The organism is Rhizobium sp. Root1334 (assembly GCF_001426665.1).
GTDB lineage: Bacteria > Pseudomonadota > Alphaproteobacteria > Rhizobiales > Rhizobiaceae > Pararhizobium.
Genome location: NZ_LMEY01000030.1, coordinates 1 through 57671 on the forward strand (window position 1 = coordinate 1; position 57671 = coordinate 57671).

51 protein-coding genes and 2 pseudogenes (1 of these 53 running past the window's edge) are annotated in these 57671 nt (G+C 59.6%); 17 read left to right on the forward strand and 36 right to left on the reverse strand.

The window, feature by feature from the left end; all coding sequences use genetic code 11:
• From ASD36_RS31590 to ASD36_RS27285, 5 genes and pseudogenes are all read right to left on the reverse strand, one after another.
• The coding region (locus tag ASD36_RS31590) for an ABC transporter permease subunit (RefSeq protein ID WP_244489874.1) at positions 1–319 on the reverse strand (319 nt) is incomplete at both ends.
• Between the two features lies 1 nt (position 320).
• Positions 321–723 (reverse strand): annotated as a pseudogene (locus ASD36_RS31595) (sugar ABC transporter permease); the annotation flags it as partial.
• A 1-nt stretch (position 724) separates the two neighbouring features.
• Positions 725–889: pseudogene (locus tag ASD36_RS31600) on the reverse strand (sugar ABC transporter permease); the annotation flags it as partial.
• A gap of 190 nt (positions 890–1079) precedes the next feature.
• Positions 1080–2390: a sugar ABC transporter substrate-binding protein gene (locus tag ASD36_RS27280; RefSeq protein WP_037099029.1), complete on the reverse strand. Its 1311-nt coding sequence runs from the start codon at positions 2388–2390 to the stop codon at positions 1080–1082.
• Positions 2391–2543: 153 nt separating this feature from the next.
• Positions 2544–3500 carry a sugar-binding transcriptional regulator gene (locus ASD36_RS27285; RefSeq protein WP_060505892.1) on the reverse strand — a complete coding sequence of 319 codons (957 nt, stop codon included), beginning with the start codon at positions 3498–3500 and terminating at the stop codon, positions 2544–2546.
• A 203-nt stretch (positions 3501–3703) separates the two neighbouring features.
• On the opposite strand from ASD36_RS27285, the gene ASD36_RS27290 reads away from it, so the two are divergent.
• The 4 genes from ASD36_RS27290 to ASD36_RS27305 all read left to right on the forward strand — a co-directional run bounded on the left by ASD36_RS27290 (position 3704) and on the right by ASD36_RS27305 (position 9901).
• The gene (locus ASD36_RS27290; protein ID WP_037099033.1) at positions 3704–5065 is read left to right on the forward strand and encodes an NAD(P)-dependent oxidoreductase; all 1362 of its coding nucleotides are present in this window, start codon (positions 3704–3706) and stop codon (positions 5063–5065) included.
• Between the two features lie 15 nt (positions 5066–5080).
• The gene (gene preA / locus ASD36_RS27295; protein WP_037099036.1) at positions 5081–6394 is read left to right on the forward strand and encodes an NAD-dependent dihydropyrimidine dehydrogenase subunit PreA; all 1314 of its coding nucleotides are present in this window, start codon (positions 5081–5083) and stop codon (positions 6392–6394) included.
• A 226-nt stretch (positions 6395–6620) separates the two neighbouring features.
• Positions 6621–8291 (forward strand): adenylate/guanylate cyclase domain-containing protein, encoded by a 1671-nt coding sequence (locus ASD36_RS27300; protein ID WP_060505893.1) that lies wholly within the window; start codon positions 6621–6623, stop codon positions 8289–8291.
• A gap of 173 nt (positions 8292–8464) precedes the next feature.
• Complete coding sequence (locus tag ASD36_RS27305) at positions 8465–9901, forward strand: GGDEF domain-containing protein (RefSeq protein WP_060505894.1); 1437 nt, start codon at positions 8465–8467, stop codon at positions 9899–9901.
• Positions 9902–9908: 7 nt separating this feature from the next.
• On the opposite strand, the gene ASD36_RS27310 is transcribed toward ASD36_RS27305, so the two are convergent.
• Positions 9909–10559 carry a TetR family transcriptional regulator C-terminal domain-containing protein gene (locus tag ASD36_RS27310; protein ID WP_060505895.1) on the reverse strand — a complete coding sequence of 217 codons (651 nt, stop codon included), beginning with the start codon at positions 10557–10559 and terminating at the stop codon, positions 9909–9911.
• A gap of 290 nt (positions 10560–10849) precedes the next feature.
• On the opposite strand from ASD36_RS27310, the gene ASD36_RS27315 reads away from it, so the two are divergent.
• The 3 genes from ASD36_RS27315 (at position 10850) to hydA (ending at position 14203) form a co-directional block, all read left to right on the forward strand.
• A complete protein-coding gene (locus ASD36_RS27315; protein WP_060505896.1) occupies positions 10850–12103 on the forward strand; it encodes a Zn-dependent hydrolase in 1254 nt (417 codons plus the stop codon).
• A gap of 202 nt (positions 12104–12305) precedes the next feature.
• On the forward strand, positions 12306–12752 hold the full coding sequence (locus ASD36_RS30855; protein ID WP_060505897.1) for an endonuclease domain-containing protein: 447 nt from the start codon (positions 12306–12308) through the stop codon (positions 12750–12752).
• Complete coding sequence (gene hydA / locus ASD36_RS27325) at positions 12749–14203, forward strand: dihydropyrimidinase (protein WP_060505898.1); 1455 nt, start codon at positions 12749–12751, stop codon at positions 14201–14203. The genes ASD36_RS30855 and hydA overlap by 4 nt, the downstream gene beginning before the upstream one ends.
• A 126-nt stretch (positions 14204–14329) precedes the next feature.
• On the opposite strand, the gene ASD36_RS27330 is transcribed toward hydA, so the two are convergent.
• Positions 14330–14743 carry a cupin domain-containing protein gene (locus ASD36_RS27330; protein WP_060506080.1) on the reverse strand — a complete coding sequence of 138 codons (414 nt, stop codon included), beginning with the start codon at positions 14741–14743 and terminating at the stop codon, positions 14330–14332.
• A 142-nt stretch (positions 14744–14885) separates the two neighbouring features.
• Between ASD36_RS27330 and ASD36_RS27335 the strand changes: the two genes are divergently transcribed.
• The 8 genes from ASD36_RS27335 (at position 14886) to ASD36_RS27370 (ending at position 24324) form a co-directional block, all read left to right on the forward strand.
• Entirely contained in the window at positions 14886–15677 is a 792-nt protein-coding gene (locus ASD36_RS27335) for an ABC transporter ATP-binding protein (protein ID WP_060505899.1), read from the forward strand.
• A gap of 163 nt (positions 15678–15840) precedes the next feature.
• Positions 15841–16317 carry a DUF559 domain-containing protein gene (locus ASD36_RS27340; protein ID WP_244482318.1) on the forward strand — a complete coding sequence of 159 codons (477 nt, stop codon included), beginning with the start codon at positions 15841–15843 and terminating at the stop codon, positions 16315–16317.
• Positions 16314–16649 (forward strand): hypothetical protein, encoded by a 336-nt coding sequence (locus tag ASD36_RS27345; protein ID WP_060505900.1) that lies wholly within the window; start codon positions 16314–16316, stop codon positions 16647–16649. Before ASD36_RS27340 ends, ASD36_RS27345 begins: the two co-directional genes overlap by 4 nt.
• Before the next feature lie 2 nt (positions 16650–16651).
• Positions 16652–17536, forward strand: a complete 885-nt coding sequence (locus tag ASD36_RS27350) for an ABC transporter permease (protein ID WP_060505901.1) — start codon at positions 16652–16654, stop codon at positions 17534–17536.
• Positions 17533–18405, forward strand: coding sequence for an ABC transporter permease (locus ASD36_RS27355; RefSeq protein WP_060505902.1), 873 nt, complete (start codon positions 17533–17535; stop codon positions 18403–18405). Before ASD36_RS27350 ends, ASD36_RS27355 begins: the two co-directional genes overlap by 4 nt.
• A 49-nt stretch (positions 18406–18454) precedes the next feature.
• On the forward strand, positions 18455–19447 hold the full coding sequence (locus ASD36_RS27360; protein ID WP_037099053.1) for an ABC transporter substrate-binding protein: 993 nt from the start codon (positions 18455–18457) through the stop codon (positions 19445–19447).
• Between the two features lie 366 nt (positions 19448–19813).
• Positions 19814–21007 carry an efflux RND transporter periplasmic adaptor subunit gene (locus ASD36_RS27365; protein WP_060505903.1) on the forward strand — a complete coding sequence of 398 codons (1194 nt, stop codon included), beginning with the start codon at positions 19814–19816 and terminating at the stop codon, positions 21005–21007.
• A 14-nt stretch (positions 21008–21021) separates the two neighbouring features.
• A complete protein-coding gene (locus ASD36_RS27370; RefSeq protein WP_060512035.1) occupies positions 21022–24324 on the forward strand; it encodes an efflux RND transporter permease subunit in 3303 nt (1100 codons plus the stop codon).
• Between the two features lie 78 nt (positions 24325–24402).
• On the opposite strand, the gene ureG is transcribed toward ASD36_RS27370, so the two are convergent.
• The 17 genes from ureG to urtA all read right to left on the reverse strand — a co-directional run bounded on the left by ureG (position 24403) and on the right by urtA (position 38368).
• Positions 24403–25014, reverse strand: coding sequence for an urease accessory protein UreG (gene ureG / locus ASD36_RS27375; protein WP_060505905.1), 612 nt, complete (start codon positions 25012–25014; stop codon positions 24403–24405).
• Between the two features lie 36 nt (positions 25015–25050).
• Positions 25051–25722, reverse strand: a complete 672-nt coding sequence (locus ASD36_RS27380; protein ID WP_060506082.1) for an urease accessory protein UreF — start codon at positions 25720–25722, stop codon at positions 25051–25053.
• Positions 25715–26197, reverse strand: coding sequence for an urease accessory protein UreE (gene ureE / locus ASD36_RS27385; RefSeq protein ID WP_060505906.1), 483 nt, complete (start codon positions 26195–26197; stop codon positions 25715–25717). Before ureE ends, ASD36_RS27380 begins: the two co-directional genes overlap by 8 nt.
• 106 nt (positions 26198–26303) lie before the next feature.
• Positions 26304–26843 carry a peroxiredoxin gene (locus ASD36_RS27390; protein WP_060506083.1) on the reverse strand — a complete coding sequence of 180 codons (540 nt, stop codon included), beginning with the start codon at positions 26841–26843 and terminating at the stop codon, positions 26304–26306.
• Positions 26844–27031: 188 nt separating this feature from the next.
• Positions 27032–27712, reverse strand: coding sequence for a TIGR02117 family protein (locus ASD36_RS27395; RefSeq protein WP_060506084.1), 681 nt, complete (start codon positions 27710–27712; stop codon positions 27032–27034).
• A 28-nt stretch (positions 27713–27740) separates the two neighbouring features.
• Positions 27741–29450, reverse strand: a complete 1710-nt coding sequence (ureC, locus tag ASD36_RS27400) for an urease subunit alpha (RefSeq protein ID WP_060505907.1) — start codon at positions 29448–29450, stop codon at positions 27741–27743.
• 5 nt (positions 29451–29455) lie between these two features.
• Positions 29456–30106, reverse strand: coding sequence for a hypothetical protein (locus ASD36_RS27405; RefSeq protein ID WP_060506085.1), 651 nt, complete (start codon positions 30104–30106; stop codon positions 29456–29458).
• Between the two features lie 7 nt (positions 30107–30113).
• Positions 30114–30548, reverse strand: coding sequence for a lysozyme inhibitor LprI family protein (locus ASD36_RS27410; protein ID WP_082512269.1), 435 nt, complete (start codon positions 30546–30548; stop codon positions 30114–30116).
• A complete protein-coding gene (locus ASD36_RS27415) occupies positions 30545–30850 on the reverse strand; it encodes an urease subunit beta (protein WP_060505908.1) in 306 nt (101 codons plus the stop codon). The genes ASD36_RS27410 and ASD36_RS27415 overlap by 4 nt, the downstream gene beginning before the upstream one ends.
• 17 nt (positions 30851–30867) lie before the next feature.
• Positions 30868–31122, reverse strand: a complete 255-nt coding sequence (locus ASD36_RS27420) for a DUF1272 domain-containing protein (RefSeq protein WP_060505909.1) — start codon at positions 31120–31122, stop codon at positions 30868–30870.
• 9 nt (positions 31123–31131) lie between these two features.
• Positions 31132–31434 (reverse strand): urease subunit gamma, encoded by a 303-nt coding sequence (locus tag ASD36_RS27425; protein ID WP_037099076.1) that lies wholly within the window; start codon positions 31432–31434, stop codon positions 31132–31134.
• Positions 31435–31460: 26 nt separating this feature from the next.
• Positions 31461–32294 carry an urease accessory protein UreD gene (locus ASD36_RS27430; RefSeq protein WP_060505910.1) on the reverse strand — a complete coding sequence of 278 codons (834 nt, stop codon included), beginning with the start codon at positions 32292–32294 and terminating at the stop codon, positions 31461–31463.
• A gap of 6 nt (positions 32295–32300) precedes the next feature.
• The gene (gene urtE, locus ASD36_RS27435) at positions 32301–32996 is read right to left on the reverse strand and encodes an urea ABC transporter ATP-binding subunit UrtE (RefSeq protein ID WP_060505911.1); all 696 of its coding nucleotides are present in this window, start codon (positions 32994–32996) and stop codon (positions 32301–32303) included.
• Between the two features lie 207 nt (positions 32997–33203).
• Positions 33204–33956 carry an urea ABC transporter ATP-binding protein UrtD gene (urtD, locus tag ASD36_RS27440; protein WP_060505912.1) on the reverse strand — a complete coding sequence of 251 codons (753 nt, stop codon included), beginning with the start codon at positions 33954–33956 and terminating at the stop codon, positions 33204–33206.
• A gap of 5 nt (positions 33957–33961) precedes the next feature.
• Complete coding sequence (gene urtC / locus ASD36_RS27445) at positions 33962–35155, reverse strand: urea ABC transporter permease subunit UrtC (RefSeq protein WP_060505913.1); 1194 nt, start codon at positions 35153–35155, stop codon at positions 33962–33964.
• Positions 35152–36759 carry an urea ABC transporter permease subunit UrtB gene (gene urtB, locus ASD36_RS27450; RefSeq protein WP_060505914.1) on the reverse strand — a complete coding sequence of 536 codons (1608 nt, stop codon included), beginning with the start codon at positions 36757–36759 and terminating at the stop codon, positions 35152–35154. Before urtB ends, urtC begins: the two co-directional genes overlap by 4 nt.
• 319 nt (positions 36760–37078) lie before the next feature.
• Positions 37079–38368: an urea ABC transporter substrate-binding protein gene (gene urtA / locus ASD36_RS27460; protein ID WP_060505916.1), complete on the reverse strand. Its 1290-nt coding sequence runs from the start codon at positions 38366–38368 to the stop codon at positions 37079–37081.
• A 313-nt stretch (positions 38369–38681) separates the two neighbouring features.
• On the opposite strand from urtA, the gene ASD36_RS27465 reads away from it, so the two are divergent.
• Complete coding sequence (locus ASD36_RS27465) at positions 38682–42071, forward strand: ATP-binding protein (protein WP_060505917.1); 3390 nt, start codon at positions 38682–38684, stop codon at positions 42069–42071.
• Positions 42064–42987, forward strand: coding sequence for a response regulator (locus ASD36_RS27470; protein WP_060505918.1), 924 nt, complete (start codon positions 42064–42066; stop codon positions 42985–42987). Before ASD36_RS27465 ends, ASD36_RS27470 begins: the two co-directional genes overlap by 8 nt.
• A gap of 4 nt (positions 42988–42991) precedes the next feature.
• On the opposite strand, the gene ASD36_RS27475 is transcribed toward ASD36_RS27470, so the two are convergent.
• The 12 genes from ASD36_RS27475 to ASD36_RS27530 form a co-directional block, all read right to left on the reverse strand.
• Positions 42992–43966, reverse strand: a complete 975-nt coding sequence (locus ASD36_RS27475; protein WP_060505919.1) for a D-glycerate dehydrogenase — start codon at positions 43964–43966, stop codon at positions 42992–42994.
• Between the two features lie 188 nt (positions 43967–44154).
• On the reverse strand, positions 44155–45276 hold the full coding sequence (locus ASD36_RS27480) for a branched-chain amino acid ABC transporter substrate-binding protein (protein ID WP_060505920.1): 1122 nt from the start codon (positions 45274–45276) through the stop codon (positions 44155–44157).
• Between the two features lie 122 nt (positions 45277–45398).
• Positions 45399–45743, reverse strand: a complete 345-nt coding sequence (locus ASD36_RS27485) for a DUF6867 family protein (protein WP_060505921.1) — start codon at positions 45741–45743, stop codon at positions 45399–45401.
• 118 nt (positions 45744–45861) lie between these two features.
• Complete coding sequence (locus tag ASD36_RS27490) at positions 45862–46587, reverse strand: ABC transporter ATP-binding protein (RefSeq protein ID WP_060505922.1); 726 nt, start codon at positions 46585–46587, stop codon at positions 45862–45864.
• The gene (locus ASD36_RS27495; protein ID WP_162246396.1) at positions 46584–47474 is read right to left on the reverse strand and encodes an ABC transporter ATP-binding protein; all 891 of its coding nucleotides are present in this window, start codon (positions 47472–47474) and stop codon (positions 46584–46586) included. Before ASD36_RS27495 ends, ASD36_RS27490 begins: the two co-directional genes overlap by 4 nt.
• Positions 47474–48859: a high-affinity branched-chain amino acid ABC transporter permease LivM gene (gene livM / locus ASD36_RS27500; RefSeq protein WP_060505924.1), complete on the reverse strand. Its 1386-nt coding sequence runs from the start codon at positions 48857–48859 to the stop codon at positions 47474–47476. The genes ASD36_RS27495 and livM overlap by 1 nt, the downstream gene beginning before the upstream one ends.
• A gap of 4 nt (positions 48860–48863) precedes the next feature.
• On the reverse strand, positions 48864–49766 hold the full coding sequence (locus tag ASD36_RS27505; RefSeq protein ID WP_060505925.1) for a branched-chain amino acid ABC transporter permease: 903 nt from the start codon (positions 49764–49766) through the stop codon (positions 48864–48866).
• A 306-nt stretch (positions 49767–50072) separates the two neighbouring features.
• Positions 50073–52499 carry an FAD-dependent oxidoreductase gene (locus ASD36_RS27510; RefSeq protein ID WP_060505926.1) on the reverse strand — a complete coding sequence of 809 codons (2427 nt, stop codon included), beginning with the start codon at positions 52497–52499 and terminating at the stop codon, positions 50073–50075.
• Positions 52500–52680: 181 nt separating this feature from the next.
• Complete coding sequence (locus tag ASD36_RS27515; RefSeq protein ID WP_060505927.1) at positions 52681–53241, reverse strand: sarcosine oxidase subunit gamma family protein; 561 nt, start codon at positions 53239–53241, stop codon at positions 52681–52683.
• Between the two features lie 13 nt (positions 53242–53254).
• Positions 53255–56212 (reverse strand): sarcosine oxidase subunit alpha family protein, encoded by a 2958-nt coding sequence (locus ASD36_RS27520; RefSeq protein ID WP_060505928.1) that lies wholly within the window; start codon positions 56210–56212, stop codon positions 53255–53257.
• Positions 56209–56493 (reverse strand): sarcosine oxidase subunit delta, encoded by a 285-nt coding sequence (locus ASD36_RS27525; RefSeq protein ID WP_060505929.1) that lies wholly within the window; start codon positions 56491–56493, stop codon positions 56209–56211. The genes ASD36_RS27520 and ASD36_RS27525 overlap by 4 nt, the downstream gene beginning before the upstream one ends.
• Before the next feature lie 12 nt (positions 56494–56505).
• Positions 56506–57671, reverse strand: partial view of a sarcosine oxidase subunit beta family protein gene (locus ASD36_RS27530; protein WP_060505930.1) — the 3' portion only. Its footprint extends 85 nt past the window's final position; only the last 1166 of its 1251 coding nucleotides appear in the window; its start codon lies off the right edge, out of view; its stop codon occupies positions 56506–56508.

The window sequence follows — 57671 nt, forward strand, 5'->3', positions numbered from 1 at the left end:
CGGCATAGACGCCCAGAAGGAAGATCGTCTGGATCAGGATGACAACCGTGATCGAGCGGGCGAGATGCGGCACCGTCAGGTAGATGAAGCGGTTGACGAAACCGGCACCATCCATTTCCGCGGCTTCCTTCTGTTCGCCATCCAGCGATTGCAGTGCCGTCAGAAGGATCAGCGTGGCAAACGGCAGCCATTGCCAGGCAACGATGATGATGATYGAAAACAGCGGATACTGCCCGAACCAATCGACCGGCTGCAGCCCGAAGAACCGGCTGATATCGGCAAACACCCCATATTGCGGGTGCATGATCATGTTCTTCCANGAAAACAGCGGATACTGCCCGAACCAATCGACCGGCTGCAGCCCGAAGAACCGGCTGATATCGGCAAACACCCCATATTGCGGGTGCATGATCATGTTCTTCCAGACCAGTGCCGCAACCGGCGGCATGACGAAGAACGGCGAGATCACCAGGATGCGGACAAGCCCCTGCCCCCACATCGGCTGATCGAGCATCAGGGCGATGGCGATGCCGCCGATGACCGTGATAAAAAGCACGCCGCACACGATAAGCAGCGTGTTCCAGATGGACTGGAAAAAAGCCGGATCCGTATAAAAATACTGGTAGTTGAACAGGCCAGCGAAACTGACATTGCCGGGGTTGAGCAGGTTGTAATTCTGGAACGAGAACCACAGCGTCATCGCCAAAGGCACGATCATCCAGANGTTGAACAGGCCAGCGAAACTGACATTGCCGGGGTTGAGCAGGTTGTAATTCTGGAACGAGAACCACAGCGTCATCGCCAAAGGCACGATCATCCAGATCAGCAGAAGCCCAACGGACGGGGCCATCATCCAGCGCGCAAGCGCACGCGTGTTCTGCGTTGCCATTTCAACACCCTCCCTCTGATGCCGGTACGGACACCCGCCCCGCCGGGAGGGCAGCAATCCGGCCGCCTTGGTCGTCTTTTAAGAAAAGCCTGGCGTCATGCGCGGCGACAACAGGCCTCGCAGCGAATAACGCCAGGTTTAAGTTGGCAACCCGGATGGTAGTCCGGGCCGCCTGTCCTTGGGAAGGAACCTACTTGATGTAGCCGCCGCGTGTCATTTCGCGGGTGGTTACCTGCTGAGCCTGCGCCAGCGCATCATCAACCGTCATCTGGCCGGCCAGAGCCGCCGAGAAGAGCTGCCCAACCGTCGTGCCAAGCCCCTGGAATTCCGGGATGGCGACAAACTGAACACCAACGTAAGGCACGGGCTTCACGGATGGGTTCTTCGGGTCGGCAGCGTTGATGCTGTCGAGCGTCATCTTGGCGAATGGAGCCGCCTTCTGGTACTCGGGGTTGTTGTAAAGCGAGGTGCGCGTGCCCGGAGGAACGTTGGCCCAGCCTTCCTTGGCGGCAACGATGTCGAGATAGTGCTTGCTGGTTGCCCAGGACACGAACTTCTCGGCCGCTTCCGCCTTCTGAGTGCCTGCCGGGATGGCCAGGTTCCAGGCCCACAGCCAGTTGCCGCGCTTGCCAAGACCCGTATCGGGAGCAAGAGCGAAACCGACCTTGTCGGCAACGGTCGAGTCCTTCGGGTTGGTCACGAACGAAGCAGCCACCGTGGCATCGATCCACATGCCGCACTTGCCCTGCTGGAACAACGCCAGGTTTTCGTTGAAGCCGTTGGACGAAGCGCCTTGCGGGCCGGCATCGTTCATCAGCTTGACATACATGTCGAGCGTGTTCTTCCACTCCGGCTGATCGAACTGCGGCTTCCAGTTTTCATCGAACCAGCGTGCGCCAAAAGCGTTGGACGTCGCCGTCAGGAACGCCATGTTCTCACCCCAGCCAGCCTTGCCGCGAAGGCAGATGCCATTGATGCCGGCAGCACGGTCGGTCATCTTGCGGGCAGCATCGCCGATGAACTCCCAGGTCGGAGCATCAGGCATGGTGAGCCCCGCCTTTTCCATCAGGTCCTTGCGGTACATGACCATCGAGCTTTCGCCATAGAACGGTGCCGCATAGAGCTTGCCGTCCGCGGTCAGGCCCGAACGGATGGCCGGAAGCAAGTCATCGACATCGTAATCGGCGCCGAGATTGTCGAGCGGCAGAAGCCAGCCCTGCTTGGCCCAGATCGGGACTTCATAGGTGCCGATCGTCAGCACGTCGTACTGGCCGCCCTTGGTGGCGATATCGGTGGTGACGCGCTCGCGCAGCACGTTTTCTTCGAGCGTGACCCATTCCAGCTGAATGTCCGGATTGGCCTTGGTGAAATCGTCCGTCAGCGTCTGCATGCGGACCATGTCGCCATTGTTCACCGTGGCAATGGTGAGGGTTTCAGCCTGGGCGAAACCCGCGATGACGATTGCCGAGCATGTGCCCAGCAGGAAAGTTTTCAAGTTCATATATCTTCCTCCCAGAAGAGTTGTGAGCATTTGCCTTGCTCGTGGGCAATTACTCACACAACTACGAAAAATGTCAATCGGCATTCGTTGCTGCAGTGCAGAAACGTCCGATGGCTCACTTGATTTTGTTCAGGAAAATTTCTGTTTATTCGCTCAGTTGGCGAGCAAAAACTCAGCAGTCGACTCGTCCGTAATCAAACCGTTGATCACGCGCCCCCGGAGTGCCGCCCTGAGCGCCACGTACTTCCGTTGCCCCTTGGCAATACCGATGACGGTCGCCGAATCGCGCGACGGCAACGGCACGCTGGCGACGCGCTTGTTGATGCTGCCAGGCAAGAGCTGTCCGTCGCGGTCAAACATCCAGCCACAGATCTCGCCTGCGGCCCCTTCTTCTTCCATCAGCCGCGCCATTTCGTCCGGCGCAAGAAAACCGTCCTCGCACAGAGGCGCCTGCTGGCCGAGTTCGCCGACGCCGACAAAGGCGACATTGGCTTCCGAGCCCAGCTGCAATGCCGATTTGACCAGCGCCTGATTGTGCAACAGCGCACGCTCCTCCGGTGAAGAGACCAGAACCGGCAGCGGCATCGGAAAATGCCGCGCCTTCACCGCATCCGCCATCGAGAAGATGACGTTGTAATAGGCAGCCGATCCATCGAGGCCGATATTGCCGGTCAAGGACACGATGCGATGCTGCGGACATTCCATCGCCGGCAACTGATCAATCGCCGCCTTCAACGTTCGGCCCGTGCCGATTGCCAGAATGATCGGATCGGCCGATTTCAGCCAGCGCTCGATCTCGGCCGCCCCCGCCTCGGCAATGCCGACCGTCGTCGATGAAGAACCGGGATCACTCGGCACGATATCCACTTGCCGCAGATCGAATTTCTCCTTGAGGCGAAGCCCGAGCTCGAGGCAGGCAGCGATCGGATGATCAAGGCGGACCTTGATCAGGCGTTCGGCCATGGCCAGCGAAACGAGCCGCTGCGCCGACTGGCGCGAGATACCCATCGTGGCCGCGATTTCGTCCTGTGTGCGCCCGGCAACGTAATAGAGCCAGCCCGCACGCGCGGCGTCATCGAGCCTGTTATTGCCGTCCGGTCTACGCGCCATTGTCCGTACTCCCTGTGCGATGTGCTGACATTTTTTCCCGGCGTCTGTCAAACACAGACCTTGGCACCTTCCCTGACAGACCCTTTCAAACCCCTACGGCGCTGGGATTCCTGCTATTTTCATTTTAAAATTTTACCGTTTGATAAAAAAATAAAGCGTGTTACCGTTTCGACATCCTGAGGCACGACATTTGGGAGCAAACAATGGGAACGACTGAAACTGGAATACTGAGCGGGCGCCTGTCTCCCGTCGAATACGAGAGAAATTTTTCCGATCTGCACCCACCGCTGGATGAGCATGAAGCACTGGTCGCCTCCGACCGCTGTTATTTCTGCTACGATGCGCCGTGCATGACGGCCTGTCCCACCTCCATCGATATCCCGCTGTTCATCCGGCAGATATCGACTGGAAACCCGATCGGGTCGGCAAACACCATCTTCGACCAGAACATTCTCGGCGGCATGTGCGCCCGGGTCTGTCCCACCGAAACGCTCTGCGAGCAGGCCTGCGTGCGCAACGAGGCCGAGCACCGGCCGGTCGAGATCGGCCGACTGCAGCGTTATGCCACCGATATTGCCATGCGCGAAAACCGCCAATTCTACCAGCGCGCCGAACCGACGGGTAAATCCATTGCCGTGATCGGTGCCGGTCCGGCTGGCCTTGCCTGCGCCCACCGTCTGGCCGTCAAGGGTCATGACGTCGTCATCTACGATGCCCGCGAAAAAGCCGGCGGCCTCAACGAATACGGTATCGCCACCTACAAGGCGGTCGATGATTTCGCCCAGGCCGAGGTCGACTATGTGCTTGCCATTGGCGGCATCGAAATCCGCAACAACCAGATGCTCGGGCGCGATTTTTCGCTGAGCGACCTGCTCTCCAAGCATGATGCCGTCTTCCTCGGCCTCGGCCTTGCCGGCGTCAATGCGCTCAGGGCGGAAGGTGAAACCGCAGAAGGCGTCGAGGATGCCGTCGATTTCATCGCAGCGCTGCGGCAATCAGCAACCAAGGCCGACATCGCCATCGGCCGCCGTGTCGTCGTGCTCGGCGGCGGCATGACGGCCGTCGATGCGGCCGTACAGGCCAAGTTGCTCGGTGCTGAGGAAGTGACCATCTGTTATCGCCGCGGCAAGGAGCACATGAACGCTTCCGAATTCGAGCAGGATCTCGCCGCCGCCAAGGGTGTCACAATCCGCCACTGGCTGCAGCCCAAGCGGATCATTGCCCGCGACGGCAAGGTTGCCGGCATCGAACTCGATTATACGAGCATCACCGACGGCCGCCTGACGACCACCGGTGAAACCGGCGTCCTCACAGCCGATCATGTTCTCAAAGCCATCGGCCAGACCTTCGAGGCTGACGGCCTCGGCATCATCACCCTGCAGTCCGGCCGCATCGTCGTCGATGCTGAAGGCCGCACATCGCTCGACCGCGTCTGGGCGGGTGGCGACTGCGTTCTTGGCGGCGAAGACCTGACGGTTTCCGCCGTGGCACAAGGCCGCGACGCCGCCGAATCGATCAACCACGTGCTCGCCGCTGCTTCGCAGCCGGCCGTTGCCGTCGCGTGAAGGGGAGAATGAACAATGGCTGATCTGCGCAACAATTTCGTCGGCATCAAGTCTCCGAACCCCTTCTGGCTGGCGTCGGCACCGCCGACCGACAAGGCCTACAATGTCGAGCGCGCCTTCAAGGCGGGCTGGGGCGGCGTGGTCTGGAAGACGCTCGGTGAAGAAGGCCCACCGGTCGTCAACGTCAACGGCCCGCGCTACGGCGCGATCTGGGGCGCCGACCGCCGCCTGCTTGGATTGAACAATATCGAACTTATCACCGACCGCGACCTCTACACCAACCTGCGCGAAATGAAGCAGGTGAAGATGAACTGGCCGGATCGCGCCCTGATCGCATCGATCATGGTGCCCTGCGAGGAAAATGCCTGGAAATCGATCCTGCCGCTGGTGGAAGAGACAGGCGCTGACGGTATCGAACTCAATTTCGGCTGTCCGCACGGCATGTCGGAACGCGGCATGGGCGCTGCGGTCGGACAGGTGCCGGAATATATCGAGATGGTGGTGCGCTGGTGCAAGCAGTACACCCGCATGCCGGTCATCACAAAGCTGACGCCGAACATCACCGACGTCCGCAAGCCGGCGCGTGCGGCAAAATCCGGCGGCACCGATGCCGTGTCGCTGATCAATACGATCAACTCGATCACCTCGGTCAATCTCGACACGTTCTCACCGGAACCGTCGATTGACGGCAAGGGCAGCCATGGCGGCTATTGCGGCCCGGCGGTCAAGCCGATCGCACTCAACATGGTGGCCGAGATCGCCCGTGATCCGGAAACCTACGGCCTGCCGATTTCCGGCATCGGCGGCATCACCACATGGCGGGACGCGGCCGAATTCCTCGTTCTCGGCGCCGGTAACGTGCAGGTCTGCACTGCGGCGATGACCTACGGTTTCAAGATCGTTGAGGAAATGATCACCGGCCTCTCCGCCTGGATGGATACCAAGGGCCATCGCACCCTCGATGACATCTGCGGCCGGGCCGTGCCGAACGTCTCCGACTGGCAGTATCTCAACCTCAACTACATCGCCAAAGCCCGGATCGACCAGGATGCCTGCATCAAATGCGGCCGCTGCCACATCGCCTGCGAGGACACCTCGCACCAGGCGATCACCCAGTATGTCGATGGCAAGAGACATTTCGAGGTGATGGAAGACGAATGCGTCGGCTGCAATCTCTGCGTCAACGTCTGTCCCGTGCAGGACTGCATCACCATGGTCGGCCTTGAGCCGGGCGTGCTGGACGAACGGACTGGCAAGACCGTCGATCCGAACTACGCCAACTGGACCACCCATCCGAACAACCCGATGGCCCGTCAGGCCGCCGAATAAACCTTCTGGGCATGACGTATCAGCCGCCTCGCTGGAAATGCGAGGCGGCTGATCGCCGTTCAACCCTGACAAATACGGCGGGATTTTACGGCAGTGCCGCCAGGCACCGGATTGGACACGAAATTGCGACGCTGCGTCCACAAAAACGTGCGTTGCCCCTCACCGCGAACTCGTCAATAAGAGGATATGACGAGATGCGGCCTGGCCGCCAACACCGGATGCCTGCTTGAAGATCGCTTCCTCACGAACCCGCAAAAGGCTGCATCTGCTGACGGGCGCCTGCCTGGGCTTTTTCCTGCTGACGCATTTCTCCAACCACGCCCTCGGCCTTATTTCCATCGACACCATGGAAGACGCGCGCCGGATTTTCAACATGATTTGGCGCAGTTGGCCGGGCACGGTGCTGCTCTACGGATCCCTGCTCGTCCATTTCGTGCTTGCGCTTGAAAGCCTCTATCGCCGCCAGACTTTACGCATGCCAATGCGCGAGGCGCTGAAAATCATCTTCGGCCTTACCTTCCCTTTCCTCATCGTCAGCCATGTAGTGAGCACCCGGGTCGAGTGGATGCTTACGGGCTACGGCGACGGCTATTATCAAGTGTTACCCGCGCTCTGGTCGAGTTCTTACAACGCGACACGGCAATCGCTGGCTTTGATTCTCGCCTGGGCGCATGGGTGCCTGGGTGCCTGGTTCTGGATGCGAGGCCGCAGCTGGTATCCACGCTATTTCCTGTTTTTCTATTCCTTCGCCATCCTCGTTCCACTGCTGGCTCTCCTGGGCTTTGCCGTCAGCGCCCGGTCGCTGGAGGTGGGCCTACCATCGACAACCTGGTTTATGCCTCACCGCACCCCACCCGAAATGCTCGGACAAATCAGGACATCCATCGTTGCAGGCCTGCTCGCGATGATCGGTGGAACCTTGATCCTGCGCGCCATTCCGGTACGGGGAAAAATCCGTGTTACCTATCCCGACCGGGTCATTTCGGTGGCAAAAGGCTTCAGCGTACTGGAGGCAAGCCGCGCCGCCGGTATCCCGCATCTGTCGATCTGCGGCGGCCGCGGCCGCTGTTCGACCTGCCGGGTGCGCGTAACCGAAGGTCTGGAACGCCAGCCACCGGCCGGCGACGCCGAACGGGCAACGCTGACTCGTATCCGCGCGCCCGACAATGTGCGCCTCGCCTGCCAGCTGCGGCCGAGCCACAATCTGTCCATTTCGCCCATTCTTGGGGGCGACAATATCGGCCTCAAGGCTCAACCGACCGAGCAACAGGCAGCCGGCCGTGAACGCCATATCGCCGTCTTGTTTTGCGATCTGCGCGATTTCACGCTGCTTGCCCAAAAGCAGCTGCCCTTCGATACGGTCTTCCTGCTCAACCGCTATTTCGAGACTATCGGGGAAGCGGTAGAAGAGTCGGGCGGCGTGATCGACAAGTTCATCGGCGACGGCGCGCTGGCACTTTTCGGATTGAACAACAGCATCGAGGAGGCCTGCGCACAGGCGCTGACCGCGACCGCACGCATCGCCAAGGGAATCGATGTCCTCAACCGCAATTTCATGAGCGAACTGGACAAGCCGTTGCGCATCGCCATGGGGATGCATGCAGGCCCGGCGATTATCGGCCAGATCGGCTATGGCAAGGCCTCGTCGCTGACCGCTGTCGGCGACACGATCAATGCGGCAAGCCGCCTGGAAGGCTTTGCCAAGGAATATGATGCCCAGCTTGCCGTTTCCGCCGACCTGGTCCGATATGCCGGGCTGAACGTCAGTGACCGGGAAAGCTACAACATTTCCATCCGGGGCCGCAGGGGCACGCTTGAAACCTTGATCATCCAGAACGCAGCCGACATCGAGGCGATGATGGACGCGGAAAAGCACCAAGCCAGCCCGCCGGCCTGACGCAGGATAGCGCGGGGAGTTACTATTGCATGCACTGCGTGCATGCCTGCAATCCAATCGCGGGTGACGACAGGAGTGCAGAATACCCCTAGAATTTAATGGTACTGTTTGATTAAACTGACGTTGCGTACAACAAATACGCACAAGAGCGACGATACTATGCCAACGTATATATGGCTGCCATGCCTCCACTGATCGCCCAGAACTGGAAATCGTCACAGGGCACTCTGACTGGAACCGCCCGGGATGCAATTATTCTGGCCGGTATCGTCTTCGTCGCGGCTCTCCTCGGTATTCTGACGCGTCCGATGGGCCTGCTTGCCCTGTTGTGGCCCGCAAACGCCGTCCTGTTGGGCGTGATGGTCCGGCGCCCCGGTTTTGCTACCGCGTTTGGCTGGGCGGGAGCCATTGCCGGTTACATTGCCGCCGACATGATAACCGGCGGCACCCTGACCAAGACCCTTTGGCTTACCGGCGCCAACGTTACCGGTGTCTTTGCCGGCAGTCTGCTCTATCGTCTCGCCGGCCGTGGTCACCAGCGCCTTCGCGAGCCTCAGTCCGTCATCATCATGTTCGCGATCTGCAGCGTTGCGGCCCTCGCCAGCGGGCTTGTCGGCGGCTTTGCTGCAGGATTTTCGCTTGGGCAAACCTATTTTTCCGGATTCTGGTTCTGGCTGGTTACAGAGCTTGTGAATTTCATCGTCATTTTGCCCGTGATACTCATCGCGCCGTCGTTCCGCGAATGGCCTGCCAAGCTGGCAGCCTCCAGCCGAACGGCGCTGTCAGAGAGACGCCATGCTCTTCCCTTGGCGGCCCTTTTGCTGTCGATGCTCGCCAGCAGTTTCATCGGCGGCCCCGGAGCTTTCGCGTTTCCAGTTCCGGCCCTGCTTTGGTGCGCCACCAGTTTCTCGCTGTTTCCGATGACCCTGCTGACTATGGTCTTCAGCATCTGGGGTATGATGACCTTCAGCACGAGTGCACCAGAGGCCGTGGATCCTCTTTTGTGGATGCAATCCATCCGGCTGGGCCTTGGCATGATTGCGATGGCCCCGCTTTCGGTGGCAAGCATTACGACGACCCGAAACGGGCTGCTGCAGCGCCTTCAGGATTCTGTCGACCATGATTTCTTGACCCGCACGCTCGCCCGCGGCACCTTCATGGCACGCAGCGAAAACGCCATTTCGCAGGGCGGCAACGTCGATGGCTCGGCCGTTCTCGTTCTCGACATCGATCACTTCAAATCGGTCAATGATCAGCACGGGCATGCGGTCGGCGACAATGCGCTAATTGCCTTTTCATCCGCCGTCACTTCAACGCTGCGGAAAGACGACCTCTTCGGGCGGACCGGAGGCGAAGAGTTCTGCGTGGTGCTGCCAAGGGCCTCGGCAGCCGCCGCAAGAATGGTGGCGGAACGCATCCGGCAAGCCGTCGAGCGCCTGGAAATCGATGCCGGCGATGGAACAACGCTGTCGATCACGGTGAGTGGCGGCCTGGCCGTTTGCAGCAGCACTTCAAAATTGTCGTTCGAGGAAATGCTGACCCGAGCCGACATGGCGCTGTACCGCGCAAAAGCGGAAGGCCGCAACCGGATCGTCAGCGACGACTGCTAATTCCGGATCAGGCGCCACCGTTGCGGATTTCCAGCCCACTGACGAAGAGCTGCTCGAGGAACCGCGCAGCATCTTCGAAACGCCCTTCGCCGGAGTGCTCCTCGCCGAGCACTCCGCGCACCTGAACGTCGAAATCCGCATAATGCTGCGTGGTCGACCAGATGGCGAAGATCAGGTGATAAGGATCGCATTTGGCGATCTTGCCGGACTTGGCCCAACTGCGGATCACCTCGGCCTTCTCGTCGACAAGCGATTTCAAGGGGCCCTTCAACTCGTCCTCGATATGGGGGGCACCTTGCAGGATCTCGTTGGCGAACAACCGGCTTTCGCGCGGGAAATCCCGCGCCATCTCCAGCTTGCGGCGGATGTAACTCCGGATTTCCGTAACCGGACTCCCCTCCGCATCGAACTCGCGCAACGGGTCGAGCCAGTTGTCGAGCACCCGGTCGATCAGCGCCCGGTGCATTGCTTCCTTGGTGCGGAAATAATAGAGCAGGTTGGGTTTGGACATGCCCGCCACTTCAGCGATCTGGTCGATGGTGCTGCCGCGAAAACCGTGGGTGGCAAAGACGTCGAGCGCCGCCTCGAGAATCAGTTCTTCCTTCTCCTCCTGGATGCGGGTTCGCCGTTGCGTTCGGGCTGCCCTCGGAAGTACCATCTTTCCCCCAGTCTTCTCACCAATCGCCGCCGGCGTACGGCTTGAAAACCTCCGAAAACCGCGTGGTCCAAAAATTCGGACGGCACTGACGTTTTTTCTGTTTTTCGTCTTGAGTGCGGCAACGGAAGTTGTAATGTTTTACCAACCGGTCAAATTATCAGTCAGTTCAAACTCAAACGCAACGGCTGATCGCAGGGCAATCGAAAAAACCAGATGCCCCGATTTGACCACGGGAACGATGGGATGCGCAGCCAAATCTGCCTCCCTTAAAAAGAATGAGGAGAACCGTCATGGCTCATGCACCGGGCGAGAACATGCGCGTCAACGCCGACCGTCTGTGGGATTCCCTGATGGACATGTCCAAGATCGGCCCCGGCATTGCCGGTGGCAACAATCGCCAGACATTGACCGACGAAGATGGCGAAGGCCGTCACCTGTTTCAAAGATGGTGCGAAGACGCCGGCATGACCATGGGCGTCGACAAGATGGGCACGATGTTTGCCACCCGCCCCGGTACCGATGCCGACGCCCTTCCCGTTTATGTCGGCAGCCATCTCGATACCCAGCCAACCGGCGGCAAATATGACGGCGTGCTCGGCGTTTTGGGCGCATTGGAGGTCGTGCGTACCATGAACGATCTCGGCATCAAGACGAAGCATCCGATCGTCGTCACCAATTGGGCAAACGAGGAAGGCGCGCGCTTCGCGCCCGCCATGCTCGCTTCCGGCGTCTTTGCCGGTATCCATGAGCTGGATTACGCCTATGGCCGCAAGGATCCCGACGGCAAGTCCTACGGCGACGAATTGAAACGGATTGGATGGCAAGGCGAGGAAGAGGTTGGCGCGCGAAAAATGCACGCCTATTTCGAATATCACATCGAGCAAGGCCCGATCCTCGAGGCAGAAGAAAAGACTATCGGTGTGGTGACGCACTGTCAGGGCCTGTGGTGGCTGGAATTCACCTTGACGGGCCGCGAAGCGCATACCGGCTCGACGCCGATGAACCTGCGCGTCAATGCCGGGCTGGCGATGGCGCGGATCGTTGAAATGGTCCAGGGGGTCGCGATGGAAAACCAGCCGGGTGCCGTTGGCGGCGTTGGCCAGGTGTTCTTCTCGCCGAATTCGCGCAACGTGCTGCCGGGCAAGGTTGTGTTCACCGTCGACATCCGCTCGCCCGACAAGGCCAAGCTCGACCGCATGCGGGCGAAGATCGAGGCCGAAGCACCGAAGATCACGGAAGCGCTCGGCGTTGGTTGTTCCATCGAGGCCATCGGCCATTTCGAGCCGGTGACCTTCGATCCGGCGCTGGTGACCGCCGTACGCACCGCCGCCGAGAAACTTGGCTATAGCCACATGAACCTGATCTCCGGCGCCGGCCACGACGCCTGCTGGGCCGCCAAAGTCGCCCCCGCCACCATGGTCATGTGCCCCTGTGTCGGCGGGTTGAGCCACAACGAGGCCGAGGAGATCTCCAAGGAATGGGCTTCCGCCGGCTGCGACGTGCTGTTCCACGCGGTGGTGGAGACTGCGGGGATCGTGGGGTGAAGACCGTGGCCGTGGCCCCCTCATCCGGCCCTTCGAGCCACCTTCTCCCCGCTGAGGAGAAGAGGGTGTTTGCCGTGCTAACAATATCGCCCTTTACCTCTGCGCTTTCAGAACTATCCGTAATGCGCGGGGCCTCCACGCACTCCCTCTTCTCCCCAGCGGGGAGAAGGTGGCCCGAAGGGTCGGATGAGGGGGCCTTCCGATGAATGCCCAAAAGAACAACGACATTACCAAGCACCGCAGCGGAGCAACAGCCAAGGCTCGCCACCTGCGGCAGGAAGAGACAGAGGCCGAATACAAACTCTGGAGTGAACTGCGCAATCGCCTACTCAACGGGTACAAGTTCACACGGCAAGTGCCGCTTGGACCTTATGTTGCTGACTTCGTCTGTCGCGAAAAAAGCCTCGTGATCGAACTTGATGGCGCGCAACATTCAGGTTCGCTTTCCGATATTGTTCGAACACGCTGGCTGAACCAGAACGGCTATTCAGTTCTGCGGTTTTGGAACGACGAAATTCTTCGGGAACGGCGCGCGGTTCTCGACACCATACTCGCAGTCCTGTCCGGCGAGATTTCCGCACGCTGCGATGCGGCCCGCTTCTCGCCCGCAGGCGTCTTCGCGAACACCAAAGAGGTAACAAGATCATGACCACAGTCATCAAGAACGGCACCATCGTCACCGCCGACCTCACCTATAAGGCCGACGTCAAGATCGACGGTGGCAGGATCATCGAGATCGGGCCGAATCTCTCGGGCGACAAGACGCTGGATGCGACCGGCTGTTATGTCATGCCCGGCGGTATCGATCCGCATACCCATCTCGAAATGCCGTTCATGGGAACCTATTCCTCCGACGATTTCGAAAGCGGGACGCGCGCGGCCCTGTCCGGCGGCACGACCATGGTCGTCGATTTCGCCCTGCCCGCGCCCGGCCAGTCGCTGCTCGAAGCGCTCACCATGTGGGACAACAAGACCTCGCGGGCCAATTGCGACTTCTCCTTCCACATGGCGATCACCTGGTGGAGCGAGCAGGTCTTCAACGAGATGCAGACCATCGTTCAGGACAAGGGCATCAACTCGTTCAAGCACTTCATGGCCTACAAGGGCGCACTGATGGTGGATGACGACGAGATGTTCCACTCGTTCCAGCGTTGCGCTGAGCTCGGTGCGCTGCCGATGGTGCATGCCGAAAACGGCGATATCGTTGCGCAGATGCAGGCAAAGTTGCTGGCAGACGGTAACAATGGCCCGGAAGCCCACGCCTATTCCCGCCCCGCCGCCGTCGAAGGCGAGGCGACCAACCGCGCCATCATCATCGCCGACATGGCGGGGGCACCGCTTTATGTGGTGCACACCTCCTGCGAACAGGCGCACGAGGCCATCCGCCGCGCCCGCCAAAACGGCATGCGCGTCTACGGCGAGCCGCTGATCCAGCATCTGACATTGGACGAGAGCGAATATGCAAATCCCGACTGGGATCATGCCGCCCGCCGCGTCATGTCGCCGCCGTTCCGCAACAAGCAGCATCAGGACAGCCTCTGGGCAGGCCTCTCCGCCGGTTCCCTGCAGGTGGTCGCGACCGACCACTGCGCCTTTACGACCGAACAAAAACGTTTCGGCGTCGGTGACTTCACCAAGATCCCCAATGGCACCGGCGGGCTTGAAGACCGTATGCCGATGCTCTGGACAAACGGCGTCGCCACCGGCCGCATCACCATGAACGAGTTTGTGGCTGTGACCTCGACCAACATCGCCAAGATCCTCAACATGTACCCGAAAAAAGGTGCGATCCTCGTCGGTGCCGATGCCGATCTCGTTGTCTGGGATCCGAAACGCTCGAAGACCATCTCGGCCTCAAGCCAGCAATCGGCGATCGACTATAACGTCTTCGAGGGCAAGCAGGTGACCGGCCTGCCGCGCTACACGCTGACCGGCGGCGTGGTTGCCATCGAGGAATCGACGGTCAAGACACGCGAAGGCCAAGGCAAATTCGTCAAGCGCGAACCTTTCACCGCCGTCAACAAGGCGCTCTCTACCTGGAAGGAGATCACCGCACCGCGCAAAGTCCAGCGCACCGGCATTCCGGCCAGCGGGGTATGATGGTGAGGGCGGCGTACACGAGGGGGCTTTGAAAAAATGCACGTGAGCAGGCCCCCATCCTCCAGATCGCTCTGTCGCCGGCCGGCGGGCCAGCGGCGATACCAGCCCGTTCACGCAAGACAACAATTACAACGGCACGAGGGCCTCCAGTTCAGGCAACAGGACGACGCTTTCCTGCTCGTTCGGGTCTGTGCGCGCAATGACGGCCGAAGCGGCCTGATCCGACAGATTGGCCGGCAGATGCGGCACGCCAGCCGGGATATAAAACATCTCGCCCGCGCGCACGATCACATGGTTCTCCAGCCTTTCGCCAAACCACGTATGGGCTTCGCCAGACAGCATGTAGATCGCCGTTTCATGGGTTTCGTGTTTGTGGGCCTTGGCCCGGCCACCCGGCGGAATGGTCAGAAGGTGCATACAGATGCCCGCCGATCCGACAGCCTCTGCCGAAATCCCCTCGAAGTAACTGAACCCCTGCTTACCATCATAGGTCTGGCCGGGACGGACGATCCGGCAGGTGGGTTTCGATGATTGCAACATTTTCATATCTCCTCCGCAGGAACGCCGCAGGCAGCATACCCCATTCAAAAAATATGAAGTACGACTATCGGAGGCAGAAAACCGAATGACGTCACACCAATCTTCCAGCCAATGGCATTCAGGGCGGAGCGCACCGGATACAATGACAGGCACAGCAACATCCGTCGTTTCGGCGCGCGATCTCGGCCTCACCTTCGAGACCAACGACGGCCCGGTCAACGCGCTGACAGGCGTCAATCTCGACGTCAACAAGGGCGATTTCGTCTCCTTCATCGGCCCCTCCGGTTGCGGCAAGACCACCTTCCTGCGCGTCATCGCCGATCTGGAAAAGCCGACATCCGGCGCGATCACCGTCAATGGCACGACACCGGAAAACGCCCGCAAAAACCGCTCCTACGGCTATGTCTTCCAGGCCGCCGCCCTCTACCCGTGGCGCACCATCGAAAAGAACATCGCTCTGCCGCTCGAAATCATGGGCTACAGCGCCGCGGACCAGAAGGCGCGGATCGAGCGTACCCTCGAACTGGTCAACCTGACGGGCTTTGGCAAGAAATTTCCGTGGCAGCTTTCGGGCGGCATGCAGCAGCGCGCCTCGATCGCCCGCGCGCTCGCCTTCGATGCCGATCTTCTCCTGATGGATGAACCGTTCGGCGCACTCGATGAAATCGTCCGCGATCACCTGAACGAGCAGCTCTTGAAACTCTGGGACCGCACCAACAAGACGATCTGCTTCGTGACCCACTCGATCCCGGAAGCCGTCTATCTCTCCACCAAGATCGTCGTCATGAGCCCCCGTCCCGGCCGCGTCACCGACATCATCGAATCCACCCTGCCACGCGAACGCCCCTTGGGCATCCGCGAAACCCCGGAATTCCTCGCGATCGCCCATCGCGTGCGCGAGGGTCTGAGAGCGGGGCATAGTTATGATGAGTAGGGCGTCCGAGATTGCGGCGAAGGCCCCTCCCCAACCCCTCCCCACAAGGGGGAGGGGCTCGACCGGTCGGCCTTTCGCTTTTTCAGACTTCCAACAAGACAAAATTGCTGCACGTACGATGCGCAGAAATTCTAACTCGAGTTTTGAGGGATCGCCGCAGGCGATGCATTTTCAGTTTGGCGATGCAGGCGCCGCGGTTTTCTCCCTCCCCCTTGTGGGGAGGGTGGTGAGCGCAGCGAACCGGGAGGGGTCTTTCTTGCCGCACTCAAATATCGACCCAAAAACCAGAACGAGGGCCAAGAAACTACGCACCGAACTGACCAAAGCCGAAGCCAGAATGTGGAATATGCTGCGCGACTTCCGTTCACGCGGCGCACGGTTCCGCCGTGAAACTCCGATTGGTCCTTATGTCGCTGATTTTGCCTGGTTGTCGGCGCGCATTGTGATTGAAGTCGATGGCGATAGCCATGAAACGACAGATGGACGGAGACACGACAACCAACGCGATCGGTTTCTTCAAGCCCAGGGCTTTAGCGTCCTCCGTTTTGACAACGCTCAGGTAATCGACGGCCCGGACTATGTTTTCTTAACAATAGAACAAGCCATTTCGAATTTTCTGGAGGCCGAGCCAAACCAATGAACCTCTCCTTCATTCTCTGGCTCGCCGCTTCCATGGCGATCTTTCTTGGCGGCGCCACGGCATCGCGTTATTATGTTTCCACCAATAACATCCTTATCCTCCTGTTCTCGCTCGGGCTCTATTGCCTCGGCAATCTGATGATGGTGCGGCTGATGCGTGAGGGTGGGCTCGGGCTTGCCATTTCGGCATCGGCTATTGCCCAACTCCTCTTGGTCAATTTCATCGCCTTTGCCGTCTTCGGTGAGCGCATGACCTTGCCACAACTGGCCGGAGTGGCGCTGGGTGTCGTCTCCATGGGGTTGATGTTGCTGCCCACGGGAGGAAAGGCTTGAACATGGAAAAGCCGAACCTTTTCAAAGACAGCATCATGCCGGTGGGCGTCATCCTGCTTGCCGTCCTGATTATCTGGTATGTTTCCGCAGTCTTCCTCAACGCGCCATTCGAGCGCGACACGGCTGCGCGGGCGGGAACGGAGATTACCTTTTCCGAAATCCTGCCGAAAACCATGTTCCAGCAACGGCCGGTTCTGCCTGCCCCGCATCAGGTGATCGCCGAAATCTGGAACACGACGGTTTTAATGCCGGTCACCTCCAAGCGAAGCCTCGTTTACCATGCTTGGATCACACTCTCCGCCACACTGCTCGGGTTTGGCATCGGCACCGTGCTCGGTATCCTGCTGGCGGTTGGCATCGTCCATAACCGGGCGATGGATCGCTCACTGATGCCCTGGGTCATTGCCAGCCAGACCATTCCGATCCTCGCCATCGCGCCGATGATCATTGTCGTCCTCAATGCCGTCGGCATATCCGGGCTTTTGCCCAAGGCGCTGATCTCCACCTATCTGAGCTTCTTCCCGATCGTCGTCGGCATGGTGAAGGGGCTGCGCGCGCCTGAACAGATCCAGCTTGACCTGATGCACACCTATTATGCCAGCCCGTCGCAGACCTTCTGGAAGCTGCGCTGGCCGTCGTCCATGCCCTATCTCTTCGCCTCGTTGAAAGTCGCCATCGCCATTTCGCTGGTTGGTGCCATCGTCGGCGAATTGCCGACCGGTGCCGTGTCCGGTCTCGGCGCCCGCCTGCTCGCCGGTTCCTATTATGGCCAGACGGTGCAGATCTGGTCGGCTCTGTTCATGGCGGCAGCGCTCGCCGCAACCCTGGTGATCATTGTCGGGCTTGCCCACACCGCCGTCCTCAAGCGCATGGGGATGAAACCATGAACTATAGTCTTCTGTTCGGCGCCATCGTCTTCTGGCTTGCGGCCTGGGCAACCAATGAATGGCTGGTGCGCAGGAAATTCCGCATCCCGTCAGCAAACAGCGTTGTTCGTCTGGCAGTTCCCCTGCTGTTCGGCGTCAGCATTCTGGTTCTCTGGGAAGGACTGGTGCGCGGGCTCAATGTTCCCTCGGTGCTGCTACCGCCACCGTCGATGATCTGGACGCGGCTGATCAACTCGGTGCCGACACTTTGGGCCGATTTCCAGCAGACGTTCCTAAAAGCCGTCATCACCGGCTATGCGCTTGGCTGCGGGCTCGGCTTCCTCGTTGCGATTGCCATCGACCGTTCGCCTTTCCTGCAGAAGGGCCTTCTGCCGCTCGGCAATTTTGTCTCCGCCCTGCCCGTCATCGGCGTCGCACCGATCATGGTCATGTGGTTCGGCTTCGACTGGCAATCGAAGGTGGCGGTCGTCGTCATCATGACGTTCTTCCCGATGCTGGTAAACACGGTTTCAGGCCTTGCTGCGGCAAGTTCGATGGAGCGCGACCTGATGCACACCTATGCCGCCAGCTGGTTTCAAACCCTTGTTAAATTGCGTCTTCCAGCGGCATGGCCTTTCATTTTCAACGCACTCAAGATCAACTCCACTCTGGCGCTGATCGGCGCGATCGTCGCGGAATTCTTCGGCACGCCGATCGTCGGCATGGGGTTTAGGATTTCCACCGAGGTGGGACGCATGAATGTCGATATGGTTTGGGCCGAAATCGCCGTTGCGGCGGTGGCTGGCTCCGCCTTTTACGGGATAGTCGCGCTCATCGAGCGGGCTGTCACGTTCTGGCATCCGTCCGTGCGGAATGCGCGGACGGCTTAAAAAATACCTGCCCGTGGTGGGCGGGTACAACAAAAAAGAGGGAACTGACATGAAGACAAGACTTGCATCATTGCTGCTGGCAAGCGCTTTTTCGCTGTCCGCATTCCATGCCATGGCCGCCGACAAGGTGGTGCTGCAGCTGAAATGGGTCACGCAGGCCCAGTTCGCCGGCTATTACGTCGCCAAGGACAAGGGTTTTTATGAAGCCGAAGGTCTCGATGTCGAGATCAAGCCGGGCGGCCCGGACATCGCACCTCCGCAGGTCATCGCCGGTGGCGGCGCCGATGTCGTCGTCGACTGGATGCCATCTGCGCTTGCAACCCGCGAAAAGGGCGTGGCGCTCGTCAACATCGCCCAGCCGTTCAAGTCCTCGGGCATGATGCTGACCTGCCTGAAGGAATCCGGCGTCGCCTCTCCTGCCGATTTCAAGGGCAAGACACTCGGCGTCTGGTTCTTCGGCAACGAATATCCGTTCCTGTCCTGGATGAGCCAACTCGGTCTCAAGACCGATGGCGGCCCGGATGGCGTCACCGTCCTGAAGCAGGGCTTCAACGTCGATCCGCTGATCCAGAAGCAGGCTGCCTGCATCTCGACCATGACCTATAACGAATATTGGCAGGTCATCGACGCCGGCATCAAGCCGGATGACCTGGTGGTCTTCAAGTATCAGGATCAGGGCGTCGCAACCTTGGAAGACGGTCTCTACGTGCTTGAAGACAAGCTCAAGGATCCGGCCTTCAAGGAAAAGATGGTCAAGTTCGTGCGCGCTTCGATGAAGGGCTGGAAATACGCCGAGCAAAACACCGACGAAGCCGCCGGCATCGTTCTTGAGAACGACGCTACCGGCGCCCAGACGGAAGAACACCAGAAGCGCATGATGAGTGAAGTTGCCAAATTGACGGCAGGCTCGAACGGCGCGCTGGATGACGCCGACTACAAACGCACCGTTGCTTCGCTGCTGAAGGGTGGATCCGACCCCGTTATCAGCAAGGAACCATCAGGCGCCTTCACGCATGAGATTACTGACGCCGCTCTCAAATAGGCATTTTTATAATACTTTTGACAGAAGAAACGCGCGGGCTGGTTCCCGCGCGTTTCTCATTTGCAACACTTGCAAATACGTTTGCGCAACAAAAAGACATAAAACGGAAGTTGCATTGATGGCACCCAACAAATAAAATAATGAGGCACCATTCTTTATTTCTATGATCTTGCATAGCCGAATGGCTCTAACTAAATAGAGCCCGAAGGCATTCTGAGGAGGATGCGGGAGAAAATTTACGCGTAACGTAATTGCAACCGGCGCGCTATTTCCTTCCTTTCCTGCATATGACGGCGACCGGCCCATCCAGGCAATGTTTTCGGCGTCAGCGAACTGATTTATCCGGAATTCGAGGAAAGTGAGCCGATGGCCCGTAACACGACGTTTGCGTTTGGAATTTCCACTGCTCTTTTGCTGACTTTGCTATCCGGCACGGCATTCGCGCAGGAGGCCGCCAAGCCGGAAGCCACGCAGACATTGCCGTCCATTGTCGTAACCGAGGTGGCATCCAGGCCGATTGTCGATCGGGTCGTGGCAACCGGTGCGGTAAAAGCCGTCGATGAGACCTATGTCTCCCCGCTGGTCGACGGGCTTTCCATTCGCACGCTGAACGCCGATGTCGGTGACCGGGTTGAGGCAGAGAGCACGCTCGCGACCCTGAACCAGGATATGCTTGTGCTGCAAAAGAGCCAATATGCCGCAAGCCTTGCCAAGGCTGAGGCCGCTCTTGCCCAATATCAGGCACAACTTGCGGAAGCGCAGGCCAATGCGGACGAAGCCGTCCGGGTCAGCGAACGATCAAAAAAGCTCGCCGAGGCGGGTTCGATGTCGACAGCGCAGCGTGACCAGGAAAAAGCCGCCGCCACCGCAGCGCTTGCGCGCGTCCGCTCGGCTGACCAGTTGGTCTCTGTCGCCAAGGCGGATATCAAGGTCGTCGAGGCGCAGATTTCCGATGTCGATCTGCGGCTTGTCCGCACGGATGTGAAAACGCCAGTAACCGGCGTGGTCTCGGCACGCACCGCAAAGGTCGGGGCCATTGCGAACGGCGCCGGTGAGCCGCTGTTCACCATCATTCGCGATGGAGCCGTTGAGATGAAGGCGGAAATTATCGAAACCGACCTGCCTAAGCTTGAGATCGGCCAGAAGGCAAAGGTGACGCTTGCCGACGGCAAGACGCAGATCGACGGGAGAATCCGCCTGATTTCGCCGGTGATCGACACCCAGACCCGCCTCGGCAGTGTCTATATCAGCCTGCTGGAACCCGAAAAAGCCAGGGTTGGCATGTATGCTCGGGCGCAGATCATCGTCACGGAAAAACAGGCGCTCGTCCTGCCGCTTTCGGCGGTCACCAATACGAAGGTCGGCATGGTCGCCCGCAAGGTTGAGGGTGACGTGGCGCATGTTGCGCAAGTTGAAACCGGCATACAGGATAACGGATATATCGAAATCCGCAGCGGGCTGAAGCAGGGCGACCGGGTGATTACGAAAGCCGGCGCCTTCGTGCGCGACGGTGATCGCATCAAACCCGTGCTGGCGGCCGCCGAAACCGTATCGAACTGATCGAGGTCAAAGAGATGAACTTTTCTGCTTGGTCCATCCGCAACCCGATCGCGCCGATCCTGGGTTTCGCGCTCCTGCTCTACCTGGGAATTCAATCGTTCTACGCATTGCCGATCACCCGGTTCCCGAACATCGACGTCCCGGTGGTCGCGATCACCGTGACCCAGAACGGCGCCTCGCCGTCGGAACTGGAAATGCAGGTGACCAAGGAGGTCGAGGACGCCGTTGCCTCGATCGCCGGTGTTGACGAAATCCAATCCACGGTTACCGACGGACAGTCGGTCACTTCAGTCGTTTTCCGTATCGAAAAGCCCACGGAAGAAGCCGTCCAGGACACCAAGGACGCGATCGACCGCATCCGCAGCGATCTGCCTGCCGACGTTGAAGAACCTGTCGTCACCAAGATCGATGTCGAAGGCCAAGCCATCCAGACTTTCTCCGTCACATCGCCTGATATGACGCTGGAAGAACTCTCCTGGTTCGTCGATGATACCATCAAGCGCGCCCTGCAGGGTCAGGTCGGCGTTGGCCGGATTGACCGTTACGGCGGCTCCGACCGGGAAATCAAGGTCGAGCTTGATCCGAACAAGCTCGATTCCTTCGGCATCACAGCCCCGGATGTCAACAATCAGCTGCGCAGCACCAACGTTGACCTCGGCTCGGGCCGCGGCCAGATCGGCGGAAACGAGCAGACCATCCGTACACTCGGCGACGCTCGCAACGTGGCCCAACTCGCCAATACGACGATCGCACTGCTCAATGGCCGGTTCGTAAAGCTCTCCGATCTCGGCACCGTCACCGATACCTATGAAGAGCAGAAATCCTTCTCTCGCTTCAATGGTGACGCATCGGTCACCTTCGCAGTGTTCCGATCCAAGGGCGCCAGCGAAGTCACCGTCGCAGAAACCGTGGCGAAAAGCCTCGATACGGTTCGTGCCGCCCATCCCCAAGTCAACATCGCAATGGTCGATGACTCGGTCTATTTCACCTACGGCAACTATGAAGCTGCGCTGCACACGCTGCTGGAAGGCTCGATCCTTGCCGTTATCGTCGTGCTTCTCTTCCTGAGAAACTGGCGGGCGACGCTTATCGCCGCGGTTGCCCTGCCCCTGTCCGCGATCCCGACATTCTGGATCATGGATCTGATGGGCTTCTCGCTCAATCTCGTCAGCTTCCTGGCATTGACACTGGCGACGGGTATTCTCGTCGATGACGCGATCGTCGAAATCGAGAATATTGCCCGGCATATCAAGATGGGAAAGACGCCGTACCGGGCCTCGCTCGACGCCGCCGACGAAATCGGGCTAGCGGTTATCGCCACCAGCTTCACCATCATCGCCGTCTTCGTGCCGGTCTCGTTCATGCCCGGTATTGCCGGACAATATTTCATTCAGTTCGGCTTGACGGTCGCCTTCTCCGTCTTCTTCTCGCTGATGGTCGCGCGTCTGATCACGCCACTGATGGCAGCCTACCTGATGAAGCCCGAGGACGGCGTTGACGACCATCATGACAATGATGGGCGCATGATGAAGGGCTATACCTGGCTGGTCAGCGCCACGACCCGGCGCTGGTATATGCGCTACGCAACGATGCTCGCCGCTTTCGCCTTCCTGGCAGGTTCCCTGGCTCTGATGGCGCAGGTGCCAGGCAGCTTCATGCCGCCGGACGATTCATCGCGCGTCGTGCTGTCGGTCGAATTGCCGCCAAACGCAACTCTTGCTGAAACCGACGCCACAACTGAACAGATCTACAACGCTGTGCGCGGTATCGATGGCGTGGAGAGCGTCTTCGTGCTCGGCGGCGCCTCGCCGAAGGGCGATCTTGAACTGCGCCGTGCAACGGTCCGCATCATTCTCGGGACCATCGACCATTCGCTTGTCAAAACCCTGGTCAACAAGGGTCTCGGCAATCTTCCGCTGATCGGGCAGTATATGCCGAAGATGAAGATGGATGGCAGGACACGTCCGCAGTGGGACGTCGAAAAGGACATCTTCGCCAACCTGCGCGGCATTCCGGATGTACGCATCACCAAGCTGAACGATCGCGGCGAACGTGAACTGACCTTCAACTTCCTGTCGTCCAACGAGGACGACCTGAATGCGGCCGTCAGCCTGCTGGAAGGCAAACTGCGCGCGTCACCCATCCTGTCCAACGTCAGCTCGGAAGGCGCCCTGCCCCGGCCGGAACTGCAGATTCATCCGCGGAAGGATGAAATCGCACGTCTCGGCATCACGCCGCAGCAGATTTCCCAGACGATCCGCGTTGCTACGACCGGTGATGTCGATGCAGCACTGACCAAGATCTCGCTCGACAACCGGCTGATCCCGATCCGGGTACAGACGTCACTTGACGTTCGCCGTGACCTCGCAGCGATCGGCGCCCTGAAGGTGAAGACCGCGTCTGGCTCGACGGTTCCGATCGATAGCGTTGCCGATATCAGCTATTCCGAAGGACCAAGCTCAATCCTGCGCAATGCTCGCAACAAGGTGGCCTCGATCGGCTCCGATGTGCCGCAGGGGACCGCGCTCGATACCTCGACCGCAGAGTTCAAGCGGATCGTCGACGAGACGAAGCTGCCATCGACCGTTCGGCTTGCCGAGAGCGGCGATACCAAGATCCAGAGCGAGATGATGCAGAGCTTCGGCAACGCCATGCTGCTCGGATTGCTGATGGTGCTGGTGGTGCTCATCCTATTGTTCAAGGATGTGATCCAGCCCTTCACCATTCTCCTGTCGCTGCCGCTGGCAATCGGCGGCGTCGCTGTGGCGTTGATCCTGACCCGCAATGCATTCTCGATGCCGGTCATGATCGGTGTCCTGATGCTGATGGGTATCGTCACCAAGAACGCCATCCTGCTGGTCGACTTCGCCGTCGAGATGAAGCGTCAGGGCATGGAACGTGTCCAGGCCATGATCGAGGCCGGCCGCAAACGCGCTCAGCCGATCATCATGACATCCATCGCCATGTCGGCGGGTATGATTCCCTCAGCACTCGGTGTCGGCGAAGGCGGTTCGTTCCGCGCACCGATGGCGATCGCCGTTATCGGCGGCATCATCGTATCCACCGTGCTCTCGCTTCTCGTCGTGCCGTCGTTCTTCCTGATCATGGACGACGTATCCCGCCTGATGGGCTGGCTGTTCGGCCGCATGGTCGGCAAGAAGGATGAGGAACTGGAGGTGCTTGAAAACGAAGCATTGACGGGCATCGTCACGGATCAGGGCAAGACGATCGACGAGTTGCAAAAACGGCTCGACAAGCTGGAAGCCCCCAAACGCGGCGGCAACGTCATCAACCACCCCGCGCTCGCAGCGGAATAGTTCCAGCTCGCCCCCCTCAAAAAGCCCGGCCGCCTCATAAATGCGGCCGGGCTTTTTCGTCTTGAAACAGCGCTCTCTTCACAGCCCGCCTTCAACCCTCAGAAAATCGACGATCGTCTCGATACCGTCGCCGCGTTTCATGTCGGAAAACACGAAAGGCCGCGCAGCACGCATACGGTTGGCGTCCCGCTCCATGACGTCGAGATCGGCACCGACATAGGGCGCCAGGTCCTTCTTGTTGATCACCAGAAGGTCCGAGCGTGTGATCCCCGGTCCGCCCTTGCGCGGGATTTCCTCGCCCTGGCAGACGGAAATGACATAGATGGTGATGTCGGCAAGATCAGGCGAAAAGGTCGCTGCCAGATTGTCACCACCGGATTCGATGAAGATGACGTCGAGATCCGGAATGCGCCGGTTGAGATCGGCAATGGCCTGCAGGTTGATCGTCGCATCTTCCCGGATTGCCGTGTGCGGACAACCGCCGGTCTCGACGCCAACGATCCGGTCCGACGGCAGTGCCTGCATGCGTACCAGCGCCTCGGCATCTTCCTTGGTGTAGATATCATTGGTGACGACGGCGACCGAATATGTTTCGCGCATCGCCTTGCAGAGCTTGTCGGTCAACGCTGTCTTGCCGGAGCCGACTGGACCGCCGATTCCGACGCGAAGGGGGCCATTGGCAGATTTCATCGTAATATTCCTTTCAAGAAAGCGGGCTCGAAACTGTCAGGACCGAAAGAGCCGCGAATGCAAAGTCTCATGGCGCAGCGCTGAAATATCGGCCGTGATGGTCGCGGAACCAAGATCGTCCAGCGTGCTCGTCGCAGCCCGTGCCGCTGTTTCAGCGATCACCGGTTCCAGCCCGGCAAGCACAGCAACTCCGTGTGTCTGCCCGATCACCCCGCAACGGATTGCCACCGAAACCAGATTGGATGCCGTCGAATGCAGGTAGGCAGCCAGCGGCGGCTCAAGTCCCGTGCCATGCGCGCCCGCAATCGCCCCAACGGCAACAGGATAGGCAACCGCACCTGTCAGGGTATCGAGCACCGGATGCGGCCAATGGGCAGCTGCCATCAGGAACGCCTCTCCTTGCAGCATGGTTTCCATATGGCGCTCGCGCGATCCGGCAAGGGCTTCAGCGAGTTCTCTTAACTCCGCCAGTCGAGGTGTATCTCCACAAGCCCGATAACTCTCGGCCAGAAGTACGGCATCATTCCAGCTCGAACCATGTTCGATCAACGCCTTCAGCCATCGCGTAAGCCCCGGCGCGTCACGCACCAGACCATCGTGCACCGCCTGCTCAAGCCCACCGGAATAGGAGAACGCCCCGACCGGAAAGGCTGGCGACAACCATGTCACCAGCCGCAGCAGCGCTTTGGTGTCGGCATGATCAGTCATGGGCGTGATGGTGGCCGCCATGACCATGCGAATGTCCACCGGAGCCATGATAGGCACCGCGCATCGGCTGAAACGGTTCCGTCACCTCACTGATCGCAGCGCCCAGACCTTCCAGCATCGCCTTGATCACCGGATCACGCAGAATCAAAATCCGCTCCAGCCGGATTTCTGCGGCAAGGTGCCGATTGCCGAGATGCCAGGCGAGTTCGATCAGGTGGAGGGGATCTCGCGGGCGAATGTCATAGAGCGGCTCATCAATCGCAGCGATGCGGACATACTCCCCGGTGTCCAATACCAGAAGATCGCCATCAGCCAGCATGACGGGCTCCTTCAGGTCAAGCATCACCACATCGTCATTGTCGAGATGCAGCAATTTGCGGCGCAGGTGCCGCTTGTCATGGGCAAGAGCAATCGTATGCAGCGCTGTCTTGTCGGTTGGACCGGGCGACAGGATCTCAGTCGAGCGATAGGGCATTCAACGAGCCTTCAAATTCAATCATATGACTGTAACAACAAAAAAATCCGGCGCCAGACCAAACAGGCCCGGCGCCGGATTTGACGAAAATCACCCTTGCCTGAAATCAGGCAGCGATCTTTTCCGACTGCAGCGCGCCGAGGATGTTCTGCGGCGACGAGACGCCATACGGGTCGTTGTCGGCATTGTCGCAATAGCCTTCTTCCTCGAACCACTGTTCGACGACACCGTCATTGATGACGGCGGCATAACGCCAGGAACGCATACCGAAGCCGAGATTGTCCTTGGAAACGAGCATGCCCATCTTGCGGGTAAACTCGCCGGAGCCATCAGGAATGAGCTTGACGTTTTCGAGGTTCTGCGACTTGCCCCAGGCATTCATCACGAAGGCGTCGTTGACGGAGATGCAGTAGATTTCATCAATGCCCTCGGCACGGAAATCAGCCGTCAGCTTTTCGAAGTCGGGAAGCTGAAAGGTCGAGCAGGTCGGCGTAAACGCGCCCGGCAGCGAAAACAGGATGACGCGCTTGCCGGCGAAATAATCGGCCGACGAAACATCCTGCCAGCGGAATGGATTGGCACCGCCAACGGCTTCGTCGCGAATACGCGTGCGGAAGGTAACGGACGGAACTTTTCTGCCAATGATCATGATGGATACTCCTTGAAAGATAAACGTCCCGCGCGGCAGGTCTTGGGAGGAACCCGGCGCAGGAAGTGACCCTTTTTCTATAGCAATGGCTGCTGCGATGCAGCACAAAGGCGACGAAAAACACTCGCCGCATGGCTGACCTGCACTCAGCGCATGCCTGTGCCTGCGACAAAAAGTCAATTATTTCAATTATACAGCGCCAGCGATGCCGACAGGGAAATCGGTAATGGATTCCACCAGCCGGTTCGCAACCCTGCCTCGCGAAGCGCCTTGGCCGTCCAGGTATTGCAGCCAAGGACAGCAGTGAACCAGCCGTTGGCCTCGAAAAAACGGTCATTGGCGCCGTAGGCAACATCCGGAATCGCCTCGATTCGGCCGCCTGCTGACATAAAGCTCGCTTCGATGAAGGATAGCAGCCGTTCGTATTCATCCGGCCCGATCTCAAAACCCGCAACATGATCCGCGGGCTCGAGAATCTCGCCCGCGACATCGGCATGGATGACCGAGCGATCAAGCGTCAGCCCCTTGAACAATGGCACCGGTTTCAACTCCGACCATGTGGGCGTCTCGATATAAAACGCCCGGCCACCCCAGCCGAAAACCAGCCAGCGTGCGTCCGGATGCGCAACCGGCATGCCGCTTTCCGCGAGAAACGGAAAACGGCCCAGCGTTTCGGCAGTGACTGGAATGGCAATGTCCGTATGGATCGGGTTGGACAGCACAAGAATCCGATGCGTCTCCCTCGTTTCCGCATCGGCTTTCGCGGTATGCCACAAAGGCCGAGGCACGAATGTCCCGGCAACAATCGCCAAGACCGCGGTAAACACAGCGGCCGCCAGCCAGCGCACGGGCCGTCTCCAGGACATCAGCATTCTTTCTCGATCAACAACCGCGCTAGAACATGAAGTAGCGCTGCGCCATCGGTAGCACCGTTGCGGGTTCGCAGGTCAAGAGCTCGCCATCGGCCCGAACCTCGTAGGTTTCGGGGTCCACCTCAACATGCGGCGTCAGGCTATTGTGGATCATCGAGGCCTTGCCGATGCCACCACGGGTGTTCTTCACCGCAACGAGCTGCTTGGCAACACCGAGCCGCGCCTGCAGCCCACCATCGAGCGATGCCTGCGATACGAAGGTGACGGACGAATTGGTTCGTGCCTTGCCAAAGGCGCCAAACATCGGCCGGTAATGCACCGGCTGTGGCGTCGGGATCGAGGCGTTCGGATCCCCCATCGGGGCAGCCGCGATCATGCCGCCAAGAAGCACCATATCGGGCTTCACCCCGAAGAACGCCGGATTCCACATCACCAGATCGGCACGCTTGCCGACTTCGATCGAGCCGATCTCATGCGAAAGGCCCTGCGCGATCGCGGGGTTGATCGTGTATTTGGCGATATAGCGCCGGACGCGAAAGTTGTCGTTCTCGCCGGTCTCCTGCGGCAGCCGGCCCCGTTGCCGTTTCATCTTGTCGGCCGTCTGCCAGGTGCGGATCGCCACCTCGCCAACGCGGCCCATGGCCTGACTGTCGGACGAAATGATCGAGAACGCGCCGATATCATGCAGGATGTCTTCGGCTGCGATCGTCTCCTTGCGGATACGGCTTTCGGCAAAGGCAATGTCTTCCGGGATCGACGGCGACAGGTGATGGCAGACCATCAGCATGTCGAGATGCTCGGCAAGTGTATTGACCGTGTAGGGCCGGGTCGGGTTCGTTGAGGACGGGATGACGTTCGGCTGGCCGCAGATCTTGATGATATCAGGGGCATGGCCGCCGCCCGCGCCTTCGGTGTGAAAGGCATGGATCGTGCGCCCCTTGATGGCCCCGATCGTATCTTCGACGAAACCGCTTTCGTTCAGCGTATCGGTGTGGATCATCACCTGCACGTCAAAGGCATCGGCAACCGACAGGCAATTGTCGATGGCGGCTGGCGTCGTGCCCCAGTCCTCGTGCAGCTTCAAGCTGGAGGCCCCGGCAAGGATCATCTCCTCGATCGGCGCCGGAAGCGAGGCGTTGCCCTTGCCAGCCAGCGCGAGATTCATTGGAAAGGCATCAAAGCTCTCGATCATCCGCTCGATATGCCACGCGCCGGTGCACGTGGTTGCCAGCGTGCCATGCGCCGGGCCGGAGCCGCCGCCAAGCATCGTGGTGATCCCCGACATCAGGGCTTCCTCGATCTGCTGCGGGCAAATGTAATGGATATGGGCATCCATGCCACCTGCCGTAATGATTTTGCCTTCGCTGGCAATCACCTCCGTCGACGGACCGACAATGATGGTCACCCCCGGCTGGGTGTCCGGGTTACCAGCCTTGCCGATCGCAGCGATCCGGCCGTTCTTCAAGCCGATATCGGCCTTGACGATGCCGGTATGATCAACAATCAGCGCATTGGTGATGACGGTATCGACCGCCCCTTGCGCCCGCGTGGCCTGGCTCTGGCCCATGCCGTCGCGAATGACCTTGCCACCGCCAAACTTCACCTCGTCGCCATAGGTGGTGAAATCCTTTTCCACCTCGATGAACAGCTCGGTATCGGCCAGCCGAACCTTGTCGCCGGTGGTGGGGCCGAACATGCTGGCATAGGCCGCGCGCGACATTTTGTAGGACATGGCTTTCAGGCTCCCTGAGCAAAGGCGGGTAAACTGGTCGGATCGAGGCGCAACAGCTGCCCCTTGGAAATCAGGTCATCGACATAACGGCGCTCGGCAGAAAAAGGATGCCACTCCCAGCCCGCATGGCCAAAACCGGCAAGAACCACGCGATTCGTCGGGCGGCGCCAATGAGCCAGCACTTCGGCAATCGCAATCAAACCGCTGCTCGGCACGACATATTCGCCGGGGTCGAATGGCTTCAGCCCCGCATCGACACGCTCATGCGTAGACGCCGGGATCGTATGAAAGGCGCGGCCGGTCGCCTGGGCAAAGGTGCGAAAACCATCGGTATAATCGTCGCAGAGATCATCAAGATCCGGATGCGTCAAAGCCAGCTGCGGCCGCAACGCCTGAAACTTGTCTCCATCACGAACGCACCAGATCGCGCTTGCCCGCCGCACCGCCGCTTTCGTCTTCCACATCCCGCCCCCCAGCATGGCCAGCGCCGGACGTCCGGTGTTGCAGACGGCAACGATATCCGTCTTCTCCCCACCCGCTCCGCAGGAACGGCAATCGTTGAAGCGGATCACCAGATCAGCCGCATCGATGATGGCGGCCGCACCATCCGGCACCGGACCATTGCCAACGATCATGATGGTCCGGCTCGCGGTCACGGACACCTCAGTTTCCAGCACCTTCCGTCAGGCCCTTCAGTTCCTCGGTTCGCTTCTTGGTCAGGTCCGCCAGGCAACCGGAGACCAGCATCGGCTCCATCGAACCGCCCCGCGCCTCGAAACCGGCCAGTTCGCATTGGCCGTCGCGATAATCAATCCAGGCGCGCTGGGCCTTCTTCAGAGCTTCGACGGCACCGACATAGCTGGGGGCGATACCGGCCATTTCCTTGTCGGTATCCTTCATCGCCGCCATGGCCTTCTTGTAGACCGCGTTCAGCTCCGTATCGGCCGCCTCATAATCCTTGTTGGCGCAAATGTTCATATCCGCCTGGGTCATTGCATTGGCGCAATCGACCTGCGGATCCTCTTGCGCCTGTGCAAGGAGAACGCCTTGAAACAACGTGACCGCAAGCGAAACTGACGTGAGGAGGAAACGCCTCATAGCTTGCCCATGACCTTCTGGCGGAAGCCGTAAACCTCGCGCTTGCCGGTAAAAGGAATGAGCGTGACGCTACGCGTCTGTCCCGGCTCAAAGCGCACCGCGGTTCCGGCTGGAATATCCAGGCGCCTGCCATGTGCCACGGCCCGGTCAAACAGCAAGGCGGCATTGGTTTCGGCAAAATGATAGTGGCTGCCGACCTGGACGGGACGGTCACCGCTATTGGAAACCTCCAGCGATACCGTGTCCAGCCCGGCATTCAGCTCGATCTCGCCCTCTGCCGCAAGGATTTCACCGGGGATCATCGTATCGTCTCTCCTCTTCAGGCAGCCTTGATCGGCGCGCAGCCTTCGGCTTTCAGAACGCGCTCGGTGGAGGCCGGAAACTTGCCGAGCTTGGCTGCTGGACGAACCGGGCGGCGCACGAGTTCGCCACTACAGTTCGGGCATTGCCCATCGAGAACATCGGTGACGCACTGCGTGCAGAAGGTGCATTCGAAGCTGCAGATCATGGCTTCGCGGCTGCCAGGCGGCAGATCCTTGTTGCAGCATTCGCAATTGGGTCTCAGTTGCAGCATGGTCTTTCCTCAGCGAATGGGTTCATGGACGGTGACAAGCTTTGTCCCATCCGGAAACGTCGCCTCAATCTGGATATCGTGGATCATCTCGGGAATGCCTTCCATCACCTGAGCGCGGGTGATCACATGAGCGCCCGCCTCCATCAGGTCAGGCACCGAGCGGCCATCGCGCGCACCCTCGACGACAAAATCGGTGATCAGGGCGATTGCTTCGGGATGGTTGAGCTTGACGCCGCGCTCCAGCCGCCGGCGGGCGACCATGGCTGCCATCGAAATCAGCAATTTGTCTTTTTCACGAGGTGTCAGGTTCATGCGTGGTCACCGGGATTATGGGTCAATTACAGGTTCCAGACTTTCGGCACAGAGGCGCCCTTGCGCAAGTGCGAAATGACCGGGATGAGGATTTTTCTCAAGGCAAAACCATCGGCGGCAACGAGGCGGGCAATCAGCTTGTCTTCGCCTCCCACCCGATAGCAGCTCACGCCGCCCGCAATGCCGCCGATCAGACCGCGCAGCTTGTCGAGATGCAACTCGCAATCAGCGCCGGTGTAAAACACGGTCGCGAAAGCCACCTGCCCGCCGAGCACCGCGCGTTCCTGCGTCAAACCGGAGATATCGCCGGAAAGCCGCAGATTTTCGGCATGCAGCAGCGCGCCATTCTTGCGAATGCGCCAGCGATCCTGAAACAGGCCTTCCCGCATCGCCTCGCCCATCGCCTTGCGCCCCAGAAGCACGGCCTCGACCGCCAGAAATTCCGCCCCATCAGCAAGATCGACCTCCAGCTTTCGCGATATCGAGGCCCGGTCAAACAGGATGGTTTCCTGCGGCAGCCAATGCACTGTGGCTCCCTGCCCCAGCGAAATCCGCGCACTCACCGCGGCCGTCCCGGCGCTGGCTTTATAGATTTTCTCGCAGGCCTGGGTGGTCAATGTCAGGTGGGTGCCGTCACCGGCTGCAAACGACCATTCTATATGATCGCCCCCCGTCAGACCGCCGGAACTGTTGATCAGCACCGCTTCCATCGTGGTGTCGAATGTGTCCGGCAACCGGATCTTGGCGCAGCCTTCCTGATAGAATTCGGCAAGCCGGGTACGCCCCGCAAACGGCTTTGCCACCAGCCGCCCTTTGCCCCACGCCCTTTGCGGAGCGATCCCTGCTGCTACTTCAGCCATCTGCCGTCAAACCGTCAGGTGGCGGCGCGCTTCCGGCGTATCCAGCGTCTCGGCCGGGCCTTCATGCACGATCTCGCCACGGTCCATGATGTAAACATGGTCTGCAAGCTCCCGGCAGAAGTCAAGATATTGTTCCACAAGCAGAATCGCCATCCCGGTGGAATCGCGCAGATACTGGATCGCCCGGCCGATATCCTTGATGATCGATGGCTGGATACCCTCCGTCGGCTCATCGAGGACGAGGATTTTGGGCCGGGTGACCAGCGCCCGGCCAATCGCCAGCTGCTGCTGCTGCCCGCCCGACAGATCGCCGCCGCGGCGGCCGAGCATCGAGCGCAGGATGGGGAAGAGGTTGAAGATATCCTCCGGAATGAACCGGTCCTTGCGCGCCACCGGCGCATAGCCCGATTCCAGGTTTTCCTTGACCGTCAGCAGCGGAAAGACCTCGCGCCCCTGCGGCACGAAACCAATGCCGTGCTTGGCCCGATTGTAGGGCGCCATGCCGTTCAGCACCGTATCGTTGAAGGTAATCGTGCCGGCGCTTGGCCCATGCTGGCCGGTAATCGCCCGAAGCAGGCTGGTCTTGCCGACGCCGTTGCGGCCGAGAACGCAGGTGATCTTGCCCATGGGCGCTGTAATGGAAACGCCACGGAGGGCTTGAGCCGCACCGTAATGGAGATTGATGTTGTCGACGGTCAGCATAGTTGATCACCTTCAGAAGTTGTGGCTTCACCCCCCTCTGTCGGCGGCGTCGACATCTCCCCCACAAGGGGGGAGATTGCCATTGGCATCAGCGCAATCGAGGAAAGAGAATGATCTCCCCCCTTGTGGGGGAGATGTCGCAAAGCGACAGAGGGGGGTGAAACCGGCATCCACCGGCCGCAGAACATCGAAACGTTATAATGCATCTCACCGCCCCAGATAATTCTCGATCACTTTCGGATCGTTGCTGACGAAATCGATCGAGCCTTCGGCCAGCACCGAGCCTTCCGCCAGGCACGTCACCTTGACGCCGAGATCGCGGATGAAGCCCATGTCGTGTTCGACGACGACGACCGAGCGGGTCTTGGCGATTTCCTTGAGCAGGATGGCGGTTTCGGCGGTTTCCGCATCGGTCATGCCGGCGACGGGCTCATCGACCAGAAGCAGTTTCGGCTCCTGCGCGAGCAGCATGCCGATCTCCAGCCACTGTTTCTGCCCGTGCGAGAGATTGGCGGCCAGATCGTCCTTGCGCGCGGTCATGCGCACCGTTTCGAGGATTTCCTCGATACGCACCTTGTCCTCCGCCGTCAGCCGGTAAAACAGGGTCGAGAAAACGCCGCGTTTCCGGTTGAGCGCCAGCTCGATATTGTCCCAGACGGTATGGCTTTCGAACACCGTCGGCTTCTGAAACTTCCGGCCGATGCCGAGCTGGGCGATGTCGGCCTCGTCCTTCTTGGTCAGATCGATATCGCCGTTGAAAAACACCTGGCCGCTATCCGGCCGGGTCTTGCCGGTGATGATATCCATCATCGTCGTCTTGCCTGCCCCGTTCGGGCCGATGATAGCCCTGAGTTCACCGGGCTCAACCACGAAGGACAGCGAATTCAGCGCCTTGAACCCGTCGAACGATACCGAGACGCCATCGAGATAAAGCAGGCTGCGTGAGGTCTTTGCATCCATCGATCTTACTCCGCAGCCAGGGGTTCAAGCGTGGCCAGCCGGCTTTCGGCCCTGGCCGCAGCCTTGTCCTGATAGACTTTTTCAGCGGCATCTGCTTGTTTCTGTTCCTTGCGCCGGGCGAGGAACTGCTGGACCGTGCCGACCACGCCCTTTGGCAGGAACAAGGTCGTGGCGACGAACAGGGCGCCGAGTGCAAACAGCCAGAATTCCGGGAAGGCCGCGGTAAACACGCTTTTGCCGAAATTGACGAGGATGGCGCCGATGATCGGGCCGATCAGCGTGCCGCGCCCGCCAACCGCCGTCCAGATCACCACTTCGATCGAGTTTGCCGGGGCGAACTCTCCCGGGTTGATGATGCCGACCTGCGGCACATAGAGCGCACCGGCCACGCCCGCCATCATCGCCGAGACGGTGAAGATAAACAGCTTCATATTCTCGACCCGGTAGCCCAAAAACCGGGTCCGGCTTTCCGCATCGCGCACGCCGACCAGCACCTTGCCGTATTTTGAGCGGACAATGGCGGAACTCAGAACCAGAGCCAACGCCAGCGCGATGGCGGTTGCCGCAAAAAGTGCGGCGCGCGTACCACCGGCCTGAACGTTGAAGCCGAGAATTTCCTTGAAATCGGTCAGGCCATTGTTACCACCAAAACCCATCTCGTTGCGGAAGAAGGCTAGTAACAGAGCATAGGTCATCGCCTGGGTGATGATCGACAGATAGACGCCGGTAACGCGCGAGCGGAAGGCAAACCAGCCGAAGCCGAAGGCCAGCAATCCGGGCACCAAAAGCACCATCAGCGCTGCAAAGGCGAAATGGTTGAAGCCATACCAGTACCACGGCAGTTCCTGCCAGTTGAGGAACACCATGAAATCCGGCAGCAGCGGATTAGCATAGACGCCGCGATCGCCGATCTGGCGCATCAGATACATGCCCATGGCATATCCGCCGAGTGCGAAGAACGCGCCATGACCGAGCGAAAGAATGCCGCAATAGCCCCAGACGAGATCAAGCGCCAAGGCCAGAAGCGCATAGCAAAGATACTTGCCAAGCAGCGGCACCAGATAGCCAGGGACATGAAAGACACTGTCTTCCGGGATCAGAAGATTGGCGAGCGGTACGAGGATTGCGGCAAGCAGGATGAGGCAAACGGCCCAGACCGTCTTCTTTTCGTGCTGGCTGAAAAGCATTTGCGTGATCATTGTTCGACCGCCCTTCCCTTGAGCGCGAACAGGCCGCGTGGCCGCCGCTGGATGAAAAGAATGATGAAGATGAGAATGAGGATCTTGCCGAGCACCGCACCGGCATAGGGCTCCAGAAACTTGTTGGCGATGCCAAGTGTCAGCGCGCCCACCAGCGTCCCCCAGAGATTGCCGACACCGCCGAAGACCACGACCATGAAACTGTCGATAATGTAGTTCTGGCCGAGATTGGGCGAGACATTGTCGATCTGGCTGAGCGCCACCCCCGCCATGCCGGCAATGCCGGATCCGAGCCCGAATGTGAGCGCATCGACCCAGGGGGTACGGATACCCATCGACGAAGCCATCCGCCGGTTCTGGGTGACCGCGCGCATCTGCAAGCCGAACTTGGAGCGTTTGAGCAGCAGCAGCAAGGCGACGAAGACACCCAGCGAAAAGACGATGATCCACATGCGATTGTAGGTGATCGCAAGCCCGCCGATCTCGAACGCACCCGACATCCAGCTTGGATTGTCGACCTGACGGTTGGTCGGGCCGAAGATGGTGCGGATCGCCTGCTGCAGGATCAGCGAGATGCCCCAGGTGGCCAGCAGCGTTTCGAGCGGACGGCCATAAAGCCAGCGGATGACGCTGCGTTCGATGCCGACGCCAACCAGGCCGGTGAAGAGAAAGGCCGCAGGAACCGCAAACGCCAGCGAAAAATCGGCCATTCCCGGCGCGACCGCAGCGATCGTCTGCTGCACCACGTAGGTCGTGTAGGCCCCGAGCATGACCATCTCGCCATGGGCCATGTTGATAATGCCCATGACCCCGAAGGTGATGGCAAGGCCGATGGCCGCGAGAAGCAGGACGGAACCGAGCGACAGGCCATACCAAACGTTTTGGGCGATATCCCAGACGGCAAGGCTTCGCTCGATCGCATTGACATGGGTCTGGATCACCGGCTTCAGGTCATCAGGCGCATTGGCCATCGCTGCCGTCAGAATCGTCAGGGCGTCGCGGTTTCCGCGCGCGGCAATCGTGTCGATAGCGGCTTTCTTGTCTTCGGCTGTGGCGTCGGTCTTGAGCAGGATAACGGCACGCGCCGCTTCCATGGTCGATTTGATCTCGGCATCCTTTTCCTCAACCAGTGCCGAATTCAAAAGGGTCAGATTGTCCGGATTGGCGTCCTTGAGCAGGTCCTGCGCCGCCGCAAGGCGGGCGGAACGATCCGGACTCAGAAGCGTCAACTGGCTGAGCGCCGTGCCGATCGCCCCGCGCAGGCCATTGTTCAACCGGATTTTCGCAAGGTTTCCGGGAGCATCAGAGACCGCGGCCCCTGTCAGCACATCAAGATAGGTACCGTCGGCCGAACCTTCGAGATAGACCGCACCGCCGGTCTTCGGCGCATAAAGCTTGCCGTCGCTGAGGTTCTTCAGGATGTCACCGACCTTAGGATCACCCGATGCGGCCAACGCTTTGACGGCCTCGATCTTCTGCGGGAAAGCCGTAGCGCCCAGCGCATCGACCAGCGGCCGGATGTTCTCCTCAGCGCGCAGGCCCGTTGCCAGGCAGCTGATCAGCAGGCAGAGAGCAACAAGGAAGGTTTGGATGGCGCGATACATGAGCTCTTCTTGTTCCGTTGGCTCGGGCGCCGTGCATTGACGAAACACACGTTATGCCGGCGCTGTTGCTTAAGTTTTCCGCACTCCGCTCGCTCGACGAGCACATCGATGGGGACCGGCATCCAGGAGCCGCGTCCCAACTGAGCCAAGCAGAAAACATGCCAGATGTCGGGATGCAGGTCCCTCCGCCCAGACAGGGTCTGGACGGAGGGTATTGGCATTTCAATCAAGACGTCATGAGAATGATTTCTGGGAAATGGCCGTCAGGCCGTTGCCGGAATATGCTGAGCTTGATGAAATCAGCGGGTAATCGTTGACATCAGGAGCCTTTGCCGCCGCACTTGCCCGTTGCAACGTTGAAGTTGCCGCAGGACATCGGCTTGCGCCAATCGGAGATCAGATCCTTCGAGTCCGGCAGGAAGTCCGACCATTCGTCGCCAACGACCTGTGGGGTCTGCTGGACGATTTCGAACTGGCCGTCGGCCTGGATTTCACCGATCAGCACCGGCTTGGTGATGTGGTGGTTCGGCATCACGGTGGAGTAGCCGCCCGAAAGGTTCGGTACGCTGGTGCCGATGATCGTGTCGAGAACGGCATCGGTTTCGGTGGTTCCAGCAGCCTCGACGGCCTTTACCCAGGCACTAAAGCCGATATAGGCGGCTTCCATCGGATCGTTGGTGACGCGCTTGTCATTCTTGGTGAAGGCATGCCACTGCTTGATGAATTCAGCATTGGCAGGCGCATCGACGGACTGGAAGTAGTTCCACGCGGCGAGGTGACCAACCAGCGGCTTGGTATCGAGACCGGCCAGCTCTTCTTCGCCGACGGAGAAGGCGACGACCGGGATATCGGTTGCCTTGATGCCCTTGTTGCCGAGCTCCTTGTAGAACGGCACGTTGGCATCGCCGTTGATGGTCGAAACGACGGCCGTCTTCTTGCCGGCCGAACCGAATTCCTTGATCTTCGTCACTTCCGTCTGCCAGTCGGAGAAGCCGAATGGCGTGTAGTTGATCATGATATCCTCTTTTGGGATACCCTTGGCGATCAGATAGGCTTCGAGGATCTTGTTGGTGGTGCGCGGATAGACGTAGTCGGTGCCTTCCAGCACGAAACGTTCGACACCCTCGGTGTTCATCAGATAGTCGACGGCCGGGATGGCCTGCTGGTTTGGAGCGGCACCGGTGTAGAAGATGTTGCGCGAGGATTCCTCACCCTCGTACTGGACCGGGTAGAACAGGATCGAATTCAGCTCTTCGAAAACCGGCAGGACCGATTTGCGCGACGACGACGTCCAGCAACCAAAGACAGCAGCGACCTTATCGACGGAAATCAGCTCGCGGGCTTTTTCAGCAAACAGCGGCCAGTCAGAGGCCGGATCGACAACGACGGCCTCGAGTTTCTTGCCGAGAAGGCCGCCCTTCTTGTTCTGCTCTTCGATGAGCATCAGCATGGCATCCTTGAGCGTCGTCTCGGAGATTGCCATGGTGCCGGAGAGCGAATGCAACACGCCGACCTTGATGGTGTCTTCAGCGGCATGAACGCTGGAAAATGCTGTTGTGGCGAGCGCGCCAGCCAGAAACGCGCCCAGAATCTGGGATTTGAATTTCATGATGTGAACCCCTCTCGTTCTTTTGACGACGGCGCTTGGGAGACCTTTGCCGTTCGTAGGGAAACTATCCGCCCGGGTTTCCGGATTCTGTATACGTCAATTAACGTAGTCGCCGGGGCGAAGTGTGCACTGCAATACAGCTGGGACGACATTCACCGGACGCCCGTGGCAAGCGGTTCCGCGTTCGCCGTCCCTGCGGTGAAAACAAATCCCCATCCCCAAATCAATCGGCATCTCGCACTTGCAAAAAATCGTAGACCGGAGGACATTGCCCAATCATTGATCACATAAAGAACGGGAATATAAATTAGGCATGACCGCACGCCAGCGCATCATCCCGGTCCGCCGCGAATACAATCGCTGGGTCGCCAACCAGACGCTGGAAGACTACGCGCTGCGGTTCACCGCCAAGAGCGCCCGGCAATTCTCCTCGCAGCGCATTTCGCAGACGGCGATCGGGGCGATCTCGTTTCTGGCGCTGGAGGCGATCGGCGGCGCCATCACGCTGTCCTACGGCACCACCAATGCCATCATCGCCATTCTCGTCGCCAGCCTCGTCATGCTCGGCGTCGGCCTGCCGATCAGCCGCTATGCCATCCGCCACGGCGTCGATATCGACCTTTTGACGCGCGGCGCCAGCTTTGGTTATATCGGCTCGACGATCACGTCGCTGATCTACGCCTCGTTCACCTTCATGCTGTTTGCCATCGAAGCCTCGATCATGTCGGCGGCGCTGGAGCTGGCACTCGGCATCCCCGTCTGGATCGGCTATATCATCAGCGCCGTTATGGTCATCCCGCTGGTGACCCATGGTGTCCGGCTGATCAGCAAGTTTCAGCTTTTGACCCAGCCGTTCTGGATCATCCTCAATATCGCACCCTTTACCTTCATCGCGCTGGCCGACTGGAGCAAGTTCGACCTCTGGCTTGCCTTTCCCGGCACCAGCAAGCCATTCGGCGAACCCGGTACGCTCGCACCGTTCTCGCTGCTGGAATTTGGCGCAGCCTCCGCCGTTATCCTCGCCCTGATGGCGCAGATCGGCGAGCAGGTGGATTTCCTCCGCTTCCTGCCGCCGGAAGGCCAGCGCAAGCTGCATCACCGGCTTGCCGTATTCCTGGCCGGCGCCGGCTGGGTAATCGTCGGCGCGCCGAAGCTGCTGGCGGGTTCGTTCCTGGTCGTCCTCTGTCTCAGCGCCGGCGTTCCGGTCGAGGATGCCGCCGACCCCGCGCATATGTACCTGACAGCGTTCGGCTACATGATCCCGTGGCACAATGCGGCGCTGTTGCTGATGGCCGCCTTCGTCGTCGTGTCGCAGCTGAAGATCAACGTCATGAACGCCTATGCAGGCTCGCTCGCCTGGTCGAATTTCTTCTCCCGCCTCACCCATAGCCATCCCGGCCGCGTCGTCTGGCTGATGTTCAATGTGGCCATCGCGCTGCTGTTGATGGAACTCGGCATCTACAAGCTCTTGGAAGAAACGCTCGGCATCTTCTCGATCATCGCCATGGCCTGGCTATGCACGATCTCCGCCGATCTGTTCATCAACAAGCCGCTGGGGCTGGCACCACCCAACATCGAGTTCAAGCGCGCCCATCTCTACGATATCAACCCAGTCGGCACTGGTGCCATGACGGCATCGGCGCTGATCGCGTTGACGGCGCATTTCGGCGTGTTTGGCGCCATGGCCGCGTCGCTTGCGCCCTATATCGCGCTGATCACCGCCTTCCTCGTCTCGCCCACCATCGCCTGGGTGACAAAGGGCAAATATTACCTGGCCCGCAAGCCGCGCCAGAGCTGGAAGACGCTATCGACCGTTACCTGTTCGATCTGCGAACACCCGTTCGAGCCGGAGGACATGGCCTGGTGCCCTGCCTATTCCGCGCCGATCTGCTCGCTGTGCTGCTCGCTCGACAGCCGCTGCCACGACATGTGCAAACCGCATGCGCGCTTCAACGCGCAGACAGCGGTGGCGGCCAAGGCCTTGCTGCCGCAAAAGGTGATGGAAACGCTGTCCACCCGGCTCGGCCGATATGGCATCGCCGTCGTTCTGTCGGTTGCCGGTATCGGTATCATTCTGGCGATGATCGCCCATCAGACCGGCACGGCCTCGCCGGAGACAGCCTCGGTGATCAACCGCACCGTCGGCGTGGTCTTTTTCGTTTTTGCCGTGGTGACCGGGGTCGTCTGCTGGTTTTACGTGCTGGCGCATGACAGCCGCCTGGTGGCCGAGGAAGAATCCTCGCGCCAAAATACCCTGCTGCTCAAGGAAATCGCCGCCCACAAGAAGACCGACGCCGCCCTGCAATATGCCAAGGAGACGGCGGAGGCCGCCAACCGGGCCAAGAGCCGTTATGTGGTTGGCCTCAGCCATGAGCTGCGCACGCCGCTCAACGCCGTGCTCGGCTATGCCCAAATTCTCGAGCGCGACGAAACGATACCCGCCCCACGCCAGTCGGCGATCAAGGTCATCAAGCGCAGCGCCGATCATCTCTCCGGCCTCATCGACGGCCTGCTGGATATTTCCAAGATCGAGGCGGGGCGCCTGCAGGTCTATTCCAACGAGATCAATATCCAGGATTTCCTCGACCAGATCACCGATATGTTCCGCCCGCAAGCGCAGGCCAAAGGGCTGTTTTTCGAGCACGAACGCGCAAGCGCCCTGCCGCAATATGTCCGCACCGACGAGAAGCGCCTGCGCCAGATTCTCGTCAACCTGCTCTCCAATGCCATAAAATTTACCGATACCGGCACCATCCGTTTCGACGTCGCCTATCGCAGCCAGGTGGCGGCCTTCACGGTCTCCGACACCGGCCGCGGCATATCACAGGCCGACCTGCCGCGGATCTTCGAACCCTTCCAGCGCGGCGAGGCCGAGCATATCCGGCCGATGCCCGGCCTTGGCCTCGGCCTGACAATCACCCGGCTTTTGACCCAGACACTCGGCGGCGAGATCGTCGTCGATAGCGAGCGCGACAAGGGGTCGACCTTCCGGGTGCGGCTAATGCTGTCGGCGATCAATCGCCCGGCCGCCACCCTTCCCTCGGTCCGCAAGATCGCCGGCTACGCCGGACCACGCCGCACCATCGTCGTGGTCGATGACAACGAGGATCATCGCGACCTGATGCGCGAAGTGCTGATGCCGCTCGATTTCGTCGTGCTGACGGCTGCCGGTGGCATGGAATGCCTGACCTTGATCGAGGGGATCAAACCTGACCTTTTCCTCATCGACATCTCGATGCCCGGTATGAACGGCTGGCAATTGGTCACACGGCTGCGCGATCATGAACAAACGGCGCCGGTCATCATGGTGTCGGCCAATATCGGCGACGGCACGGCCGCCGACACCCATACGGGCCACAACGATACGTTGGCCAAACCCTTCGATATCCGCCAGTTGCAGGACAAGCTGGCGGTGCATCTGACCCTAGAATGGATCTATCGCGACACGGTGCAACCGGCGTTCAAGGCCAAGCCCAAACGCACCATGACGAACCCCGGCGCTGCCCATGTCGAGGAACTGATCCGGCTCGGTGAAATCGGCTATGTCCGGGGTATCGAGGCCAAACTCGCCGATCTCGCCCGGCAGGAGGAAAACCAGCCGTTTACCGATGCGGTCAAGACCTATGTCCAAGCTTTCGACCTTGCCGGCTATGCCGACTTCCTGCAGAACATCAACAAACAGGGGGGATCGGCCGGTGAATGAAGCAGTGCATCCGCGCGATATCGTGCTCATCGTCGACGATTCCCCGGAAACACTGGGTTTTCTCACCGACGCACTGGAGCAATCCGGCTTCTCCGTGCTGATCGCCACCTCTGGAAATGCGGCCATCAATGTCGTCGACCGCATCACGCCGGACGTCATCCTGATGGATGCCGTCATGCCCGGCATGAACGGCTTTGAAACCTGCCGGACACTGAAGACCAATCCGTCCGTGGCGCAGGTGCCAGTGATTTTCATGACCGGGCTGACCGAAACCGAACACATCGTCCACGCACTCGAATCCGGCGGCGTCGATTACCTCTCCAAGCCGATCAATATCGACGAACTGCGCGCCCGTATCCGCGTTCATCTCGCCAATGCGCGCTCGGCACAAAGCGCCCGGGTGGCGCTGGACGCGGCAGGGCGGCATCTGCTTGCCGTGCGCAGCAATGGCACCATCCAGTGGTCGACACCGCAGGCGACCCGCCTTGTCAATGCTGCAACAGGCCGCGACGACGGCCTGGATACGCTGGCGGTGCATATTTGCGGCTGGTTGCAGGAACGTGAAAAACACGGGGTATCCAAGGATGGCCCGCTGATGATCCATCAGAACGGACAGCCGGTATTGCAACTCGCCTATCTCGGAGCAATCGGCGGTGACGAATTCCTGTTCCGGCTGACCGGCGTCAGCCAAACCAGCGACGACGAAATCCTTCGACAGAATTTCTTACTGACGGTGCGCGAGGGGCAGGTCCTGCTCTGGATCGCCAAGGGCAAATCCAATCGCGATATCGGCGAGATTCTTGGCCTGAGCGCCCGCACCGTCAACAAGCATCTGGAACAGATCTATGTGAAGCTCGGCGTTGAAAATCGGGCGTCTGCGGCTGTGAAGGCCGCAAACGCGTTGCGCCAGGAATAGTCGATCAAGCAACCTTGTCGGGCGGCTCCCGGCCTTCGAAGAACGCGGTGATATTCTCCACCACTTTCATGCCCATGGCCGTGCGCGTTTCTTCGGTCGCACTGCCAAGATGCGGCAGGAGAACGACGTTCTCCAACGCCCGTAGGCGCTCCGGAACATTCGGTTCCGCCTCGAAGACATCCAGCCCTGCGCCCCGAATCGTGCCGGTTTCCAGCGCCGTAACCAACGCAGTCTCATCCACCACATCGCCGCGTGCCGTGTTGATCAGATAGGCGCCCGGCTTCATCACTGCCAGCCGCTGCGCATTGATCAAATAACGGTTTTCGCCGCCGCCCGGGCAGTGCAGCGACACAAAATCGGCAGCCGCCAACACGTCCTCCACGGTATCCAATTGCCGTGCGCCATAGCGTGCGGCTTCCACCGGATCGATCTTCGATCTGTTGTAAAAAACCACGTCCATATCGAACCCGAAATGGCAGCGCTTGGCCATCGCCTTGCCGATCCGCCCGAAGCCGATGATGCCCAGCGTCTTTCCAGTTACCTTAGTCCCGATCATGTGCGTTGGCCGCCAGCCGGTCCATTGTCCGGCACGAACCTCCCGCTCACCTTCCCCCGCCCGGCGCGCCACCGAAAGCAGCAGCGACATGGCGATATCGGCCGTGCAATCGGTCAGTACCCCCGGCGTGTTGGTGACGGTTATCCCGTAATGTTCTGCCGCCGCGATAGCGATGTGATTGTAACCGACACCAAAATTCCCCAGGATTCGGGTGCGCAGATCGCCCTCTTCAAACAGCGACGCTGGCAGACGGTCGGACACCGTCGGCAACACGGCATCAAACGATTGAAGCGCCTCGGCAAGAGCTTTGGCATCCATAGCAACATCCGAGGTGTTGAATGATGCGTCGAACCGTTCGGCAAGCACACGCTCGACGGCATCCGGCCAGCGCCGGGTCACAAGAATGCGTGGTTTTCCGTTCATGGTCTGCTCCGATTCAAAACTTCAAATCAGACATCTAACACAGGACGGCCCGCGATCCAGCCGCTGGTTTGTTGAAACAGACTTGCCAAAAACGGCAACCGGCGATGACGCATGCCGAATGCAAAAAGGCCCGGCAATGCCGAGCCTTTCGCAGTCCAGAAGGACTATCAGTGCTCACCTGAGAACGATTATTTGTCGTTTTCGAAGTAGCTGTACTTGCCGTCGTCACCCTTCTTCCAGGTGTACATGACGTAGTCCGGACGGGTGATGTCGCCCTTTTCGTCATAGCCGAACTCGCCGATAACGGTCTTGAACGGACCCTTGCCCTTGATGTTCTCGGCAACAGCCTGCGGATCGTTGCCGCCGGTGGTCTTGGCAGCTTCAGCGATAACCTGCAGAGCGGAGTAGGAGTAGAGCGTGTAGGCTTCCGGCTCAAAACCGTTGGCACGGAACTTCTCAACGAGCTCCTTTGCAGCCGGGTTCTTGCGCGGATCCGGAGCGAACGTCATCAGCGTGCCGTTGACTGCGTCACCAGCGATCGAAGCAAGTTCGTTCGAGACGATGCCGTCGCCGGACATCAGGGTTGCCTTCAGGCCCTGGTCAGCCATCTGGCGCATGATCAGGCCAGCTTCCGTGTGCAGACCGCCGTAGTAAACCAGCGATACACCGGCTTCCTTCATCTTGGCGATCAGAGCCGAGAAGTCCTTGTCGCCAGCGGTGATGCCTTCGTAGACGGCTTCCTTGACGCCGGCTTCGTTCATCGCAGCCTTGGTCAGGTCAGCAAGGCCCTGGCCGTAAGGCGTCTTGTCGTGAACGACGGCAACCTTGGCGTCCTTGAAGTTTGCAGCGATGTAAGCACCGGCAACAGCACCCTGCTGGTCGTCACGGCCGCAGGTACGGAAGGTGTTCCACAGGCCGCGTTCGGTGAAGACCGGGTTGGTGGATGCAGGAGTGATCTGCAAGATGCCGTTTTCAGCATAGACTTCCGAAGCCGGGATCGAGACGCCGGAGTTGAAGTGGCCGATTACGAATTTGACGCCGTCAGCAACAAACTTGTTGGCAACGGAAACGCCCTGCTTCGGATCGGAAACGTCGTCGCCGAGCACGATCTTGATCTGTTCGCCATTGATACCACCGGCAGCATTGATGTCTGCTGCGGCCTGCTCAGCACCCTTCTGGAGCTGTGCGCCGAAGGCTGCGTTCGGACCCGTCAGCGGGCCAGCAACACCAACCAGCAGGTCAGCCCATGCAGTGCCGCTGAAAGCGACCATTGCAGTCAGCGCAACAGCTGACAAAAGTGACTTTTTCATCTTGTTACTCCCAAAAAAATTGAGCGGGTGCCTTTTTAAACCAGTCACGATACCCACCATAATCGCGCCGGTATTCTTATCTCCGTGCCAGTATCAAAGGCTCTGACGCGGGGTTCCCTCTGTCATTTTGACTTCCACGAGAAAGGCGACACCTTCTCGTAAAGCCAGTAGTAATTGTTGGTCATCTGCTGCGTACGGTAGTAACGATAACCAGCCGTAGCAAACAGCAAAAGAATGATCGTGTCCACGACATAGTACTGTAAAGTCAACATGCTGCCGTTGAAAAGCGCATGATGGATGAACCGGATCGCCACACCCAGAAGTAGCGTATAGAATACCAGGACCCGGTAGCCGCTCCAGCCTTCGGCCGCACTCTTTCCGGTGCGCCACGCCGTCCATCCACCCATCACGATGGTGATCAGCGCGAAGTACAGAACCGAGGGTTCTTCGTAGAGAATGCCTTGCATTCCGTTTCTCCCCTTCAAAGCGCCGTGCGATTTTCAAACCGCATGCGAACGCTCCAATATATCGGATAGGCAAACCGGCCCGGCTCCAAGGAAACCTCTGACGCGGGCCGGAATGCCATCAATGATGACCGCCTTCGAGATAGGCGGCGCGCACTTCCGGATTGGCCAGCAACTCCTTGCCGCCGCCGCTCATCGTCACCTTGCCGTTGACCATGACGTAACCACGGTGCGACAGCTTCAGGGCGGCAAAGGCATTCTGCTCGACGAGGAATACCGTCAGGCCTTCCTCTTCATTGAGCTTCTTGATCGCGGCAAAGATGCCCTTGACGATCAGCGGCGCCAGACCAAGCGAAGGCTCGTCGAGAAGCAGCAGTTTCGGACGTGCCATCAGCGCGCGGCCGATCGACAGCATCTGCTGCTCGCCGCCCGAAAGCGTTCCACCGCGCTGCGCCTGGCGCTCCTTGAGGCGCGGAAACAGCGTGAAGATCTTTTCCACGTCCTCGTTGAAATATTTCAGATTGTCGAGGCTGGCGCCCATCTGAAGATTTTCATAAACCGTCATGCGCGGAAATATCCGCCGTCCTTCCGGCGACTGGGCGATCCGCAGCCGCGCGATCTCATGCGTCGGCATCCGGGTGATGTCCTGCCCGTCAAAAATAACCGAGCCGGTTTTGGCCTGCGGGCTGCCGCAGATCGTCATCATCAGTGTCGACTTGCCGGCACCGTTGGCGCCGATCATGCAGACGATTTCGCCACGCTTGACTTCCACCTCGACGCCCGCAAGCGCTCTGATGTTGCCGTAATAAGTCTCGACGTCTTTTACATGCAGAAGGTTACCGCTCATTTGTGCGTATCTCCCGGCGCAACTTCGGCGATTTCCTCGATCTGTTCGATCACCTCTTCGACCTCATCATCTTCAACGCCGAGATAGGCCGCAATAACCTTCGGATCGTTCTTCACATGGTCCGGATTGCCATCCGAAATCTTCTGACCGTATTCCAGGACGACGACATGGTCGGAAATTTCCATGACCACGGACATGTCGTGCTCGATCAGCAGGATTGAGGTTCCGGTATCCTTGCGGATTGAGCGCAACAACTCGTTGAGCGCCAGCGATTCGCGCGGATTGAGTCCAGCTGCCGGTTCGTCGAGGCAGAGGAATTCGGGCCCGGTGCACATCGCGCGGGCAATTTCCAGACGGCGCTGGGCGCCGTAAGGCAGATCGCCCGCCGGATCGTCGGCCCGGTCAATCAGGTTTGCCTTGTCGAGCCAATATTTTGCCTGTTCGATCGACTGCGCCGCCGCCCGCTTGTAGGCAGGAAATCCAAGAAGGCCGAGAACCGTGTAGCCCGATGCCAGCATCAGCTTGTTATGCTGCGCAACCAGGAGGTTTTCCAGAACCGTCAGGCCCGAGAAAAGCCGGATATTCTGGAACGTACGAGCCACCTTGGCGTCGCGGTTGACCTCGAAATCCGACATGCGCTCGAGCAGGTATTCCTTGCCCGCCTTCTGCCGCATCGTGATCATGCCCATCGTCGGCTTGTAGAAGCCGGTGATGCAGTTGAACACCGTGGTCTTGCCGGCCCCGTTCGGGCCGATCAGTGCAGTGATGTCGCCACGATAGGCTTCGAACGACAGGTCGTTGATGGCCATCAGGCCGCCGAAGCGCATCGACAAATGGTCGACTTTGAGGATTGGATCTTTCGTCATCGTATTCGTTCCGGCCATGATCAACCGTGACCTTCCTTGGTGAAGCTGCCGGAGACATTCTTGCGCTCTCGCAGGAATGCCGTGGGTTCGCGCGAGCCGACAAAGCCGCGTGGTTTCCACACCATGACAATGATCATGGCCAGGCCGAAGATCAGCATGCGATAGAGTTCCGGGGTAAAATCAGGCCCGAAGATATGTTTCAGGAATTCCATTTCACGCAGCAACTCGGTGCCACCGATCATCAGCGTCGCCGCAACAGCGATACCGATCAGCGAGCCCATGCCGCCCAGAACCACGATGGCAAGAATGATAGCCGATTCCAGGAAGACGAAGCTTTCCGGCGAGACGAAGCCCTGGCGAACGGCGAAGAAGGAGCCGGCAAAGCCACCGAACATGGCACCCGTTGCGAATGCCGTGAGCTTGGTCGTCACCGTATTGATGCCGAGCGAGCGGCAGGCGATCTCGTCTTCGCGCAATGCTTCCCAGGCACGGCCGATCGGCATGCGGCGCAGACGGATCGTCACGAAGGCTGTCAGCAGGCAGAGCGCCAGGATCAGGTAGAACAGGAAGATTTTGTAGTATGCCGACGACATCGGCAACCCGAATACCTTGGCGAAATTGTTCGATGCACTGACATCGAACGACCAGATACCGAAAACCGAGGCCTTGGCGATACCGGAGATACCGAAGGTACCCTTGGTAACGGCGGTCCAGTTGATCAGAACCAGCCGGATGATTTCGCCGAAGGCGAGCGTCACGATCGCCAGGTAATCGCCCTTCAGACGCAGAACCGGGAAACCGAGGATCATGCCCCAGAGAGCCGCAAAAATGCCGGCCATCGGCAACAGGACCCAGAACGACAGACCGAAGTAAGACGACAGCAATGCGTAGGAATATGCACCGACAGCATAGAAGGCGACATAACCGAGATCAAGAAGGCCCGCGAGGCCAACAACGATGTTCAAGCCCCAGGCCAGCATCACGTAGATCAGAATCTGGATGCCGAAATTATCGACCCATTTCAACGAGCCCTGGAAGCCGAAAATGGCGACCATGATCGGCGGATAGACAAGCAGGACCGCGACCGCGATCATGCTGAAGTTGCGCGTCACGAAGCCGGGTTCCTTCACGCCTGCACTGGCCTTTGAAGCCTTGCGCTCAGCGAGATAGGGACGGATGAAGGCCACCGACAGGAAGCGTCCAACCGCGGCGATGGCGACGAAAACCGCCAGCAATCCCCAGCGTTGAACGAGGACCAACTCGTTCAGGATGTTCTGGTCGGTCTTCAGGCCGACGAACAGAACGAACAGGCCAAGGGCGACGAGGCCCGCATAAAACGCCTCGCGCAGAGCCCGCGCCATCAGATTGCTGCCGGCGCTCTCAGGTGTGTTGGTAATGTTTGCCATTGAATTATACCTTCTCGACTTCCGGCCGACCCAGAATACCAGACGGCTTGAAAATCAGCACGATGGCGAGGATCGAGAATGTCGCGACATCCTTGTAGTCGATGGTGAAATAGGCAGACCACAGAGACTCGATGAGCCCGATCATCAGACCGCCCAGCACAGCTCCCGGCAGTGAGCCGATGCCACCCAGAACCGCGGCCGTGAAGGCCTTGACGCCCGGCGTGAAGCCATCCGTGAAGACGATGACACCATAATACATCAGGTACATGGTTCCGGCGACAGCAGCCAGCGCCGCGCCCATGACGAAGGTGATCGAGATGGTTTTGTCGACGTCGATGCCCAGCAATGCCGCCATCTTGCGGTCCTGCTCGGTGGCGCGCTGCGCACGGCCAAGCGGCGTGTGGTTGACGATATACCAGAAGATCGTCAGCAGAACCGCAGTCACCACAACAATGATGATCTGTTTCAACGAGATCGAGATGCCGAAAACATTGTAAACCGACGACACCAGCGGCGGGATCGGCTTGTTGCGCGGGCCTTGCGTCACCTGAATGAAGTTCGACAGAGCGATGGACATGCCGATCGCGGTAATCAGTGGCGCGAGGCGAAACGAACCGCGTAGCGGGCGGTAAGCCATCTTCTCAATGACCCAGTTCCACAACCCGGTCATCAGCATCGCCACGATGATCATGACGAAAAGGGCAAGTGCGATCGGAACACCGCCGAACAAACCCACAAGAACCAGGTAAACAATAAGTGCTGCGAAACCGCCAAGCATGAAGATATCGCCGTGAGCGAAGTTCACCATGCCGATAATGCCGTAAACCATTGTATAACCAATGGCAATCAAACCGTAAATAGAGCCAAGAGTCAGCCCGTTGACGAGCTGCTGGACAAAATACTCCATCAATATCCCCCGGGTCTGATCCTAGTAGGTCAGACCTCTTCTTTTCGTGGCTCTTTCTGAGCCTTTTCGATAGAGGATTCCATAATGCTTTCAGACCAAAAGTGAAGCTTAAAATGATGCTTTCCTGAATTTCTTTCCCATTTTAGTGATATTGACGCTTAAACAGTCGAAAAATCAAAAATAGTGCAGTTTACGCCCTGTTTTTGGGCATAAGACCGTGAATTATACGGTTAAACATGGCCTCGCCCCGGCGAGCGCGTTCAACGCCAGCCGGGTCTATGAAATGCCGCGACTGCAATCGAACGGTCAGGATCGCATGCGCGAACCGTTGGCATCGAAAAGCGGCTGCATCTGCAGGCGGGCGGGCAGCATCTCGCCCAGCAATTCAACTTGCCACCCCTCGACCTCATCCGCAACCTCCTTTGGAACATAGCCTATCGCCACCGAAACACCGGACGCATGGGCATAGCCGCCCGATGTCACCCAGCCACAGACCTTGCCGTTCAGCGAGATCGGCTCGTCGCCGATCACATCAGCGTCCCTGGCCTCGATGATGAAAGTGCGTAGCCGCAAGGTGCCGCCTTCGGCCTTTTCCCTGGCCGCCGCCTGCTTGCCGATGAAGTCAGCATCCTTCTTCAGGGCAACGAATCGCCCGAGCCCGGCTTCGAATGGCCCGTAAAGCGGGCGGTATTCGCGCGACCAGCTGCCGAAGGATTTTTCGACTCGCAGCGCGTTAAGCGCCCGCAGCCCAAACGGCCTGATATCAAATTCTGCACCAGCCCCCATGATCAGGTCGTAGAGATAGCGCTGATATTCCGGCTTCATCCAGATTTCATAACCGAGATCGCCGGTGTAGCTGACACGGCCGACGATTGCAGGCGCCATGCCGAGATCCATCCGGCGGATATCCATGAAGGCAAAGGCCTCGTCGGACATATCGAGATGCGTCAGCTTGGAAATCAGCGCACGGGAATTGGGGCCGGCAATCGACAGCCCGACCAACTGCAGGTTCAACGCTTTCAGCGTCACCGAGCCGCCCTTCGGCAGATGGCTCTCGAACCAGCGCATATGGTAATCTTCCGCAATGCCTGAGCCGATCAGCAGGAAATCCCCTTCCCCGAGCTTTGCCAGCGTGAAGTCGCCGATCAGCTTGCCGTCGTCCTTCAGCATCGGCGCCAGCGACATCCGGCCAATAGCCGGGATGCGGCAGGTCAGCATGTGGTCGAGCCAGGCTTCCGCGCCCTTGCCGGTGATCGTGTATTTGGCAAAGCCGGAGGTCTCCATCACACCAACGCTGTTCCGCACAGCCTTGGCTTCGGCACCCACAACGTCGAAATCGTTGGAGCGGCGCCAGGAGAATTTGTCCTCCTCGCCCTTCGGCGCGAACCACAGCGGCGCTTCCAGCCCATAGGAGGCCCCGAAGACGGCACCTGCGTCCTTCAGCTTGTCGTAGATCGGCGTGGTCAGGAACGGACGCGCACCCGGCAATTCTTCGTTCGGATAGCGGATCGAGAAGCGGCGGGAATAGTTTTCGCGCACCTTGGCATTGGTGAAGCCGAGCGTGGCGAAATCGCCGTAACGCGAGACGTCCATGGCAAACACGTCAAAGCCCGGGTCGCCATAGATAATCCAGTTGGCCAGCGCCAGACCGACGCCACCGCCCTGGCTAAACCCGGCCATGACGGCGCAGGCCGACCAGTAGTTGGTGAGGCCACGCACCGGGCCGACGAGCGGGTTGCCGTCCGGCGAGAAGGTGAAGGGGCCGTTGATGATCTTCTTGATGCCGGCATTGTTGAAGGCCGGGAAGTGGCGGAAACCGACTTCGAGTTCAGGCGTGATACGCTCGATATCCTCGGCCAGCAATTCATGGCCGAAGTCCCATGACGTGGTGATCGGCGACCACGGGCGGCAGGCCTTTTCATAGGTACCCATCAGCATGCCATTGCGTTCCTGGCGCAGGTAAATCTCGCCATCGAAATCGACGCAATGCATCAGTTCCTTGCCGCGCGTCTGGTTGAATTCGATGACTTCCGGCATGTCCTCGGTGATGAGATACATGTGCTCCATGGCCAGCACCGGCAGTTCCAGCCCCGTCATGCGGCCAACCTCGCGTGCCCACAGACCAGCGGCGTTGACGACATGCTCGGCGATGATCTCACCCTTGTTGGTGATCACCCGCCATGAGCCGTCCTCCAGCTGGACAAGATCCTCCACCTTGGTGTGCAGGTAGATATCAGCGCCGTTCTTCTTGGCGGATTTGGCATAGGCATGGGTGGTGCCATAGGGATCGAGATGGCCCTCGACCGGATCGAACACGGCGCCAACGAACTGCGTGGGATCAAGCAGCGGCATCAGCTCATGCGCTTCCTTCGGCGTCAAAAGCTCGGCTTCCAGCCCCATATATCGGCCCTTGGCAAGGATCGACTTCATCCAGTCGAACCGCTCCTTGGTTGCCGCCAGCATCATGCCGGACGTCATGTGGAGGCCGATGTCCTGGCCGGAATACTCCTGGATTTCCTTGTAGAGTTCGACCGTATATTTCTGCAGCTTGGCGACGTTCGGATCGCCATTAATCGTGTGCATGCCGCCGGCCGCATGCCAAGTGGAACCGGAGGTGAGTTCCGAGCGCTCCAGAAGTACCACATCGGTCCAGCCGAACTTCGTCAGATGATAAAGGATCGAGCAACCGACGACGCCGCCGCCGATAACGACGACCCTGGCATGGCTTTTCATGGATATTCTCCGGTTTCGGGATTGCTTGCGAAAAGCATCCCGCTCAGTTAAGCGAAATCTTGGCTGTCGAAACCGTACCGGCAAAGCCGCCGCTGTGAAAGATATCCCTGCGAACAGGTCTTGCCCATTCCCGCCATCGGCTACTTCAGGAGCGCCGTAAAAACGTCATGCGATGCCGCTTTTATCCCCGGACGGAGAAACCGGCGGAGAGATCGAATTCCCGGCCCATCACTTTCAGATCATCGAAGAGCGCGACGGCGAAGCTGCGCATGACGATCAGCTCGAATTCGTTCTCACCGGTGCGGGCCAGATTGACGCTGATATGGCCGCAAAGCACATTGACGGATGTCCCGGTCTCGAAGATCGCCGGATGCAGATCGGTGGCAATGCCCTTGGCAAGGATCCGCCGGACATTGGGGCCGGACAGCCTGAAAACGACGCGGCCATCGCTCTGATCGACAATGTAGGCCGTCTCTGCCAAAAGCAGGGACAAATTGCGATGCAGGCTTTCCGCCGTTTGCGGCTGCGACACAGCCAGCCACTCGCCGGGTCCCGAAAAGCGGGCTGACGCATCGCCCGAAGCAGCCAATCCAGCAGCCACAGAAGCCTCCTCGCCGTCCATAGCCATAACCGAAACGATTGCGACAACGCGCGGAATATCCAGATGGTCAACCGCGCGAATGCCCGGTTCCAGCGGCAGCAGATCATCCAGGGGATGGCGGGAAATATAGGTTCTGCTCATGTCCGCATCCGCCTCAGGAGTTCAGTTTCGTGTTGCCGGGATCGACGAAGACAGGATTGCAGATTTCCGCCACCGTCTCGGCGCCTGCCAGCTTGTCCCAGACGACGACCCGTTCGCCATAGCGCTCGCGGCCCGATTTGAGGAAGGCCAGCGCGATATCGTGTCCAAGCGTCGGCGAGAAGCAGGCGGAGCTGACATACCCCTGATCGTTCAGTGTCGATGGCTTTGCACCCTCGCGCAACAGATGCGCTCCGGCGCGGATATGCTGGTCCGTTTCCACCGGCTTCAATCCAACCATCTGCATGCGGTCGGCGGCCGTCAGACCGTAACGGGTCGAAAGCCGCTTGCCGATGAAGTCCTGTTTCTGCGCCGAGACCATACGGCCGAAGCCTGCATCGTCAGGCGTTACCCGGCCATCGAATTCGGCATGCGTGACGTGTCCCTTTTCGATGCGCAGAACGTTCAGGGCCTCCAGCCCGTAAGCACAAATCCCATGCGCCCTGCCCTCTTCCATGATGGCATCGGCAACGGCCTCACCAAGCCCCGCAGGCACCGCAAGCTCATAGGCCAATTCACCCGAAAACGAGATCCGGAACAACCGCGCCTTCAGTCCGCCCCTCAGGGTGACGGTACCGGCGGCAAGGAACGGAAAGGCCGCGTCGGAAATATCATCCTCGACCAGCGTTTGCAGGACCAGGCGCGCCTTCGGCCCAGCAATCGCCATCTGCGCCCATTGATCGGTCGAGGAGCAGAAGCGCACCTTGAGATCCGGCCAATGCACCTGCGCGCAATATTCCATATGGGACATGACGCCGCCGGCCAGCGCCGTGGTGGTAGTCATGACAAAATGCTCGTGCGACAACCGGCTGGTCGTGCCATCGTCATAGACCATGCCATCCTCGCGCAACATCAAGCCGTACCGTGCCTTGCCGACCGGCAGCTTCAAAAACGGATTGCAGTAAAGCCGATTGAGAAATTCCGCAGCGTCCGGCCCGAAGATCTCGATCTTGCCGAGCGTCGAGACATCGCAGAGACCCACATTTTCTCTGATAGTGAGGACTTCCCGGTCGGTGCTTTCGCGCCAGGTCTTTTCGCCACCGCGCGAAAAATAGGCGGGGCGGAACCACAGGCCGGAATCGACGAACACGGCACCGTTTCGCTGTGCCCAACCATGCAACGGCGATTTGCGCACCGGCGCGGCATGCTCGTCGCGCGATGTTCCCGCCAATGCGCCGAAGGCGACCGGCGTGTAGAACGGCCGGAACGTGGTCGTGCCGACATCGGCCGGACTGATGCCCTGCATCGCGGCCAGAAGGCCAGTGGCATTGATGCCGGAGAGCTTGCCCTGATCGGTCGCCATGCCGTTTGTCGTGTAACGCTTGGCATGCTCGACATGGCCAAAGCCCTCTCGCAGGGCAAGCCCGATATCCCTGACGTGGACATCGTTCTGGAAATCGACAAAGGCCTTTGCCTTGGCGCCCGGCGAATACCACAGCGCCGTAAACGAGGGATCGATTTCGCCTTCGACGGCAGGCGCCGTGTGGGAAACGGCCGAAAATCCGAGATCGGCAGCGAGAACCGCCGCTTTGTCCGCACCGTCCTTCAGACAGCCAGCCAAAGTGTAGCGCCCCGCCGCGGCCCCGGCGACAACAAGCCCATTGCCAACGTCCGGCGCCAGAAACGTCTTCAAATCCTCGGACCAGACGGCCTTGGCTCCGCGCTGGCAGGCAAGATGGATAATCGGGTTCCAGCCGCCGGACATGCCGATCGCATCGCAGGCAATCGTCTGCTCGAAGCCCGAGCGCTCTACCACGACACCGGCTACGCGCTGACGCCCCTTGGTGTCGATGACCGACGCCGATCGAATGACCCGAACGCCGTCCGGCGCACGATCAGAACCATCAGCGCGGCTGTCGATGATCGCAGCAATGTCGACACCATGCGCCGTAAGATCAGCGGCTGTGCGGTAACCGGCGCTGCCATTGGTGAAAATTGCCACCGATTTTCCGGCCGCCACACCGAAGCGGTTGGCATAGGTGCGCATGGCGCCGGCCATCATCACACCCGGCTTGTCATTGCCGCCGAAGACCAGCGGCCGTTCCTCGGCACCTGTCGCCAGCAACGCCCGCTTTGCGATGATCCGCCAAAGCCGTTCGACCGGCAGTTTCGCCTGCGGCAGCGCCACATGCTTCTGCACCCGCTCGACCGCGCCAAACACATTGTCATCGTACCAACCGAAAACAGTGGTGCGCGGCATCATCGTCACATTTGGCAAGGAACGGAGTTCCGCGAGGACCCTCTCGGCAAAATCCTGCGCAGAAGCGTCGCCGATCCGCGCAGTCTCGCCAAGCAGCGAACCGCCCAGCCTGAAATCCTCGTCCGCCAAAATGACCCGCAAGCCCGCGCGGCCAGCGGCAAGCGCCGCCATCAACCCCGTGGGGCCAGAGCCGACAACCAGCAGGTCGCAATGCGCCCAGCATTTTTCATAGGCCTGCGGATCGCGTTCAAGCACTGCGCGTCCAAGCCCTGCCGCCTTGCGGATGATGGGCTCATAGATCTTCTCCCAGAAGGCCGCCGGCCACATGAACGTCTTGTAGTAGAAACCTGCTCCAAGAAACGGCGACAACAGGCCGTTGACGGCGCCGATATCGTATTTCAGCGATGGGAACCGGTTCTGGCTGCGGGCGTCCAGACCGGAATAAAGTTCGGCAACCGTTGCCTTGGTGTTCGGGTCACTATCCGCGCCCTTGCCGACGGTGACGAGCGCATTCGGTTCGGACGGCCCGGCGGTGACGATGCCGCGTGGCCGGTGATATTTGAAGCTGCGGCCGACCAGAAGCTGATCATTGGCAAGCAACGCAGAGGCGAGCGTATCGCCCGAAAATCCGGTCAGGTTCCGGTTATCGAACCGGAAATCGAGAGGCGCACTGCGATCGACCAGACCGCTGGAGGCAAGGCGATACGCTGTCATCGGCCAGCCTCCCGCGCAACAGTGGCAGCGGCAGCATCCGTGACGGAAAACACCTCATGGGTGAATGTATCGCGCTCGACCACCAGCCAGCGGCGGCAACCGGCAACATGCTGCCAATGCTCGCGGTAGCGGCCGCGCGGATTGCTGCGGATATGGACGTAATCGTTCCAGGCCTCGTCGGACGCTTCCGGATCGGGGCGGACCAGCGACGCGTCGCCGCGGATCGAAAACTCTTCCTTCGGCCGGACGCCGCAATGCGGGCAGTGAATGAGGCTCGCCATGCTTTTCAGATCTCAATGCAGGTTGGGCTGTGGACCAGCGCCGTGTTCATCGATGGGATAGCCGCGTTCGAAGCGATCGAGGCGCAGAAAGCGGGCGACGGGATGGGTTTCGTTCTTGGCGATCAGATGCGCAAAACACCATCCGGATGCCGGCGTCGCCTTGAAGCCGCCGTAGCACCAGCCACAGTTCAGATAGAGATTGTCGATGGGCGTGTGGCTGATGATCGGCGAGCCGTCCATGCTCATGTCCATGACGCCGCTCCAGGAGCGGAGCACACGCACCCGCGACAGGCCGGGGATCATCGTCACCCCTTCTTCCATCACGTGCTCGACCGTCGCCAGATTGCCGCGCTGGGCATAGGAATTATAACCGTCGATCTCGGCGCCGAAAACAAGGCCGCCCTTGTCCGACTGGGAAATGTAGAAATGCCCGGCGCCATAGGTGATAACATGATTGATAGCAGGTTTCAGTCCTTCAGTAACAAAGGCCTGAAGGACGTGGCTTTCGATCGGCAGCTTCAGGTCGGCCATCTCTCCGACGCGCGAGGTGTTGCCGGCTGCCGCCAGCCCGAGCTTGCCGCAACCGATGAAACCTCTGGATGTCTCGACGCCGGTGACGACGCCGTTGTCGCGGCGGATGCCAGTGACTTCGCAATTCTGGATGAGATCGACACCAAGACGATCGGCGGCGCGGGCATAACCCCAGGCCACGGCATCATGACGCGCCGTGCCGCCGCGCTTCTGTAACAGACCACCCATGATCGGAAAGCGGGCATGATCGAAATTCAGGAAGGGCAACATTTTCTTCAAGGCGGCGCGGTCGAGCAACTCGGCCGGAACACCCTCCATCCACATGGCATTGCCGCGGCGGATATAGGCATCGCGCTGGCCGTCATTGTGGTAGAGGTTGATGATGCCGCGCTGTGACAGCATGGCGTTGTAGTTGAGGTCCTGCTCCATACCTTCCCAGAGCTTCATCGAAAACTCGTAGAACGGCTCGTTGCCGGGCAGCATGTAGTTGGAGCGCACGATGGTGGTGTTGCGGCCGACATTGCCAGAGCCGAGATAACCCTTTTCCAGCACCGCGATGTTCTTGAGGCCGAATTCTTTCGCGAGATAATAGGCTGTCGCCAGCCCATGGCCGCCACCGCCAACGATGATCACGTCATAGTATGGCT

What these genes read in the sequence shown, in the direction of transcription:
- ASD36_RS27280 (WP_037099029.1), bottom strand. Translation starts at nt 2,390, where the DNA reads ATGAACTTGAAAACTTTCCTGCTGGGCACATGCTCGGCAATCGTCATC.
- ASD36_RS27285 (WP_060505892.1), bottom strand. Translation starts at nt 3,500, where the DNA reads ATGGCGCGTAGACCGGACGGCAATAACAGGCTCGATGACGCCGCGCGT.
- ASD36_RS27290 (WP_037099033.1), top strand. Translation starts at nt 3,704, where the DNA reads ATGGGAACGACTGAAACTGGAATACTGAGCGGGCGCCTGTCTCCCGTC.
- preA (WP_037099036.1), top strand. Translation starts at nt 5,081, where the DNA reads ATGGCTGATCTGCGCAACAATTTCGTCGGCATCAAGTCTCCGAACCCC.
- ASD36_RS27305 (WP_060505894.1), top strand. Translation starts at nt 8,465, where the DNA reads ATGGCTGCCATGCCTCCACTGATCGCCCAGAACTGGAAATCGTCACAG.
- ASD36_RS27310 (WP_060505895.1), bottom strand. Translation starts at nt 10,559, where the DNA reads ATGGTACTTCCGAGGGCAGCCCGAACGCAACGGCGAACCCGCATCCAG.
- ASD36_RS27315 (WP_060505896.1), top strand. Translation starts at nt 10,850, where the DNA reads ATGGCTCATGCACCGGGCGAGAACATGCGCGTCAACGCCGACCGTCTG.
- ASD36_RS30855 (WP_060505897.1), top strand. Translation starts at nt 12,306, where the DNA reads ATGAATGCCCAAAAGAACAACGACATTACCAAGCACCGCAGCGGAGCA.
- hydA (WP_060505898.1), top strand. Translation starts at nt 12,749, where the DNA reads ATGACCACAGTCATCAAGAACGGCACCATCGTCACCGCCGACCTCACC.
- ASD36_RS27330 (WP_060506080.1), bottom strand. Translation starts at nt 14,743, where the DNA reads ATGTTGCAATCATCGAAACCCACCTGCCGGATCGTCCGTCCCGGCCAG.
- ASD36_RS27335 (WP_060505899.1), top strand. Translation starts at nt 14,886, where the DNA reads ATGACAGGCACAGCAACATCCGTCGTTTCGGCGCGCGATCTCGGCCTC.
- ASD36_RS27340 (WP_244482318.1), top strand. Translation starts at nt 15,841, where the DNA reads ATGCATTTTCAGTTTGGCGATGCAGGCGCCGCGGTTTTCTCCCTCCCC.
- ASD36_RS27345 (WP_060505900.1), top strand. Translation starts at nt 16,314, where the DNA reads ATGAACCTCTCCTTCATTCTCTGGCTCGCCGCTTCCATGGCGATCTTT.
- ASD36_RS27350 (WP_060505901.1), top strand. Translation starts at nt 16,652, where the DNA reads ATGGAAAAGCCGAACCTTTTCAAAGACAGCATCATGCCGGTGGGCGTC.
- ASD36_RS27355 (WP_060505902.1), top strand. Translation starts at nt 17,533, where the DNA reads ATGAACTATAGTCTTCTGTTCGGCGCCATCGTCTTCTGGCTTGCGGCC.
- ASD36_RS27360 (WP_037099053.1), top strand. Translation starts at nt 18,455, where the DNA reads ATGAAGACAAGACTTGCATCATTGCTGCTGGCAAGCGCTTTTTCGCTG.
- ASD36_RS27365 (WP_060505903.1), top strand. Translation starts at nt 19,814, where the DNA reads ATGGCCCGTAACACGACGTTTGCGTTTGGAATTTCCACTGCTCTTTTG.
- ASD36_RS27370 (WP_060512035.1), top strand. Translation starts at nt 21,022, where the DNA reads ATGAACTTTTCTGCTTGGTCCATCCGCAACCCGATCGCGCCGATCCTG.
- ureG (WP_060505905.1), bottom strand. Translation starts at nt 25,014, where the DNA reads ATGAAATCTGCCAATGGCCCCCTTCGCGTCGGAATCGGCGGTCCAGTC.
- ASD36_RS27380 (WP_060506082.1), bottom strand. Translation starts at nt 25,722, where the DNA reads ATGACTGATCATGCCGACACCAAAGCGCTGCTGCGGCTGGTGACATGG.
- ureE (WP_060505906.1), bottom strand. Translation starts at nt 26,197, where the DNA reads ATGCCCTATCGCTCGACTGAGATCCTGTCGCCCGGTCCAACCGACAAG.
- ASD36_RS27395 (WP_060506084.1), bottom strand. Translation starts at nt 27,712, where the DNA reads ATGTCCTGGAGACGGCCCGTGCGCTGGCTGGCGGCCGCTGTGTTTACC.
- ureC (WP_060505907.1), bottom strand. Translation starts at nt 29,450, where the DNA reads ATGTCCTACAAAATGTCGCGCGCGGCCTATGCCAGCATGTTCGGCCCC.
- ASD36_RS27410 (WP_082512269.1), bottom strand. Translation starts at nt 30,548, where the DNA reads ATGAGGCGTTTCCTCCTCACGTCAGTTTCGCTTGCGGTCACGTTGTTT.
- ASD36_RS27415 (WP_060505908.1), bottom strand. Translation starts at nt 30,850, where the DNA reads ATGATCCCCGGTGAAATCCTTGCGGCAGAGGGCGAGATCGAGCTGAAT.
- ASD36_RS27420 (WP_060505909.1), bottom strand. Translation starts at nt 31,122, where the DNA reads ATGCTGCAACTGAGACCCAATTGCGAATGCTGCAACAAGGATCTGCCG.
- ASD36_RS27425 (WP_037099076.1), bottom strand. Translation starts at nt 31,434, where the DNA reads ATGAACCTGACACCTCGTGAAAAAGACAAATTGCTGATTTCGATGGCA.
- ASD36_RS27430 (WP_060505910.1), bottom strand. Translation starts at nt 32,294, where the DNA reads ATGGCTGAAGTAGCAGCAGGGATCGCTCCGCAAAGGGCGTGGGGCAAA.
- urtE (WP_060505911.1), bottom strand. Translation starts at nt 32,996, where the DNA reads ATGCTGACCGTCGACAACATCAATCTCCATTACGGTGCGGCTCAAGCC.
- urtD (WP_060505912.1), bottom strand. Translation starts at nt 33,956, where the DNA reads ATGGATGCAAAGACCTCACGCAGCCTGCTTTATCTCGATGGCGTCTCG.
- urtC (WP_060505913.1), bottom strand. Translation starts at nt 35,155, where the DNA reads ATGATCACGCAAATGCTTTTCAGCCAGCACGAAAAGAAGACGGTCTGG.
- urtB (WP_060505914.1), bottom strand. Translation starts at nt 36,759, where the DNA reads ATGTATCGCGCCATCCAAACCTTCCTTGTTGCTCTCTGCCTGCTGATC.
- urtA (WP_060505916.1), bottom strand. Translation starts at nt 38,368, where the DNA reads ATGAAATTCAAATCCCAGATTCTGGGCGCGTTTCTGGCTGGCGCGCTC.
- ASD36_RS27465 (WP_060505917.1), top strand. Translation starts at nt 38,682, where the DNA reads ATGACCGCACGCCAGCGCATCATCCCGGTCCGCCGCGAATACAATCGC.
- ASD36_RS27475 (WP_060505919.1), bottom strand. Translation starts at nt 43,966, where the DNA reads ATGAACGGAAAACCACGCATTCTTGTGACCCGGCGCTGGCCGGATGCC.
- ASD36_RS27480 (WP_060505920.1), bottom strand. Translation starts at nt 45,276, where the DNA reads ATGAAAAAGTCACTTTTGTCAGCTGTTGCGCTGACTGCAATGGTCGCT.
- ASD36_RS27485 (WP_060505921.1), bottom strand. Translation starts at nt 45,743, where the DNA reads ATGCAAGGCATTCTCTACGAAGAACCCTCGGTTCTGTACTTCGCGCTG.
- ASD36_RS27490 (WP_060505922.1), bottom strand. Translation starts at nt 46,587, where the DNA reads ATGAGCGGTAACCTTCTGCATGTAAAAGACGTCGAGACTTATTACGGC.
- livM (WP_060505924.1), bottom strand. Translation starts at nt 48,859, where the DNA reads ATGGCAAACATTACCAACACACCTGAGAGCGCCGGCAGCAATCTGATG.
- ASD36_RS27505 (WP_060505925.1), bottom strand. Translation starts at nt 49,766, where the DNA reads ATGGAGTATTTTGTCCAGCAGCTCGTCAACGGGCTGACTCTTGGCTCT.
- ASD36_RS27510 (WP_060505926.1), bottom strand. Translation starts at nt 52,499, where the DNA reads ATGAAAAGCCATGCCAGGGTCGTCGTTATCGGCGGCGGCGTCGTCGGT.
- ASD36_RS27515 (WP_060505927.1), bottom strand. Translation starts at nt 53,241, where the DNA reads ATGAGCAGAACCTATATTTCCCGCCATCCCCTGGATGATCTGCTGCCG.
- ASD36_RS27520 (WP_060505928.1), bottom strand. Translation starts at nt 56,212, where the DNA reads ATGACAGCGTATCGCCTTGCCTCCAGCGGTCTGGTCGATCGCAGTGCG.
- ASD36_RS27525 (WP_060505929.1), bottom strand. Translation starts at nt 56,493, where the DNA reads ATGGCGAGCCTCATTCACTGCCCGCATTGCGGCGTCCGGCCGAAGGAA.